The organism is Acinetobacter sp. WC-743, from assembly GCF_000335555.1.
Classification (GTDB): Bacteria; Pseudomonadota; Gammaproteobacteria; order Pseudomonadales; family Moraxellaceae; genus Acinetobacter; species Acinetobacter bereziniae.
Map to the genome: position 1 here is coordinate 1 of NZ_AMFQ01000013.1, position 57,671 is coordinate 57,671.

55 protein-coding genes and 1 pseudogene (1 of these 56 running past the window's edge) are annotated in these 57,671 nt (G+C 37.4%); 29 read left to right on the plus strand and 27 right to left on the minus strand.

The window, feature by feature from the left end; all coding sequences use genetic code 11:
• The first annotated feature begins 6 nt into the window (after positions 1-6).
• The 3 genes from ACINWC743_RS01695 (at position 7) to ACINWC743_RS01705 (ending at position 10,144) form a co-directional block, all read left to right on the plus strand.
• Positions 7-9,045 (plus strand): beta strand repeat-containing protein, encoded by a 9,039-nt coding sequence (locus ACINWC743_RS01695; RefSeq protein WP_009584192.1) that lies wholly within the window; start codon positions 7-9, stop codon positions 9,043-9,045.
• Between the two features lie 276 nt (positions 9,046-9,321).
• On the plus strand, positions 9,322-9,801 hold the full coding sequence (locus ACINWC743_RS01700; protein WP_227510943.1) for a hypothetical protein: 480 nt from the start codon (positions 9,322-9,324) through the stop codon (positions 9,799-9,801).
• Positions 9,802-9,940: 139 nt separating this feature from the next.
• A complete protein-coding gene (locus ACINWC743_RS01705) occupies positions 9,941-10,144 on the plus strand; it encodes a hypothetical protein (RefSeq protein WP_005032919.1) in 204 nt (67 codons plus the stop codon).
• Between the two features lie 188 nt (positions 10,145-10,332).
• Here ACINWC743_RS01705 and rsmD read toward each other — a convergent pair whose 3' ends face one another.
• Both rsmD and mrdA read right to left on the minus strand, forming a co-directional pair.
• A complete protein-coding gene (gene rsmD / locus ACINWC743_RS01710; protein WP_035300050.1) occupies positions 10,333-10,881 on the minus strand; it encodes a 16S rRNA (guanine(966)-N(2))-methyltransferase RsmD in 549 nt (182 codons plus the stop codon).
• 4 nt (positions 10,882-10,885) lie between these two features.
• Entirely contained in the window at positions 10,886-12,952 is a 2,067-nt protein-coding gene (gene mrdA / locus ACINWC743_RS01715; protein ID WP_009584195.1) for a penicillin-binding protein 2, read from the minus strand.
• Between the two features lie 276 nt (positions 12,953-13,228).
• Between mrdA and ACINWC743_RS01720 the strand changes: the two genes are divergently transcribed.
• The 5 genes from ACINWC743_RS01720 to ACINWC743_RS01740 all read left to right on the plus strand — a co-directional run bounded on the left by ACINWC743_RS01720 (position 13,229) and on the right by ACINWC743_RS01740 (position 16,712).
• On the plus strand, positions 13,229-13,768 hold the full coding sequence (locus tag ACINWC743_RS01720; RefSeq protein WP_005032911.1) for a hypothetical protein: 540 nt from the start codon (positions 13,229-13,231) through the stop codon (positions 13,766-13,768).
• 60 nt (positions 13,769-13,828) lie between these two features.
• Positions 13,829-15,145, plus strand: a complete 1,317-nt coding sequence (locus tag ACINWC743_RS01725; RefSeq protein WP_005032908.1) for a membrane protein — start codon at positions 13,829-13,831, stop codon at positions 15,143-15,145.
• Between the two features lie 83 nt (positions 15,146-15,228).
• Positions 15,229-15,882, plus strand: a complete 654-nt coding sequence (gene adk, locus ACINWC743_RS01730; protein ID WP_004829407.1) for an adenylate kinase — start codon at positions 15,229-15,231, stop codon at positions 15,880-15,882.
• A 91-nt stretch (positions 15,883-15,973) separates the two neighbouring features.
• Positions 15,974-16,189: a hypothetical protein gene (locus ACINWC743_RS01735; RefSeq protein ID WP_005032906.1), complete on the plus strand. Its 216-nt coding sequence runs from the start codon at positions 15,974-15,976 to the stop codon at positions 16,187-16,189.
• Between the two features lie 172 nt (positions 16,190-16,361).
• Positions 16,362-16,712 carry an SH3 domain-containing protein gene (locus ACINWC743_RS01740; RefSeq protein ID WP_005032904.1) on the plus strand — a complete coding sequence of 117 codons (351 nt, stop codon included), beginning with the start codon at positions 16,362-16,364 and terminating at the stop codon, positions 16,710-16,712.
• Between the two features lie 345 nt (positions 16,713-17,057).
• Here the strand turns inward: ACINWC743_RS01740 and nth are convergent, their stop codons facing one another.
• Positions 17,058-17,735 (minus strand): endonuclease III, encoded by a 678-nt coding sequence (nth, locus tag ACINWC743_RS01745; RefSeq protein ID WP_005032902.1) that lies wholly within the window; start codon positions 17,733-17,735, stop codon positions 17,058-17,060.
• The gene (locus tag ACINWC743_RS01750; RefSeq protein ID WP_005032899.1) at positions 17,732-18,532 is read right to left on the minus strand and encodes an RnfABCDGE type electron transport complex subunit B; all 801 of its coding nucleotides are present in this window, start codon (positions 18,530-18,532) and stop codon (positions 17,732-17,734) included. Before ACINWC743_RS01750 ends, nth begins: the two co-directional genes overlap by 4 nt.
• A gap of 347 nt (positions 18,533-18,879) precedes the next feature.
• Here ACINWC743_RS01750 and gdhA point away from each other — a divergent pair, with 347 nt between their 5' ends.
• Positions 18,880-20,223 (plus strand): NADP-specific glutamate dehydrogenase, encoded by a 1,344-nt coding sequence (gdhA, locus tag ACINWC743_RS01755; RefSeq protein ID WP_005032897.1) that lies wholly within the window; start codon positions 18,880-18,882, stop codon positions 20,221-20,223.
• Positions 20,224-20,319: 96 nt separating this feature from the next.
• Here the strand turns inward: gdhA and ACINWC743_RS01760 are convergent, their stop codons facing one another.
• The 4 genes from ACINWC743_RS01760 to rlmH all read right to left on the minus strand — a co-directional run bounded on the left by ACINWC743_RS01760 (position 20,320) and on the right by rlmH (position 23,348).
• Entirely contained in the window at positions 20,320-20,739 is a 420-nt protein-coding gene (locus ACINWC743_RS01760; RefSeq protein WP_009584219.1) for a DUF4377 domain-containing protein, read from the minus strand.
• A gap of 242 nt (positions 20,740-20,981) precedes the next feature.
• Positions 20,982-21,752, minus strand: a complete 771-nt coding sequence (locus ACINWC743_RS01765) for an META and DUF4377 domain-containing protein (RefSeq protein ID WP_005032894.1) — start codon at positions 21,750-21,752, stop codon at positions 20,982-20,984.
• 166 nt (positions 21,753-21,918) lie between these two features.
• A complete protein-coding gene (locus tag ACINWC743_RS01770) occupies positions 21,919-22,695 on the minus strand; it encodes a dioxygenase (protein WP_005032891.1) in 777 nt (258 codons plus the stop codon).
• Between the two features lie 170 nt (positions 22,696-22,865).
• Positions 22,866-23,348, minus strand: coding sequence for a 23S rRNA (pseudouridine(1915)-N(3))-methyltransferase RlmH (gene rlmH / locus ACINWC743_RS01775; RefSeq protein ID WP_004829391.1), 483 nt, complete (start codon positions 23,346-23,348; stop codon positions 22,866-22,868).
• A 182-nt stretch (positions 23,349-23,530) separates the two neighbouring features.
• Here rlmH and ACINWC743_RS01780 point away from each other — a divergent pair, with 182 nt between their 5' ends.
• The 5 genes from ACINWC743_RS01780 (at position 23,531) to ACINWC743_RS01815 (ending at position 28,819) form a co-directional block, all read left to right on the plus strand.
• Complete coding sequence (locus tag ACINWC743_RS01780) at positions 23,531-24,445, plus strand: M28 family peptidase (RefSeq protein WP_009584196.1); 915 nt, start codon at positions 23,531-23,533, stop codon at positions 24,443-24,445.
• 80 nt (positions 24,446-24,525) lie between these two features.
• On the plus strand, positions 24,526-25,422 hold the full coding sequence (gene xerA, locus ACINWC743_RS01785) for a site-specific tyrosine recombinase/integron integrase (RefSeq protein WP_162987692.1): 897 nt from the start codon (positions 24,526-24,528) through the stop codon (positions 25,420-25,422).
• A 198-nt stretch (positions 25,423-25,620) separates the two neighbouring features.
• Positions 25,621-26,127, plus strand: coding sequence for a PAAR domain-containing protein (locus ACINWC743_RS01790; RefSeq protein WP_009584202.1), 507 nt, complete (start codon positions 25,621-25,623; stop codon positions 26,125-26,127).
• A complete protein-coding gene (locus ACINWC743_RS01795; protein WP_009584118.1) occupies positions 26,121-26,876 on the plus strand; it encodes a hypothetical protein in 756 nt (251 codons plus the stop codon). The genes ACINWC743_RS01790 and ACINWC743_RS01795 overlap by 7 nt, the downstream gene beginning before the upstream one ends.
• Before the next feature lie 1,571 nt (positions 26,877-28,447).
• The gene (locus ACINWC743_RS01815) at positions 28,448-28,819 is read left to right on the plus strand and encodes a hypothetical protein (RefSeq protein WP_004829387.1); all 372 of its coding nucleotides are present in this window, start codon (positions 28,448-28,450) and stop codon (positions 28,817-28,819) included.
• Positions 28,820-28,825: 6 nt separating this feature from the next.
• On the opposite strand, the gene ACINWC743_RS01820 is transcribed toward ACINWC743_RS01815, so the two are convergent.
• The 3 genes from ACINWC743_RS01820 to ACINWC743_RS01830 all read right to left on the minus strand — a co-directional run bounded on the left by ACINWC743_RS01820 (position 28,826) and on the right by ACINWC743_RS01830 (position 30,549).
• Positions 28,826-29,371: a GNAT family N-acetyltransferase gene (locus ACINWC743_RS01820; protein WP_004829386.1), complete on the minus strand. Its 546-nt coding sequence runs from the start codon at positions 29,369-29,371 to the stop codon at positions 28,826-28,828.
• A 63-nt stretch (positions 29,372-29,434) separates the two neighbouring features.
• On the minus strand, positions 29,435-29,989 hold the full coding sequence (locus tag ACINWC743_RS01825) for a GNAT family N-acetyltransferase (protein WP_009584174.1): 555 nt from the start codon (positions 29,987-29,989) through the stop codon (positions 29,435-29,437).
• Between the two features lie 65 nt (positions 29,990-30,054).
• On the minus strand, positions 30,055-30,549 hold the full coding sequence (locus ACINWC743_RS01830; protein WP_004829384.1) for an Lrp/AsnC family transcriptional regulator: 495 nt from the start codon (positions 30,547-30,549) through the stop codon (positions 30,055-30,057).
• A gap of 114 nt (positions 30,550-30,663) precedes the next feature.
• On the opposite strand from ACINWC743_RS01830, the gene ACINWC743_RS01835 reads away from it, so the two are divergent.
• The 10 genes from ACINWC743_RS01835 to ACINWC743_RS01880 all read left to right on the plus strand — a co-directional run bounded on the left by ACINWC743_RS01835 (position 30,664) and on the right by ACINWC743_RS01880 (position 41,919).
• Positions 30,664-31,272: a LysE family translocator gene (locus tag ACINWC743_RS01835; RefSeq protein WP_009584221.1), complete on the plus strand. Its 609-nt coding sequence runs from the start codon at positions 30,664-30,666 to the stop codon at positions 31,270-31,272.
• Positions 31,273-31,752: 480 nt separating this feature from the next.
• Positions 31,753-32,502: an electron transfer flavoprotein subunit beta/FixA family protein gene (locus ACINWC743_RS01840; RefSeq protein WP_004829381.1), complete on the plus strand. Its 750-nt coding sequence runs from the start codon at positions 31,753-31,755 to the stop codon at positions 32,500-32,502.
• Between the two features lie 17 nt (positions 32,503-32,519).
• Positions 32,520-33,452 (plus strand): FAD-binding protein, encoded by a 933-nt coding sequence (locus tag ACINWC743_RS01845; RefSeq protein WP_004829379.1) that lies wholly within the window; start codon positions 32,520-32,522, stop codon positions 33,450-33,452.
• Between the two features lie 711 nt (positions 33,453-34,163).
• Positions 34,164-34,940 (plus strand): hypothetical protein, encoded by a 777-nt coding sequence (locus tag ACINWC743_RS01850; protein WP_009584120.1) that lies wholly within the window; start codon positions 34,164-34,166, stop codon positions 34,938-34,940.
• Positions 34,941-34,963: 23 nt separating this feature from the next.
• Positions 34,964-35,818, plus strand: a complete 855-nt coding sequence (locus tag ACINWC743_RS01855) for a zinc ribbon domain-containing protein (protein WP_009584206.1) — start codon at positions 34,964-34,966, stop codon at positions 35,816-35,818.
• 10 nt (positions 35,819-35,828) lie between these two features.
• Positions 35,829-36,185: a hypothetical protein gene (locus ACINWC743_RS01860; protein ID WP_004829372.1), complete on the plus strand. Its 357-nt coding sequence runs from the start codon at positions 35,829-35,831 to the stop codon at positions 36,183-36,185.
• Positions 36,186-36,594: 409 nt separating this feature from the next.
• Positions 36,595-39,597, plus strand: coding sequence for a DNA gyrase subunit A (gyrA, locus tag ACINWC743_RS01865; protein ID WP_009584177.1), 3,003 nt, complete (start codon positions 36,595-36,597; stop codon positions 39,595-39,597).
• An 82-nt stretch (positions 39,598-39,679) separates the two neighbouring features.
• The gene (locus ACINWC743_RS01870; RefSeq protein WP_009584170.1) at positions 39,680-40,165 is read left to right on the plus strand and encodes a hypothetical protein; all 486 of its coding nucleotides are present in this window, start codon (positions 39,680-39,682) and stop codon (positions 40,163-40,165) included.
• Positions 40,166-40,245: 80 nt separating this feature from the next.
• Complete coding sequence (locus ACINWC743_RS01875) at positions 40,246-41,550, plus strand: hypothetical protein (protein WP_227510888.1); 1,305 nt, start codon at positions 40,246-40,248, stop codon at positions 41,548-41,550.
• A gap of 51 nt (positions 41,551-41,601) precedes the next feature.
• Complete coding sequence (locus tag ACINWC743_RS01880; RefSeq protein WP_009584168.1) at positions 41,602-41,919, plus strand: hypothetical protein; 318 nt, start codon at positions 41,602-41,604, stop codon at positions 41,917-41,919.
• A 48-nt stretch (positions 41,920-41,967) separates the two neighbouring features.
• Here ACINWC743_RS01880 and ACINWC743_RS01885 read toward each other — a convergent pair whose 3' ends face one another.
• Positions 41,968-42,729, minus strand: coding sequence for a nitroreductase family protein (locus ACINWC743_RS01885; RefSeq protein WP_009584121.1), 762 nt, complete (start codon positions 42,727-42,729; stop codon positions 41,968-41,970).
• Positions 42,730-42,828: 99 nt separating this feature from the next.
• Positions 42,829-43,629 (minus strand): enoyl-CoA hydratase, encoded by an 801-nt coding sequence (locus tag ACINWC743_RS01890; protein ID WP_009584198.1) that lies wholly within the window; start codon positions 43,627-43,629, stop codon positions 42,829-42,831.
• A gap of 101 nt (positions 43,630-43,730) precedes the next feature.
• On the opposite strand from ACINWC743_RS01890, the gene ACINWC743_RS01895 reads away from it, so the two are divergent.
• On the plus strand, positions 43,731-44,297 hold the full coding sequence (locus ACINWC743_RS01895) for a nicotinate-nicotinamide nucleotide adenylyltransferase (RefSeq protein ID WP_009584124.1): 567 nt from the start codon (positions 43,731-43,733) through the stop codon (positions 44,295-44,297).
• Positions 44,298-44,679: 382 nt separating this feature from the next.
• On the plus strand, positions 44,680-45,246 hold the full coding sequence (locus ACINWC743_RS01900) for a YceI family protein (RefSeq protein WP_009584200.1): 567 nt from the start codon (positions 44,680-44,682) through the stop codon (positions 45,244-45,246).
• A 50-nt stretch (positions 45,247-45,296) separates the two neighbouring features.
• Here the strand turns inward: ACINWC743_RS01900 and ACINWC743_RS01905 are convergent, their stop codons facing one another.
• Positions 45,297-46,214 carry a LysR family transcriptional regulator gene (locus tag ACINWC743_RS01905; protein WP_009584154.1) on the minus strand — a complete coding sequence of 306 codons (918 nt, stop codon included), beginning with the start codon at positions 46,212-46,214 and terminating at the stop codon, positions 45,297-45,299.
• Positions 46,215-46,311: 97 nt separating this feature from the next.
• Between ACINWC743_RS01905 and gstA the strand changes: the two genes are divergently transcribed.
• Entirely contained in the window at positions 46,312-46,917 is a 606-nt protein-coding gene (gene gstA, locus ACINWC743_RS01910) for a glutathione transferase GstA (protein WP_009584189.1), read from the plus strand.
• 141 nt (positions 46,918-47,058) lie between these two features.
• Here the strand turns inward: gstA and ACINWC743_RS01915 are convergent, their stop codons facing one another.
• The 5 genes from ACINWC743_RS01915 to ACINWC743_RS01935 form a co-directional block, all read right to left on the minus strand.
• Positions 47,059-47,349 carry a hypothetical protein gene (locus ACINWC743_RS01915; RefSeq protein ID WP_227510907.1) on the minus strand — a complete coding sequence of 97 codons (291 nt, stop codon included), beginning with the start codon at positions 47,347-47,349 and terminating at the stop codon, positions 47,059-47,061.
• Positions 47,350-47,722: 373 nt separating this feature from the next.
• Complete coding sequence (locus ACINWC743_RS01920; RefSeq protein ID WP_004829346.1) at positions 47,723-48,034, minus strand: hypothetical protein; 312 nt, start codon at positions 48,032-48,034, stop codon at positions 47,723-47,725.
• A gap of 73 nt (positions 48,035-48,107) precedes the next feature.
• Positions 48,108-48,419 (minus strand): BrnA antitoxin family protein, encoded by a 312-nt coding sequence (locus ACINWC743_RS01925; protein ID WP_035300040.1) that lies wholly within the window; start codon positions 48,417-48,419, stop codon positions 48,108-48,110.
• Entirely contained in the window at positions 48,406-48,693 is a 288-nt protein-coding gene (locus ACINWC743_RS01930) for a BrnT family toxin (RefSeq protein WP_004829342.1), read from the minus strand. Before ACINWC743_RS01930 ends, ACINWC743_RS01925 begins: the two co-directional genes overlap by 14 nt.
• Before the next feature lie 138 nt (positions 48,694-48,831).
• Positions 48,832-49,722 carry a LysR family transcriptional regulator ArgP gene (locus ACINWC743_RS01935; RefSeq protein WP_009584162.1) on the minus strand — a complete coding sequence of 297 codons (891 nt, stop codon included), beginning with the start codon at positions 49,720-49,722 and terminating at the stop codon, positions 48,832-48,834.
• Between the two features lie 177 nt (positions 49,723-49,899).
• Here ACINWC743_RS01935 and ACINWC743_RS01940 point away from each other — a divergent pair.
• Positions 49,900-50,498 (plus strand): annotated as a pseudogene (locus ACINWC743_RS01940) (LysE/ArgO family amino acid transporter).
• A 150-nt stretch (positions 50,499-50,648) separates the two neighbouring features.
• Here the strand turns inward: ACINWC743_RS01940 and ACINWC743_RS01945 are convergent.
• The 6 genes from ACINWC743_RS01945 to dapD form a co-directional block, all read right to left on the minus strand.
• On the minus strand, positions 50,649-51,110 hold the full coding sequence (locus ACINWC743_RS01945) for a peroxiredoxin (protein WP_009584172.1): 462 nt from the start codon (positions 51,108-51,110) through the stop codon (positions 50,649-50,651).
• 3 nt (positions 51,111-51,113) lie between these two features.
• Positions 51,114-51,815: a diphthine--ammonia ligase gene (locus tag ACINWC743_RS01950; protein ID WP_009584142.1), complete on the minus strand. Its 702-nt coding sequence runs from the start codon at positions 51,813-51,815 to the stop codon at positions 51,114-51,116.
• Positions 51,816-51,878: 63 nt separating this feature from the next.
• Positions 51,879-52,289: a hypothetical protein gene (locus ACINWC743_RS01955; protein WP_004829333.1), complete on the minus strand. Its 411-nt coding sequence runs from the start codon at positions 52,287-52,289 to the stop codon at positions 51,879-51,881.
• 13 nt (positions 52,290-52,302) lie between these two features.
• Positions 52,303-52,974: a 7-cyano-7-deazaguanine synthase QueC gene (gene queC, locus ACINWC743_RS01960; protein WP_009584190.1), complete on the minus strand. Its 672-nt coding sequence runs from the start codon at positions 52,972-52,974 to the stop codon at positions 52,303-52,305.
• Between the two features lie 35 nt (positions 52,975-53,009).
• Positions 53,010-53,720: a 7-carboxy-7-deazaguanine synthase QueE gene (gene queE, locus ACINWC743_RS01965; RefSeq protein ID WP_009584223.1), complete on the minus strand. Its 711-nt coding sequence runs from the start codon at positions 53,718-53,720 to the stop codon at positions 53,010-53,012.
• 132 nt (positions 53,721-53,852) lie between these two features.
• Positions 53,853-54,674 carry a 2,3,4,5-tetrahydropyridine-2,6-dicarboxylate N-succinyltransferase gene (gene dapD / locus ACINWC743_RS01970; RefSeq protein ID WP_004829328.1) on the minus strand — a complete coding sequence of 274 codons (822 nt, stop codon included), beginning with the start codon at positions 54,672-54,674 and terminating at the stop codon, positions 53,853-53,855.
• Between the two features lie 304 nt (positions 54,675-54,978).
• Here dapD and carO point away from each other — a divergent pair, with 304 nt between their 5' ends.
• Positions 54,979-55,728: an ornithine uptake porin CarO gene (gene carO, locus ACINWC743_RS01975; protein ID WP_009584129.1), complete on the plus strand. Its 750-nt coding sequence runs from the start codon at positions 54,979-54,981 to the stop codon at positions 55,726-55,728.
• Between the two features lie 74 nt (positions 55,729-55,802).
• Here the strand turns inward: carO and ACINWC743_RS01980 are convergent, their stop codons facing one another.
• Positions 55,803-57,020 (minus strand): outer membrane protein transport protein, encoded by a 1,218-nt coding sequence (locus ACINWC743_RS01980; protein WP_009584117.1) that lies wholly within the window; start codon positions 57,018-57,020, stop codon positions 55,803-55,805.
• A gap of 210 nt (positions 57,021-57,230) precedes the next feature.
• Positions 57,231-57,671, minus strand: the 3' portion of a protein-coding gene (locus ACINWC743_RS01985; RefSeq protein WP_004829323.1) for a CysB family HTH-type transcriptional regulator. It continues 489 nt past the right edge of the window; the window shows 441 of its 930 coding nt (coding positions 490-930); its start codon lies off the right edge, out of view; it ends in the stop codon at positions 57,231-57,233.

Consider the following 57,671-nt stretch of genomic DNA (forward strand, 5'->3'; position numbering starts at 1 on the left):
AACATTGTGCCAACACAAATCGCAACGATTACAGGTGTAAATGACAATGTCGTCCCAAATACGGGTCATATAGATAACGCTGGATATAGTAATGACACATCACCACAAATTTTAGGTGAAATTAGTGCTGTTTTAGGTGCAACAGAAGTCGTTGCGATTTATCGGAATGATGGTAATACAAATATTAGAGTTGGAACGGCAACCATTACAGGTACTGGCACAACTTGGGTATTTGATGATAGTGGTTTAAGTGATGGCATAAGTTACACCTATACTGCACGTGTAGAAGATGGTGCTGGTAATCAGGCGAATTTATCAAATGCATATGTATTGAACATAGATACAACCCCACCTTCAGCAAGTACAACGATTAATATCGTTTCGATTACTGATGACACTGGGCTGAATACAACCGATTTTATTACCAATGATACCAGTCTGACAATTAACGGTACGGTTGGAACTTTGGCAGTGGGTGAAACTGCACAAATCAGTATTGATGGCGGTTTGAATTGGATTGATCTGACTGTAAATGCAGGAACATGGCATTATGAGGATACTCGGATACTTTTTGAAGGAGAATATACTTATCAAGTACGTGTAGTTGATGCAGCTGGAAATATTGGTCAGAGTGATGATCAGATAGTGATTGTTGATTTAACAGGACCTTCAGTCAGCACTTTATTGAATATTACATCTATCAGCACAGACAGTGGGACGAGTTCGACGGATTTTATCACCAATGACGAATCAATTACCGTGAATGGTGTTGTCGGTACATTGGCAGCAGATGAACAAGTTCAAATAAGTGTGGATGGTATCAATTGGGTAAATTTAATCGTTATAGGAGGTACATGGAGTTACCAAGACCCTCGGGTTTTAAACACAGATGGTGATTATACATATCAGGTTCGTATTGTTGATATTGCAGGTAATATTGGTGCAACAGACAGCCAAACAATACAAATAGATACGGCTGCTCCAACACAGAATGCATTTATTAATAGTTATATAGATTTAGTTGCCCCTAATACAGGATTAATGGGAGACAATACAGAAACCAACGATACTACCCCGACATTAATTGGCTCGGTCTCTGCTGGGGTGCAAGCGGGCGATATTCTTGAGTTATATGAAAATGGTACATGGATCGCATCGATTACATTGAGTGCTGGTGATACCACTTGGACGTATTCATTGTCTGGTTTGAGCAACGGTGTGACTTATCAATATACTGTTCGTATTGTTGATATTGCTGGTAATACAGGTGTGATGTCACCTACGTTTACATTAACTGTTGATACTATGGCGCCGACTACAACTGTTAGTATCGACAGCTATACAGATGATGTAGGTCTTTTTCAAGGAAATTATAATAACAATACAACAACGGATGACACCACACCGCTCTTAAAAGGTACTTTGAGTAGTGCTTTAAGTTCAGGGGAGGTTGTTGAAATTTATGATGATAGTAATGCGCTGCTAGGTGTTGCTGTTGTTGATGCTACAGGAACAGGATGGAGTTTCCAATTACCATCACTGAGCAATGGAAGTTACACTTATTATGCAGTCGTTGTTGATGCGGCAGGTAATCATGGGACAAATTCTGCGAACTTCACACTGACAATTGATACGCTTGCACCCACCCAGACCACTACTATTGACAGTTTCACTGATGATTTGGGCACGAATACTGGAGATTATCCAAGTGGCTCACATACCGATGATACAGCGCCTCGGTTAAATGGAACCATCAGTGGTGGTGCATTGGCTGCAACGGATGTTGTCCTCGTTTATGAAGGGACAACACAAATAGGTGTTGCAACCTTAAATGCCAGTCGCACAGCTTGGACCTTTGATGTTGCAGGTTTAGTGAATGGTGACAATAAAAATTATACAGCAGTTGTTGCGGATGCGGCGGGGAATTTAGGAACTTTTTCATCTCCAGCATTTAGAATAATTGTTGATAATGTGGCGCCAACACAAACCGCAAGCATCACCAGTTATGTTGATTTTGCTGGTCCTGTTATTGGAATCTTTGGCAATGGTACAACAACGGATGATACTAAGCCTACATTGAATGGTACACTGAGTAGCTTAATTCCAGCGGGTACAGAAATTCGTATTTATGAAGGTTCTGTTTTTATTGGTGTGGCTATGACTACAGGTGGTACAAGTTGGTTTTTCGAATTACCTACATTAGCCGATCCAAGTACCCACACTTATACAGCCAGAGTTGCAGACGAAGCAGGTAATGAATCTCCTGCATCAGCACCATTTACCCTGACAGTTGACTCCACTGTATTACCTGAAGCTATCAATATTAATGCTTTTAACGACAATTATGGCGAAAATATGGGGTATTATTCATCAGGTAGTCAGACTGATGATACCTCGCCAGAATTAATAGGAGTTTTAGGCGCTGCATTGAACCCTGGAGACAAAGTATTGGTGTATCAAGTTGATCCAGTACTGGGTACACCAACACTGTTAGGGGAAGCAGATGTTTTTGAAACGTCTTGGAGTTACGTGCTCTCTGGCTTAAGTGATGGTCGTTATTATTACCGTGCAGAGGTGGTGAACAGTTTTAATAGTGTGTTAGCACAATCCAATTTACTGGACTTGATTGTAGACACGATTGCACCGACAGAGGTTCCATCAATCACTGTTTATAATGATACTGTAGGATTATTTCAAGGTGATTTTATCAGTGGTACAACGACTGATGATACGCACGCGCTTTTAAAAGGAACACTTGATACTGCGTTAATGTCAGGCGAAAGTTTACATATCCATGATAATAATGGCAATTTGGTTGGTATTGCTTCAGTCACAGGCACAACTTGGTCTTTACCTTTATCGTTAGTGACAGATGGTACTTATACCTATACCGCTGTTGTGGTCGATCAGGCTGGTAATGAAGGACCTGAGTCAGCTGCCTTCACATTAATATTGGATACAACACCACCAACTCAACAAGCGATCATTAATAGTTTTACAGATGATGTCATCATGAACACTGGTGATTATGGATCAGGTAGTTATACCAATGATACGCTGCCTGTTTTAAACGGTACACTCAACACAGGTTTAGGTGCCAATGAAGTATTGCGTATATATGAAGGCTCAACCTTTTTAGGTATTGCAACCGTTACAGGTTTAAATTGGACTTTTGAATTTACAAACATTTTAAGCAACGGTAGTCATGATTTTACTGCACGTGTGATGGATGCTGCGGGCAATCAAGGACCGATATCCAACGCCTTTAATTTAATCGTTGATACCATCGCCACCTCACAAACAGCCAATATTAACAATTATATTGATAGTTCGGGTGCTGTTACTGGATTGATGGGGAGCAATACTACGACGGATGATACCACCCCAACCTTGATTGGGGCGGTCACGGCAGGCGTACAAGCTGGTTATACCATTAACCTTTATCAGAATGATGTTTTAATCACTTCAATCGTATTAGCAAATGGTCAGACTTCATGGAGTTATACACCGAATATCTTAGGTTTTGGCACATATAATTACTATGTCAAAGTTGCAGATCAAGCGGGTAATGAAGGCACTGCAAGTCCGATCTTTAGCTTAACTGTTGATGCAACAGCCACACTCAGTTCCATCATGACCGATACCGCTTATGGTCAGGCAGGCAATTACTCTACCAATAATGATGCAGTCAATACTGATTTGATCACTCGTGATAGTACACCAATATTGAATGGTACCATCAGTCGTGCTTTGGAAGCGAATGAGCAAGTGACGATTAGTCTGGATGGTGGGAACAGTTGGATTGTGGTACAAACGACTTTGGGTGCAACCAGTTGGGCGTATACTCCACAATCATCTGGTTATACAGTATCGACAATTGTTCCATTACAAGTACGGATTGAAAATACCGTGAATGGAACGCATGGCTCAACCACTACAACGACATATACCGTTGATTTAATAGCACCATCGATGACTTTGAGTAACCCAGACTTTGCCAATCCTGGTACGATCGATGCTGATGGTGACAAAACAATTCTTGCAGGTGCGGTCCAGTTTAACAGTAGTGTAGATGGTACAGCTGAAGTTGGCAGTGTTGTGGCGCTGATCAATGATATAAACAACGATGGTATTTATACAGAAGGTGTCGATAGTGTCCTCAATGTTGCAACAGTCGCAGCAGGTGGAACATGGAATATGTCATTGAGTTTGACAGCAGGTCAGTACCATCTGGGTTATGTCATTTGGGATGCAGCAGGGAACCGTAGTCGTCTAAGCATGACTTCTGATGTAGATGTTGTGAACAACTTGGGTAATGCGCCATATACCAACAGTGCTTTTGGTACAAATGCAACATTGGGTTATGGTAGCAGTATGGTCATTAACACGAATGGGCACTGGACTTTTGTCAATGACCAAGCGGTTTATGCTGGTGCTTCAACGACAAGTTATACCACCACAGCGTTGACACTCGCATCTGGTACGGTCAGTTCATATTCTTTCGGTGATTACAATCTGGATGGAAATATTGACATCATCGGCACAGACAGTGCTGTAACTTCGACTGCCCCGATTTGGACGGGCATTGCTGGCGGAGGTTTTACTGCTGGTAATGTAAATGCTGGACAGCTTATCGCTCGTGGTGGTTCTGTATTCTTGGATATGGATGGTGATGGATATTTGGATGCTGTGGTTGGTGATAGAGGAAACGACTCCTCAGCATTTTTGAAAAATAATAGTGGTGTATTCAGTGTCTATGGACGGGCATCAGGTAACCCGACAGCCACTGGTCTAAATACATTGACCATGGATCGAGAAAATTCAGCAGTAGATTTAAATAATGATGGTAAAGTCGACCTTGCTTTGCATGCCACCACTAGCCAATCTGGGGTGACAGGCGCTTATACATTAAGTTTGTTGCTAAATAGTGGTAGTAGCAGTGCAACGGGTGCGAACTGGACTGAAACACAGGTCATTACCAATGTGTTCGGAGCCGCTAGAGCAGATGATTCGACCACCCCATTATCGATGACTTGGGCAGACTTTAATGGTGATGGTTATCTCGATTTATATTTAAATACAACTCAAACAGGAACCTCCGCCAATAGCAAAATTTTCCTCAATAACGGTGGTAGCTTATCAAGCAATGGAATTGCAATTGCAAATGATAGCCTAGCTGGAGAAGCATCTGTTGCTGTCGACTGGAATGGTGACGGCAAAATGGATGCAATAGAGGTCGATTATACGACGGGTATTGCGAATCTATATACCAATAACGGTAATGTGGCTACGGGATGGGCGACTACGCAATTGGCTGATATGGGAAATAGCACGTTAAATGGTATCGCCGCTGCTGACTATGATTGGGATGGTGATATTGACCTGTTAGCCAGTTTTAATACGAGTACACAGACACAGTTAATCAGCAACACCAACCAAGTCAAAGATGGAACAGCTTTGCATCTGCGTATTGTGAATGCAGAAGGTCATAACGTCTACTATGGTAATACCGTCCAGTTGTTCGATTCTTCGGGGCGTTTAGTATCCACCCAAATCATAAATCCACAATCAGGAAATTGGGTCAATGATGGTTCTGCTTTGGTCAACATTTTCGGATTGGATCCATCACAAAGCTACACAGTCAAATTATTGGCGAATGATCACGGCGTCACGACGACGTACTCATGGAACGTTACTCCAGGCAGTGCGGTTGACGCACAAGTGTTGACCACAACAGCTGTGACCACTGCCAATGCAACAACATTGGTAGGCACTGGCTATAACGATACTTATGTGGTTTCTAATGTGGTAGGGGGCACCACAGCTTATAACGGCGGTGGTGGCTGGAATTTACCTGTTATGAAAGGCGAAAGCAAAACTTGGGTCGCTTCAGGGGGTATGGATATTATTGATTTCCGTAATGCATCTACAGGTGTAACGGTTAATCTGCAAGCTGGTACGGTATCGGGTTGGGGGACGGTTAGTAATATCACCAATGTTGAAGGAGTGCGAGGTAGTGCACAGTCCGACACATTGAGCGGTAATGCGTTTGATAACATCTTTGAAGGTCGTGGTGGGGATGACATTATTAACCTAGGTTCTAACGCTGGAAATGATCGTTTAGTGTATAACCTGATCAATCCTGCTGATCATGTGACTGGAGGGAATGGTACTGATACGATCAATGGTTTTGTGGCTGGGAGTTTAGCTTTTGCGCCGAATTCTGATGCAGATATCATTGATCTGAGCGGTTTATTGACAGCTTATACTGGCACAGCCTATGTCTACTTTGATGCTGGTACTGGAAGTTATATGCTGGATAGAGCGTCTATAGGTTTGTATAAATATTTGCAAGTCAGTACAGTGGGTAACGATACAGTTATTTCAGTTGATTTAGCGGGTACTGGGAACTTCACTACTCCCTTATTGACACTCAAGAACATCAGCTTAAGTCTGGAATACTTATTGGCAAATGGACAACTGTTACTGGGTTCTTCAACTGCCGCTTTAATTCATATCAATGCGCAAACCACTACAGATACTACGCCAATCGTGAGTGGAACCATTCCTTATGGCTTAAATATTGGTGAGGTTTTACAAATAACCGTAAATGGAACGACCTATAGTACGGCAAACAATACTGTGGTCGTAGATCCTATCAATCACACTTGGTATGTGCAATTGCCTGTCGGTGTAGTCAATGTCGGGCGCTATGATGTAGTGGCAAACATCGTGGATGCGAATGGCTCGATAATCATGAGTGATGCAAGTCGTATGGAATTGGAAGTGCTCAGTTCCTCAGGTTCATTGACGCCTGCTTGGGGGGATGCTGATGTTGGTAATGTCCTTGGTGGTGCAACCATGACACTGGGGCAAAATGGTTTATGGTCATTCTTCCAAACCAGTACGACGAGTGATGTTGGAACGATCTATAACAGTACTGGGTTGAATACCTATACCAATGTCAGTGTGACTGGCGGAAGTGGTGGATTGTCAGGTGCATCATTTGCTGATTTTAATCGTGACGGTTTTATGGATATTTTCACAAACACCAGTACAGGTGCTTCACCGCAAAGTGTGTGGACCACGATTGATGGTATCAATTATAACTATCAGGTACTGGTAAGCGGCACATCGATGTGGAATGGTGCTGTGGTTGCTTATGATAAAACAGGCGATGGTTATCTAGATTTTGCTTATGGCGATACAGGTAATGACTCTATGACGTTTATTACCAATACTGCAGGTAGCCTGTCTTTAATGGCAGGGGGCGTGCAGGGTAAGCCTCCAACAGTAACAGGAAATACGTTCTCTGAAGTCGCGGCAGTGGATTTGACCAATGATGGTGCTGTAGATGTGGTTCAGCATACCAGTGGCGCAACGACACCGACAGCAGGTGGTGCTTATGCCTTGACTTTATTGACCAATGTACAAACTGCCAATAATACGTTTACTCAAATCAATGTGGCTGGTGTATTTAGAACAGGTGCAGCGGGTGATCCAGCCTCTGCGACCGCGATGACATGGGCAGACTTCAACAATGACGGTAAAATGGATTTATTCCTTGGTGCTGGTCGAAATGCTGCAAATACCGCGGATAGTACAGCGAGCCGTGTTTACTGGAACAGTGGCACAGGAAGTCTGTTTGGAACAGCTTCTGGGACTGCGGGCGGTCAGGCAACTTACCTTTCAGATACTTTAGATGGTGGTGCTTCAGTCGCAGTGGATTGGAATCATGATGGTAAAATGGATATTGTGGAATTGCCGCGTTCTGGCGTCAGTGCAGTACCAAACCTATATACCAACAATGGGGCAGGAAGCTTTACGCAAAGTACACTGGGAACTGCAATTACAGGTGTGAATGGAGCTTTAGCAGTAGATTATAATTGGGATGGTACAGTCGATGTATTGGCTTATAAAGGCGGTGCGAATACGATCTTATTGCAAAACAACAATATTGTTGCAGATGGTACCAGTTTGCATTTACGTATTTTAGATGCCAATGGTCTAAACGTGTACTATGGCAACACTGTACAGCTTTACAATAGTGCGGGTACATTAGTCGCATCACAAATATTGAATCCACAATCAGGTGTATTTGGTGCAGATGGTTCAGGTATCGTCAACTTCTACGGCTTGAATGCGAATGACAGCTACACCGCTGTATTGATTAAGAGTGTCAATGGTGTATCTCAGGATGTGGGTGGTTCAGCAAGCCTAGGCGGAAACAGCATTGAAAATATTAACCTCAGCTGGGCAGGTTTAACCGCTGGTGCAGCGACCAAAGCTTATGTCTTATCAGGTGAAGCAACGACCAACGTTGCGAATGGTAAATTCATCGGTACTGGTTATAACGATATTTTCTTTGCAACAGCAGGGACAGACAGTTATGACGGTAGTGGTGGAACGGCAGTGGATTTATCTGGCAACAGTAATTGGAGTGCAACTGGAGGTTTGGATACTGTTGACTATAAACTGGCAGGCAGCACTTCATTGACCATTGATTTGTCTAATATGAGTGCTCAAAACACTGGTTTTGGAACAGCGAGCTTTAAGAACATTGAAGCTCTTGCTGGTGGGAATGGGAATGACACGTTTACAGGCAATACAGCCAATAATCAGTTTGATGGGCGTGGTGGTAATGACACCTTTAATCTTGCCAACGGTGGTCAAGATACTTTGTTATATAAAGTATTGTTAGCCGACGCAACGGGTGGCAATGGTACAGATAGTGTGAATGGCTTTAAAGTGGGTACAGTTGAAGCCACAGCTGACGCAGACCGTATTGATCTGAAATCTTTGTTGATTGGGTATACTGCTGATAGTGATGGCGCTGCACATTATGTGAATGGTATTGCAACGCTTGATTCTGGTGACAATATTGGCAGTTATTTACAAGTGTCTCATAGTGGTGGCAATACTGTGCTGAGTATTGATCGAGATGGTGCAGGTGGTGCATATGCTATGACTAATCTGCTTACACTGAATGGTGTAAATACTGAACTGGAAACATTGTTAGCGAATCATCAGATTATCATTGGTTAAGTTCGCTTAGTTAAAAGAGCTGTCATGTTGGCAGCTCTTTTTTATTTATAATTCTCTAATTTCTTGCAAAAATCAAATTGAGTATATGCTTTAACTTAACTTTAAATATGATACATTTAATATAACCTATCACATATTTTTCGCATCTATATTAACCACAAAATTCATCGTAAATTGATCACCTTACTTATGCGATTTTTCTGCAAGTTTTACTTCATACTGATTATTCTATTTGGATTGAATTCACAGCTCTATGCTTTGGATCAAGTTATCGTTATGCCTGAATCTGCTGCGATCGAAAATTTAGAAGGTCAGCAAGACGCTCAACAATCAGATATTGAATTGGAACAAGAGGCTTTATTTCATATTGAAAATCCAGAAAATAGCCTAAGGTACCTTGACGAAATTAAAGATCAAAATGAAGATTTTTTACAACAAAGTGAAATTCAGAAAAAATTAGCGGAAGAGCATGAGCAGCAATTGGCAGATTATTCAATTCTGAGTAACCAATTTTATGAAAATGATCGAATTCGGATCTTTAATTATACAGCTTATAATGTACAGCAATTAAAAACTTCATTGATCAACCCAAACTCAAATAGTGCCTCTGTAAATGAACTTTATCTGTCCTTTGGTTACGGAATTGAGTTTAAGATCAATGCTTTAAATAGAGTGGGTTATGAATATATTTCCAGTTTTCCCTATGATCGAGGACAACTCATACGACTATTTTGGATTCACACATTAACCTATTAATTTAAAGAATATTTTTATCTAAAAATAAGTAGTGTGAATAAATCATGTTGAAATAACTACACGTTGAAACACAAGCTTGCGTTGAACTTCACATTACACAGTTAAGCTTAGAAAATAAGATGAATAGGGCGCTACTGTCATGATGAAGAAAATTATTTTACTCGGTGTTTTAGGTGTTTCACTCACAGGCTGTATTGTTGCACCATACGATGATGATCATCGTGGTGGGCATGGTCGATATGATCATCGTGATCGTGACCGTTGGGATCATCGTCATGATCGTGACCGCGATCGCTATGATCGAGATCGCAATGATCGTGACTGGAATTGGAAAACGCGTTAATTATTGATTGTAAAAATGGGCTGTAAATGCCCATTTTTTTATACGCAAATTGATCAATCAAATTCATGCGATGAATTTATTGTTTAATCATATAAAGCTTTTATTGCCATGCTTTACTTCTCAAGTGTAAATAAATTTGCGCTAGATAGAACAAAATGATGTACAAATTAAATTTGATCAAATCTCCATCATATTATTTTTTTAAACAAGCCTGCTTGTACCACACCAGCTTTGGTTTGTTTTTGCAGTTGCCACGTTGCAGGTAAATTCAATTGATTTAAAGCGCGATCTGCTTCAACATAAATCAATGCGTCATTAGACAAATATGGATCAGCTTTTTGAGCCAATTCTTCCCATAAATTTAAACTATAGGGTGGGTCTAAAAATACCAAATCAAATTGTTCATTCAGGTTGGACAACGCTTGTTGTGCTGTCTGAATTTTAAGTTGGCAATTTTCTACTTTGAGTAATTGAATATTATCTTTTAAAAACTTTGCCTGTTTAAGATTTGGTTCAATCATCACTACATAACGCGCACCACGAGATAATGCTTCAAAACTTAAAGCACCTGAACCTGCACAGAGGTCCAGCACTTTAGTATTTTGAATATCCCACATCAACCAGTTAAATAAAGTTTCTCTAACACGGTCAGGTGTAGGGCGCAAACCCTCAATATCAGCAAAAGGGAGAACACGTCGTTTCCATTCTCCACCAATAATTCTTAATTGGTTTTTCACTTTATTATTCACTGATATCAGCCTCATTGGATGGTGCGGTAGCTGGTTGCGGAGTATTGTTTCTATGCCCTTGAGTATTGCTATGATTCTGCGCTGAATTGGTTGCTGAGTTTGGCTTTGGTTTAGGCATTGCATTTGGATCAGCTGCAAGTGAAACATCACCACTCGGCAATTCACCCGGTTTGATCCCAGCAGTCATTAAACCGCCACTGACCTGATGATTGAGTGGAGCAATTGGATTTTTCTTACGTGTTAATAGCCAATAATCAAAAACTGGACGGGCAATTTTTGCAGCAGAACCCCCATGACGACCATTTTCCCAAATCACTGCAATGGCAATTTCAGGATTTTCAGCAGGCGCAAAGCCAACAAATAGACCGTGATCGAGCTGACGAGCTGTAAGTGCAGCTTCGTTATAACGTTTTCCTTGAGCAATACTCTTGACCTGCGCCGTCCCTGTTTTACCTGCAATTTGATACATTGGTGTACGAATACCACGACCTGTACCAGATTGAATCACGTCCACCATTGCGTCACGCATTTTGACCCAGTCATCATCGGTACCGCTAAAATTGATTTTTCCTGTAGGTGCGTTATGCACAGGATGTTTTTTTGCACCTTTGGATTCGCGTAAAACATGTGGTGTTACATGCGCACCATGATTGGCGGTAATCGCCGTTGCCATAGCAAGCTGTAAAGGTGTTGCAGTAAATGCACCTTGTCCAATACTCACAGAAATCGTTTCACCCTTGAGCCATTTGCTCTTACGGGTACGCATTTTCCATTCTGGGCTTGGATAAAGTCCTGTACTTTCACTCGGTAAATCTACTCCAGTTTTTTCGCCAAAACCAAATTGGCGCATCCACTCGTTCATACGGTCGATACCCATTTGATAAGACAAAATGTAGAAATAGGTATCACAAGAAACGACGATGGATTTATGTAAATTGACAGAGCCGTGTCCTGTTTTTTTCCAGTCACGGAATTTATGCGAGTCGCCAGGTAAATGGAAATAACCTGGATCAGAAATAGCAGTGCCCCAATCCACAGTTTTAAAGTGAATTCCCCCTAAACCTTCCATTGGTTTGATGGTCGAACCTGGCGGATAAGTTCCTTGAACAGCACGGTTATAAAGCGGTTGATCGAGATTATCACGCAAGGCTGTATAGTCATCATGCCCGATCCCAGTGACAAATAAATTGGGGTTAAAGCTTGGACTGGAGACGAGTGCTAGAATCTCACCTGTACGAGGATCAATAGCAACAATAGCACCACGACGATCTTTCAGTTGTTCAGCTGCTACAGTTTGTAAACCATAATCAAGTGAAAGATAGAGATCATTACCACGCGTTGATTCTTTACGACCTAAATGGCGTAGCACATTCCCGTGCGCATCAGCTTCAATAGATTCATAACCTGGAACACCATGTAATAAATCTTCATAAGATTTCTCTACACCGATTTTTCCGATTAAGTTGGTTCCTACATAACTGTCTTTATCAATGGATTTAAGTTCTTTGTCATTGATACGACCCACATAACCAATCACATGTGCAAATAGCTCGCCATGTGGATAGTAACGTGTCATCTGTGTTTCGATATCTACCCCAGGAAACTGAAATTTAACTTCACTGAAGCGTGCAATATCTTGCTCAGTTAAATTCAGTTTTAAGGTGACACGTTCGGTTTTTTTAGAGGTTTTAATACGACTATTAAAACGGTCAATATCTTCTTGACTCAGATTTAAAATAGGAATTAAACGTTGAACGGTACCCTCAATATCTTCGACATCAGCTTTACTTAATGTTGCTGTGAAAACAGGGTAGTTATCAGCTAATAAAATACCATTACGGTCATAGATATAACCACGTGCAGGCGCAATCGGCTGTAAGCGTATACGGTTTTTATCCGATGCTTCACTAAACTCTTGATGATGAAAAATTTGCAGATAAGCATAACGTGCAATCAGTAGACACATAAAAAATGAAACAATACCAATCGCAAAAAAAACACGGCTGCGAAAGATGCGTTTTTCTTGTTGGACATTTTTTAAAGGAAACTGCTGCTTCATACGTCGTCGGCTTTGAATACTGAAATTGGAGAGTGCGAGGGCGAAACATTTTACCCTAGATTGAGGATTAAAAAGTAAAAAACACAAATAACTCGTAAAAATTTATTTTAACTAAATACTCGAACAAATCATGTTCGATCACATGGTGCGGATTTGACCTTAGCGACATTAAATTTATAGTGTTTTGTATATGAGTGCTAAAATAATTCTGTTAAAGTCGAGCATTAAGGATAAAGAACTCGACCCAAGTTAACGTTAGGGGTAATGGAGAAAATAATGAGAAAAATATTTCCCTTATTAATATTAGTCGCTGTAGGAAACTTCGCGCATGCTGATGTTAAAGAATATTTGCCAGATTTGAAGGGAATTTTACCAGAGGCGAAGATTAAGCCTGAGGATGCATCTAAATGGAACTTTGGTGCAGGTGTGACTCAACAAATCGTTCACTTCAATGCTGAGTGGGTCAACCCTTATGGAATTGCCTATACCAAATTAGGTGCTTTTTATAATGGCGACAATGCATTTGCTGGACAAGTGGGTTATCGAATTCCTGTTGCATTAAATGGCACTGACAAAAATGGATTCTATGTGGGACTGTATGGTGGCTCACTTAAAAGTAAAAAAGTAGACGGAAGCGATGAAGTTCAATATGGTGGTGGGGCTGATATCGCTTATGTATTATTGAATAAAGAACGTATAAGTACATTCAGTGTGGGTATGGGTGCAGGAAGTGAACTTCATAATAAAAATGGAGATATGATCTTGGAAACTCGCCCTCAGATACAATTCGCTTATACTTTAAGTGTAGGTTTTTAAAATTTTATGATTTTATACAGATCCTTCGACCGCCAATAGAAATAAATACGAGAGTCATGCATGTTGGAATACGTTAATGGTTTGTGGCACGCTTTTACGGCTAGACCCGATCATCTTGCTATCTTAAGTATCATTCCTGTGACTGCCTTTGTAACTTGGGCACACGTTTGGATGGCACTGAAAATGGTATTCTATCCAATTACGTTTTGGGGATTTCATTTAGGTCCTTTACCCGTAGGTTGGCAAGGCATTGTGCCACGTAAAGCTGGACGAATTTCTGGCATTATCACCGACAATACCTTATCTAAATTGGGTTCTTTGCGTGAATTTTTAGATGCCATGGACCCAGAAGATATGGCACGTATCATCGGAGAACAGGTTGGCTTTGAACTTGAGCATCTGATCGATGAAGTGATGTTGGATCGCAATGCTGTATTATGGGAAAATTTACCTTATTCCATCAAACGTCGTATTTATGGACAAGCACATAAGCAACTACCAGGTACCTTAAAAGAACTTGTGACCGAACTGACCATGAACGTTGAGTCACTGGTCAATATGCGTGATATGGTGGTCAATCAAATGGAAGGTGACCGCCGTTTGATGGTGCGTATGTTTTTAAAAGTCGGTCAGAAAGAAATTAATTTTATTTGGCATATTAGTGCTGTTATTGGAAGTTTTTTTGGTATTTTTCAAATGTTTGTGTACGTTTTTGTACCACAACATTGGACTGTTCCGTTCTTTGCAGCAGTGTGGGGGTTTCTCACCAACTGGATTGCAATCTGGATGGTATTTAACCCTATAGAACCGCATTACATTCGTTACCCACAATTTTTTGAACGTACAAAAAATCGAAAATTTCCATGGATTAAACCTGTTATTCCTCGAATAGGCACATATAATGTTCAGGGCGCGTTTATGAAACGCCAAGAAGAAGTGTCAGAAGTCTTTGCAAGTGTAGTGACTGAAGACCTCATTACGTTAAAATCGATCATGACAGAAATGATGTATGGTCCAAAGAAAGATAAAACACGCCGTATTGTGAAGCGTCATATTAACGAAATTATGGAAACTCCATTGGTTCGTACGTCTTTGCAATTGTCTTTGGGACCAAAAGAGTATGCAAAACTCAAGACAGACTTGATTGATCGATCAATTGAAATTACGATGGTGCCTGTTTGCGACCCAGCGTTTAATGCGAGCCGTGCACAGAAAATTTTTCAAATGTTTAAAGAGCGGATTAGAGAGTTAACGCCGAAAGAGTTTCAAAATTTGTTACGTCCTGCATTTCAGGAAGACGAATGGATTTTGATTGTACTGGGTGGTGTCACTGGATTCTTTGCTGGTTTAATACATTTATTTGTGGCTTTCTTATAAATTTGATGCCATTACGATGATAAGTTTTAATTTGTCATGGCAAACGGTATCATAAATATTGTTTTAAATGAGGATGTTTTTTTATGCGCATTATATTACTCGGACCACCTGGAGCAGGTAAAGGTACACAAGCTCAGTTGATCTGTAAGCGCTACAATATCCCACAAATTTCAACCGGTGATATGCTCCGTGCTGCGATTCGTGAAGGTACTGAATTAGGTCTTAAAGCTAAAAGTGTAATGGAGTCAGGCGGTCTAGTATCTGATGAGCTTATTATCGGTCTAGTAAAAGAACGTATTGCACAACCTGACTGCGTGAATGGTTGTATCTTCGATGGTTTCCCACGTACGATTCCGCAAGCTGAAGCTTTGGAAAATGAAGGCATCACGATCGATCATGTGATCGAAATAGAAGTGCCTGATGAAGAAATCGTAAAACGCCTTTCTGGTCGTCGCCAACATCCAGCATCTGGCCGTGTTTATCATACGATCTATAATCCACCTAAAGTGGAAGGTAAAGATGATGAGACAGGTGAAGATCTTGTTCAACGTCCAGATGATGAAGAAGCAACCATTCGCAAGCGTTTAGGTTCTTATCACAATGAAACTGAACAATTGGTAGGTTTCTATCAAGGTCGTGCAGCTTCTGGAGAAAATGCACCGACTTATAATAAATTAAACGGCTTGCGTGGAATCGAAGACGTTCAAAAAGATTTATTTGCTATTTTAGATAAATAATCCTTTAAGTTAAAACTTGACCTTAAAGTTTTGACAATCGAAGAGACCTGATTCATATTAGGTCTCTTTTTTTGTTAGCGTGACATTTAGCATGAAGCTTTTATTAATTGCCTTGGTCATTATCAGTGTTCTGGTTTTATTGGGCTTGTTGTATATGAGCTTTAAATTGTTACGCAAAGCGCAAAAAGAAGAAATGCAACAACGCCACGAGATGAGAAAAACAGGTGAATACCAAGTTCATCCTCAAGTGGCAGAGGAATGGAAACGACTCGAAAAAATGAAGAAAGATTTGGAAAATAAAAAATAAAGCATCAAGGATAAATACTGAGGGGTAAATACATTCTTATCCATCATGGATGTTCAATATTCAAAACAGATGAGTTTTGCTGATTGAAAGATGTAAGCAAATAATTATAAATACTTTTTCTATCAAGCTACATGTTATATTTAAAGCACACTATTATAAAAAGACGATCAAAATGAAATGGATTGCCATAGCTAAACACAGAAGTGAATATATAGCGCCGATTACTTTTTCAAAGGGGGCTTTGCTAAAGATAGGAGAAAAATATCAAGGCTCGGAGAATTGGGACAATTGGTATTTCTGCAAAGTTGATGACGGATTAGAGGGCTGGGTTCCTGCACAAATCATTGAATGGGTTGATAAGCTTCAAGGCTATGCAAAAGCGGATTATACAGCGAAAGAGTTAAATGTAGATCAGGGCGATCTATTGGTCGGCGAAGAGCAATTAAATGGTTGGATGTGGTGTAGTAGATCGTCTGATGGGCAATCAGGTTGGGTGCCGTTAGAGGTACTCAATCAAATTTAATAGAAATTATACTAAGTCATTATTTTAGCATAAAAATTTTATACTAACGTGAGTTCGACGCAACCATACCTTTAACTTATTGAAAAAAATAAATCTGTGCGGAGTCTTGCTGAGTTTTCATCCATTTTTTGGATCAGCCTGCGGCTCACCGCAAAACTCGTCAACCACCAGCAAGATATTTAATCAGTCGCAGAAACAATATCTTATAAAAGTAGTCCTGCCTCGAACAGTTGCGGATGACGTTTCCGAGTATCATATTTCATCAAGGATTTTTATCGAACTCAGGTGATAATAAAGCAATGATTAATCAAATCTTCAATGCTATCAACGGTGCGGCTGGTTGAATTAAGCCGATTTGATTTCTTTTGTCGCTCCAAACTCAAATTTATCAGGCCAATTGCAAACGTCTGATACCACACATTCATGACATTTTGGCTTGCGCGCGATGCAACAGTAACGACCATGTAAAATAAGCCAATGATGAGAGTCGATGATAAATTCTTTTGGAATCACTTTGATCAGACGATGCTCAACCTCAAGCACATTTTTACCGACAGCAAGCCCTGTGCGATTACCTACACGAAAAATATGTGTGTCAACAGCCATGGTGGCTTGACCAAAGGCTGTATTCAAGACAACATTTGCTGTTTTACGCCCCACCCCGGGCAATGCTTCTAAATCAGCACGATTATCAGGAACTTGGCTGTTATGTTTCTCAATCAAAATTTTACATGCTTTAATGACATTTTCTGCTTTGGAATTATATAAACCAATGGTTTTAATATATTCCTTTAAGCCTTCCACACCCAATGCATAAATTTGTTCAGGAGTATTGGCAACAGGAAATAATTTATCGGTGGCTTTGTTGACACTGACATCTGTTGCTTGAGCTGAAAGTGTTACAGCAACCAAAAGTTCAAATGGTGTGGAATAATTCAGTTCAGTTTTTGGATTTGGACGTTGTTCACGAAGTCTTTCAAAGAAAATTTGAATCTGTTTTTTTGTCATATTTTTTACAGTCATTCACTTTCTCCTTGTAAAACAGATAATTGTCGTAATAATTGGTCAAGTTGATCTTGCTTATTTTGATCGGCTCGTACGCTGAGCTGTTTTTCTAATTTTTTAATTTGTGTACGTAGTTTAGCCAGTTCAATGGTGGTTTTCGCATCTGTAACGATGGGTTTCTTTTGAGGTGCTTCTACGATTTCAATCGTCGGTAAAGACTGACTATTTTGAGTAATCTGTGCAAATAACTCTGTATCAATCTCTGCACGAACTACAGGACCTTTACGATGAATACGCTGTTTTTCTTCACGTTGAATATGCGCATAGTAGCGACTGCGTAAATCATTTTGTTCGAATAGGCGTTGCTCATTATTTGGGATGGGTTGAATATCTTCAACTAAGTCGATGCAGTCTACAGGGCAGGGCGCAATGCACAACTCACAGCCTGTGCAAAGATCTGTCAGTATGGTGTGCATTAATTTTCCTGAACCAATAATGGCATCTACAGGGCAAGCACTTATACATTTTGTACATCCGATACATTCATCTTCACGAATCACTGCCTTCATCCGTTGCGGGCGACCATCGCTTTGAATTGGCCACACACTCGGTTCTGCAATCAGTTTATTTCGATGAAGCAATTCTGCCAAAGCGTCAGCAACAGGTTGTCCCCCGGGAACACATTTATTGGCATCTTCACCTTCCACAATGGCTTTGGCATAGGGTAAACATCCATCACGGTGACCGCAGAGTCCACATTGTGTCTGAGGCAAAATTGCATCTATTTGCTGAATGATGGAGAGAGATGAATTCATGTGACTAAAGACTTTAAGCAAAAATAAACAAGAGCTGGGTAAAAGCGTAGCGATGATGCGGATTTTAGCATGTTTTATGTTGAAAATCTTTGCTCTAAATTAGCGCTAAAAATGCGCTAATTTAGATCAAAATCAAGGTGTATTTTATGGAATAAAATGCCAATAATTAGACTATTTTTTATAGCTTGATTAGAAATTATCATATTGAATTTAAATATTATTTGAAAAAACATTTGAAAAAAGGTTGTGGATTGTCCACAAAAGCGATTAAATACTTTGCGCCAAAATTTATCATTTTATTGAAAAGTTTGACCTTTTTTGTATCATTTTCTGCTGAGGAATGAACGTTGAAATATAGTAGCCTGAATGACTTTTTAAATTACGTAAAAGCACGTGATCCAAATCAACCAGAGTTTTTGCAAGCTGTGGAAGAAGTGATGACCAGTTTATGGCCATTTATTGAAAAGAACCCAGAGTATGCTGAACAAGGTTTGCTTGAGCGTCTTGTAGAGCCTGAACGAGCTATTCAATTTCGTGTTTCTTGGGTAGACGATAAAGGTCAAACACAAGTTAACCGCGCTTTCCGTGTCCAATACAATTCTGCAATTGGTCCATTTAAAGGCGGTATGCGTTTTCATCCATCGGTAAACCTATCAATTTTAAAATTCTTGGGTTTTGAGCAAACTTTTAAAAATGCTTTAACCACATTACCTATGGGTGGTGGTAAAGGCGGTTCTGACTTTGATCCTAAAGGTAAGTCAGAAGGCGAAATCATGCGTTTCTGTCAAGCATTGATGATCGAACTTTATCGCCATTTAGGTTCAAACACCGATATTCCAGCGGGTGATATTGGTGTGGGTGGACGTGAAGTGGGTTATATGGCTGGGATGATGAAAAAACTCAGCAATGACACTTCATGTGTATTTACAGGTAAAGGCTTGTCTTTTGGTGGCTCATTGGCTCGTCCAGAAGCAACAGGTTTTGGTACAGTTTATTTTGCTGAAGAAATGCTTAAAACTCGTGGGGATAGCTTTAAAGGCAAAACTGTCGCTATTTCTGGTTCAGGAAATGTAGCTCAATTTGCAGCAGAAAAAGCAATGTACTTGGGTGCAAAAGTGGTTTCTCTTTCTGACTCGAATGGTACAGTCTATGTAAAAAATGGTTTTACCAACGAACTCCTTGCAGAAGTGATGGAGCTTAAAAATGTAAAACGTGGACGTATTTCTGAATTTGCTTCGAAACATGGCTTTGAATATTTAGAAGGTCAACGTCCTTGGTCAATTCCATGTGATATTGCTTTGCCATGTGCAACACAAAATGAATTGAATGAAGATGATGCCATAGTATTACTTGAAAACGGTGTAATCTGTGTTGCTGAAGGTGCAAATATGCCTTCTACACTTGAAGCTGTTGAAAAATTTGTTGAAGCTAAAATTCTTTATGCGCCAGGTAAAGCATCCAATGCGGGTGGTGTAGCAACTTCTGGTCTTGAAATGTCTCAAAACTCAATTCGTTTGGGTTGGACTTTTGAAGAGGTTGATGAGCGATTACATGCCATTATGAAAGAAATTCATCGTAATTGTGTGAAATATGGTACGCAAGAAGACGGTACAGTTAACTATGTAAACGGTGCAAATATTGCTGGTTTCGTAAAAGTTGCTGATGCAATGTTAGCGCAAGGTGTATTCTAATATAGAGAAGCGATTTTTCGAAATAGATCAAAATTTTTTCTTAAACCGAGTTAAGTGATTAGCTCGGTTTTTATTTGATCAAGATACAATTTTTGTTTAAGGTTGGGTTGTCGTTTCAATAATTGAATCAAACGTATACTGGTATTGAAATTGATCTGCTGCTGGATGCAAAATCTCGGTACGTTTTACTTTAATAATTTGGGTTAATTTAGGATTGTGTGTAAAACCATCAATGCTGTCATAGAAATAACTCGGTTGTTTTTCAAGATATGTTTTTTCTCCTGTTGAATTGATAGTTAATTTGCGAACTAAAAGGCATGTTTGTGGTGCTACGCCTTCACACGGTTTGGTCTCTGGACTAACTTCTAAAAAAATCATTGTCGTTGGCTGTTTTTTAGTTGCATGCTGTTGTGTAACTTGAGTTTCAACAGGGGCTTTGGACTCAGTTTGGGGTTGTTTTGTGCATGCAATCATCAACAAAGGCAAGAGTAGAACAGGGCTTAATTTATAATTCATCGTATTTACCATGTATTGATGTTAAGTAAAAGTATTGATTACAAAGGTAGATCAGCGATAACTTGAATCAGTTGTGATTGAGTATGTTGGTGAATCAATTAAAAGCCTGCTGAATAATTTTAGATTTTTAAATAAGGAATCAAACAATTTAATCTTTTAAATAAGTAAATTAAGTTAGGTGTTATATCAATAGGTTTAACTCAAAAAGAAAAGCTGAAGTTTAACTTCAGCTTTTCATTAAATTATTTTACAGTTTCACGCTCAATAATCATGTCTTGCACATAAGCATATTTAGACTGATCAGCAGCAGGATTTTTAATTTCATAACGTTTTAAACGTACAACTTGGCGTTCACCTGGATTATGTGTAAAGCCTTCGATTTGGTCATAGAAATATGTCCAATCTTTGTCTACTTGAGTTTTTACGCCGTTGTCAGCATATTTGATTTCACGTACTTGAAGGCATTGCATTTTCATCACGCCAGCAGAACATTCTTTAGTTTCTGGGCTAATTTCTAAGAAAATAGTTTCGCCTTGGCTTTGATATTTCGTTTCAGGTGTCATTTTACCTGTAAACACAACTTTACCGCCTGTCGCATTCACTAAAGTTAAAGTTGGGCTTTCAGTATTGGCTGTGTCAAGTACAAAAGCAGTCTTGCCTGCTTGGAACAATGAAGCAGCAAAGCTTTCTTGCTTCATTAATTCAGGTGAACACATCATGTTTGTAGATGCAATATTGCCTGTAACAAGCAAGCCATTTTCAACTTTTGCACTTGTCATTAAACGGTTACAACCTGTAGCGACACTTAAGCGTTGATCAGCAAAGTTGAGTACGATTGGCTGTTTAGTTTCAGTTGGTTGGTATGACCACTGATAAGCATTTAAAGTTTGTTGAGCAGTACCTTGTTGTTGTAATACTTTCACAGCGGTATCACCTAATTTTTGAATATCACCCGATTGACAAGCAGCAAGCGCTAAAGGAAGTACAGCTAAAGCTAAATATTTGAATTTCATATTCTATTCACGTTATTGAAAACTAGGCACAGGATAAAGCATTGTCCATAAAAAGATATGGAGACAGTTTATTAGTTCGGTTTCAAAATGTATCCATATAACCAAAAATTAAACAATACTTAACAAATTGTTATCAATTGTAATGAATTTGAGCCAATTCAGCAATTTAGTCGAAGCGATAAATATCCATACCTAATGCACCCATCGAAAAACTGCTATGTACAATACTAAAGCGATGTCCAGTTCCCATTGCAAAAAAGAGTGGTGCAAAATGTTCGAGCGTAGGGTGGTTTTTTTCGATATAGGGTAAAGCGTCCCACTGCAATACTGCATCATAATCACTATGATTTAATTTACTTACGACATAATTTCTAAAGCTTGAAGCCCACTGAGGAACACGGTTATTTTGATCTTGCCAAGATAACTCTCTTAGATTGTGTGTAATGCTACCTGAGCCTATCAGTAAAATTTGTTTTTCACGTAATGGGCGAAGCGCCTGACCAATTGCATAGATCTGATCAGCATTCATGGTCATCGGTAGGGAAATTTCAATCACTGGAATGTCTGCATCAGGATACATGTGTAACAGAGGCATCCAAACGCCATGATCACGTGGACGTGTACTATTTGCATGCGCAGGGAGTTGAGCTTCAGCCAGTAAATGTAAAATTTCTTCGGCGAGTTCAGGATTTCCCGGTGCAGGGTAACGCATCTCATAGAGTGCTTGAGGAAAACCTCTAAAATCATGCCATGTTTCAGGTCGTACACCTGTATTTACTTCCAGTGCATCACTTTCCCAATGTGCTGACATCACAACGATCGCTTGTGGTACGGGAAGATTTAGCCCAAGTCGATGTAAAGCAGGACCAACTTGTTCGGGATCTAGTGCAAGCATGGGTGAGCCATGTGAGATAAATAAACCGGGAAGTGTTTGTAAGTTCATATCTTTGCGCCTAAATGATCGTTGAATAAATCAAAAGTCCATTCTAACTCAATGAATAATTGGGCGTCAGTGTTCTACTTCAATATCCTGTTGCATGAATACAACATATTCTTTAAAGCTGAAATTATCGATGACGAGATATTTAGGCGTGTAAATCGATATTCCTAAAATTAACCTGCACGATGATACGGGTGATTATGATTTATACTCATCGCACGATACAGTTGTTCGATTAACATGACACGCACCAATGGATGAGGAAGTGTTAGTTTAGAAAGCGACCAGTGCCACGCCGCTGCTTTGCGAACTGCTTCTGAATGACCATCGGGTCCACCAATTGCAAGCACGACATCATTACCTTCGAGCATCCAACTTTTCATGGTTTCAGCCAGTTTTTCTGTACTGAATTCACGACCACCTACCTCAAGTGCAATTAATGTTTCCCCTTGTTTGAGTTGACCAAGAATACTGTCACCTTCGATTTGACGGTATTTTAAAATATCTGCTTCTGAATCATTTTTGCCACGTTTAGCCATGGGTAATTCAATAATTTGAGTCTGTACAAAAGGCTGAATTCTTTTGAAATAATCTTCAAAACCAGTCAGTACCCATGCAGGCATTTTTTGACCAATAGTCAGAATACGGATTTTCATATTAACAATTTCAAACGCTGGAATTACGCCATTATAACGTGATATTGGTTATCCTCAGGCATACAACAAAAACTGTTTTTCCTATTGCTGTTTTTTTAATGATGTTTATTGCATAACTTTTATTGAGCTTATCTATGTTGATGCATTGTCTAATGACTAGAATTTTAAAACAAATGATCCTGATGCTTGTACTGAGCTTTATACTCCCAATATGGGCTATGGCAGCTCAGCCTCTCAATATTCAGCAAGCTGAACCTGATCGGCTTAATAGCTACCTAAAACAAGTGATTCATCCTCAAGCTTTTAGAAATTATCAAAATATACAAGAGCTGGATCGCGTTGCTGCCTTTATTAAACAACAAGTCGAACAGTTTTCTATTCCATGTGAATATCAAACTTACGCGGTTGATGGAAAAAACTATCGTAATGTGGTTTGTCATTTGCAAATGGGACATGCCAAAAAAGTGATTATTGGGGCGCATTATGATGTTTATGGTAATTTCAAAGGTGCAGATGATAACGCCTCTGGCGTTGTTGGACTGATAGAGACGGCTCGAATTTTGGCAACAAATCGACGCCAGTTAAAGCAAAATATTGATTTTGTGTTTTATACCTTGGAAGAGCCGCCTTACTTCCGTACAGAACACATGGGCAGTTTTATCCACGCCCAGTCAATATTAAAACAGAAAGATCAAATTCAAGCGGTCTATATTTTGGAAATGATCGGGTATTTCGATCATAAAAATGTGCAAGATTACCCATCAGGATTGGCTGCATTTTATCCCAAACATGCAAATTTTATTGGTGCTGTGAGTAATTTTAGCTCACGCGCAATAGGTGAAAAATATTGTTCGTCTATGAAAAATCTAAAGCGTTTGGATTGCCAAAGACTCATTGCACCATCATTTGTCAAAGGTGTGGATTTTTCTGATCATTTGAATTATTGGCGTTTCGATATTCCTGCTATTATGATTACCGACACGGCATTTTTTAGAAATAAGCATTACCATACTCCAGAGGATACGGTTGAAAAGCTTAATTTAAATAAAATGGCTGATGTGGTTGATGGTCTAGTCAATACTTTGTTAAAAGACTAATTCTAGGTATGTTTTTCATCAGTCAAAATTACTTTAAATAAGGAGAGCTTATGCAATACGGTGCAATGCAATTGCTCTCAATGTGGATGAAAGATCGCAAAATTCAAAATCAGTCTGAGCATACATTGGATGCTTACTTTCGAGATGTATCGAATTTTATTGATTTCTGCTATGACAAACAGCTTGAATTAAAACAAGTAGAAGCATCAGACTTACGTGAATATGTGGCTTATCGTGTTGAACATGATCAGCTTTCCACCAGTAGTCTACAGCGCCATTTGACTTCGATTCGTCAATTCATGAAATGGGCAAAACAAGGCGGTTACTTGGAAATCAATGCTGCTGATGATTTTCAATTGAAACGTCAACCTCGACCATTACCTGGGATGATTGATATAGAAACGATCAATCAAATCATGGATCAAGCAGAACCCGAAAAACCAGTAGAAAAGCAATTATGGGTGAGAGATAAAGCGATACTTGAGTTGCTCTATTCCAGTGGTTTACGGCTTGCAGAAATTCAGCGTTTAACGATTCGTGATATTGATTTCAATCGGCATTTATTAAGGATCACAGGGAAAGGCAATAAAACTCGAATCGTTCCCTTTGGCTCTAAGGCGCGTGAGAGTCTAGTCGAATGGTTGAAAGTTTATCGAATTTGGCAAGGCGAATTTAGTCCAGATGCTTTTGTTTTTATTACGCAACGTGGCAATAGTATTACACCTCGACAAATTGAAAATCGTGTGAAGTATCAAGCCTTACGAGCAGGAGTAAATGTTGATTTACACCCTCACTTACTGAGACATTGTTTTGCCAGTCATATGTTGTCTAATAGTGGTGATTTAAGAGCGGTTCAAGAAATGTTAGGGCATAGTAATTTAACCACGACTCAAATTTATACGCATGTCGATTTCGATCGTTTGGCACAAGTCTATGATCAAGCACACCCAAGAGCATCAGCTGCAAAAATAAAATAAAAATAAGTAAAACAACGTTGAATAGTTTTTAATTCATGTGAAATTTGGTTTATTGATAAGAATAACTAAACATTTTGTAAATATTTAGCTTGATGGAAAATAAGAATGCTGAGTATTTAAGTATATCATTGATGTAAATAATACTCATTAACTTTTATGGGTATTAACTTATACTTAAAACTAAATAGGAAAAATTATATGCAGGCGTTTATAACAAGAGGTTGCTCAACTGATCATGGGGGTAAAATTATAGAAGGCGAAGATTCTTGGTTGGTTGAGGGAAGGGCGGTACATCTAGAAGGAATGACTCATTATTGTCCAAAATGTAAAATATTATCTAAAGCGATTGGAACTGAACGTGGATTTATATTGATTCAAGGTAAAAACCCGATTGTTCATGGCGATCGTTCAAGTTGTGGTTCAAAATATATCAAAATTTCAGATTTAGCTGGACGTGATGCAGGGAAAGATCATACATCTTCTCAGCTCAAATTGAGTCAACAAAAAAATGGATATTCTGCACAATATCAACTTATAAATGAGTTGGATGGTACAGTGTATAAAAATGTTAAATATAAAATTACTTATGACGATGGTCATATTGTAGAGGGTATTACTGACAATGACGGAATGACTGAAAAATTAAACAGCCGTGATCAGTCTAATCAAATTAGTATCGAAACTTTTGAGAATGACTCATGGTAGATATTTATCGAGGTCAAACAAAACAAAATGCCAAAGTAGAGCAAATCAAAATAAAGCTTCCTGTGCGATTAATCATTTATGGTGGGGCGAAGTCTGCGAGTGACAATAGTGCATTTTTGCATGCTTCAAAAAACGTCATCAAAGATTATAGGAATGACCTACCTATCAAATCTTATTTTATGTCACAGGGAATAAAACAATTGATCAATGCGATAAATAAGAAAGCAGAAAATTCGGTACAATCTTTAGATGTTTTTTCACATGGATCTGAGCTTGGACTTTATACAGTAATAGGAGCTTCATTAAAAAATTCATTATCAGTTGATAATGTAGAATCGGGTGCTCTTGCTTCAAATTTATATAGAGATTTTAGAGTGAAAATAAACCAATGGAGACCTTTTGGTAGCGCTAAATGGATCAATTCTTTTGTTATTTCTGAAATTAATTTTAAAGTATTTACTATCGAATCCAAAATAGAAATACATGGATGCCACTCTGCATTTGATGGTGAAACAGATACCTTATGTGCCTTAATGTCTAAAGCTTTATATCAGGCAGGTAAAAAAAGAAGTGTCGTCATCGGGCATGCTGATTTTGCAACACCGAATAGAGGTGGGACAAAGATAATTAGTCAACAGGACTATCGTCATGAAGAGCGAGTAATTTATAACAATGGAAATGTTATTGCTAGAACCCGAGCAGAAGGTCGAATTTCTTCTTCTTTTATCAAAAAGGCATTAGGTGGTTAAATGGATGAATATAACTATTGGGTTAGTCTTTACTCGATAATTTTTAGTGTACTGATTGCGTCATTGAGCCTTAATTCTGTTACTTGGATTAAAGATAAATTCAATAAGATTTTAGCGTTCTTTGTTTTTACGGGACTATATTCTTTAATTTTAAGTTATTTTTTTGAAAGATCATCCATAGGATATACACAGCAAGAATTTTTACCTACATTTATTTATAAAGGGTATAACTCTCATATTTTTCAAGGGAGTATATATTTATTAATTACTTTTTTAATATTTATTATTCTACTAATAAGGTTGTTTTTAAAGAAAAATAACATCTCTAAGTTGTAGCTTTGTAAAGTCTTGTCTAAGCTAAAAATATTTTAGTATATCTAATGAGTTTATAAAATCAGTGAGAAAAAATTGGGTAATGCTTCTTCTATCCTTATTTGTTTATATTAGATGTAGTTTCTGAATCTCGTAGACATGGCGATGAATTAAAAATGAACAGGTTGAAAAACTTGAAGATCAATTGCTTCGTATTGGGCTTTCAGAAAAACATATGGCAAATTATCAAAAGAGAATAGAAAAATTGGGTGAAATTCAATATTTAATTGATAAATATGGGAAAATTGATTACGAAAGCTTGTTAAATTATTATACTCAAAAAAGATTTATAAATAAACCATTTATCAAAAAAGCTAGGTGTTGAAATGGATGAATATAACTATTGGGTCACCCTTTATTCGATAATTTTTAGTGTACTGATTGCATCATTGAGCCTTAATTCTATTACTTGGATTAAAGATAAATTCAATAAAATTTTAGCGTTCTTTGTTTTTACTGGAATTTATTCAAGTATTTTAAGCTATTTTTTTAGTTATGCATCAATAGGTTATATGGAAAACGATTTTTTATCTAAATTTATATATAAAGGGTACTCATCTAACCTTTTCTTTGGAGTTTTTTTACCATTAATTTCTGTCTTATCAACGATCACTTTGTTGGTCAGAATATTGATTAGAATAAAAATAAAGAGTGTATGAAATGGAACAATATAACTATTGGGTCACCCTTTATTCGATAATTTTTAGTGTACTGATTGCATCCTTGAGCCTTAACTCTATTACTTTGATTAAAGATAAATTCAATAAAATCTTAGCGTTTTTTGTTTTTACGGGACTATATTCTTTCATTTTAAGTTATTTTTTTGGCAAAGCCTTTATTGGTTATACTCAACAAGAACGATTATATAAATTTATATTTGATGGCTATAGACATCACTTATTTTATGGCAATATATATCTAATCCTAACTTGTATATTATTCTTTATTCTAATAATTAGATTGTTGAGGAAAAGAAGAGTAGCTGCATGTTCGTGAGTACATTCGATTGATGACGGAAGTCCATCTAAGTTGTTGAAAACTTCTCATCATTGAGAACATGCACACAGATTAGACACATTTAGCACAGAAAAAAGTCGAATAGATAATTGTTTTTAAAAATGCTCTCATGTATATCTAAGTTTCGTATTTATCAAATACATTTTTATTGATTCAATTTTGCAAAAAATTTAGGTCTTTCAATGATCCCCGAACTTGAACAAAAATATAAGCAACTGACTGAAGCTCAAAAAGAGATTTTTAAGGGCTATGGCTTACGTCAAATTAAACATTTTGTAGAATTTAGCTTACCCAAAATTGAGGCGACATTGCCTGAAGCGGGGAAGGTCTTGGGAATTAATGCTGAAGGAAAAGTCCAAGCAATCAATACCCAAACCAATCAAACCTATCTATGGATATCAGATCAGCAATGGCAAGCGGCTCATACTGTTTCAAGCCATATTGATTTAAAAGAAGATTTTATTGAAATTTGGCAGGTGCTGGAGCTTGAAAAGCAAGATTTGATTGATTTAAGTCATATCCATCGTGATTTTTTAGAGAGCATTGCCAAGTAAGATCTCTTAGTCTTGAAAATCCTGTTTTTTAATTCGATATAACTTTTCCTCTCGTAGTGGATGATGATCATCAAAATCAGGATGCAAGAAGTCATGTGAAAAACGCATTCCAATTTTTTCCATGACTTTTTGTGAAGAAAAATTATGTTTTGCAGTAAAAGCAACAATTTCTTCAAAACCCAATTCTTCAAAAGCAAATCGTAAACAGGCATGAGCACCTTCAGTTGCATAACCTTGATTCCAAAATTTAGGATCAAGTCGCCAGCCAATTTCGATACACGGTGAAAAATCAAACTTTGAAGGTTGTGGATGTAGCCCGATGCAGCCGATGAATTCTTGAGTTTCTAATAGTTCAACAGCCCAAAGCCCCCAACCTTTGATTTCAATAAGGTATTTGATTTGATTGGCTAATTCATCACTTTGCTGGCGATTTAATATTTTGGGGAAAAACTGCATCACTTCAGGATTGGAGGTTATTTTTGCAAAAGCTTCTAAATCAGAAGGTTGCCATTGTCGAAGCAAGAGTCGATCCGTACATAATTCATAAATCATCGTTGATGGGCATCCTTACTTGTTTATTATTTGCTGATGTTTGAATCTTAGCATGTTTACTTTTTAAAGGTTTGGGTTGTCTATACGATAAAGTACATGTTCTGCTAACGCATGTTGCGCATCTAAAGCTGGATGTTGAAAAGAGCAAACATACTGCATTCCCAATCGCTGCATCACTTTTTCAGAAGGTCGATTGGATACAGCTGTAAATGCGACGATCTGTTTTAAAGCCAATCGCTCAAATGCAAATGTTAAGCAAGCTTTAGCAGCTTCTGTTGCATAACCTTTATTCCAATAAGGTCGATCAAGACGCCAGCCAATTTCAACACAGGGTGAAAAACTGAACTTTTCTGGTTGGTCAGCTAATCCTACAAAACCAATAAATTGTTGATTTTCTTTTAACTCGACAGCCCACATACCCCAGCCATAACTTGCGATAAGATGTTGAAATCTTTCTGCTAAAAGATCACTTTGTTGTTTACTCAGTGTAGATGGAAAATACAACATCACTTCTGGATCTGCATTTAAATGTGCAAAAGCATCTAAATCGCTCGCTTGCCATGGTCTTAAAATTAATCTCGGTGTTTCTAACTGTATCGGAGAACTAAATTTTTTCATTGTGTTGCCTTCAATGATTATAATTGCCTAATCGGTGCTTAGATCATTCATACCAACTTTAGGGATTACAGGTCTTCTAAGGGAAGCTGAAAACTTTGTTTGATGATTTGACTAGGTACATCCGTTTTGACACTGGTGATACCATTTTTCTTGGTCAAATGGGTCGATTGAAATTTACGGTAACTTTCCAGATCGGGAACGACTACTTTTAACATCGCATCACACTCTCCCAAAATGATATAGCACTCCATGACTTGAGGAAGCTCTTTCATGGCTTCAATGAATGTATCAATGGTTTCAGCATCTTGTCCCAACAGCCAAATTCGTGAAAATAAAATCAATTGAAACCCAATTTTTTGTGGATCTACCACAGTAGTGTAATTCTGAATGACTTTAGCATCTTCCAAGAGACGAACGCGTCTAAGACAAGAGGAAGGTGATAAGCCAATTTCACGGGCTAAATCGTTATTCTGGATTCGACCATTGGCTTGTAAGGTTCGAATGATATTTTTATCAATACGATCTAACTTTATTAGAATAGTCTTAGATGAAATTTTCATAAAATAGAATTTAATTCGAAAAATAATTAGAATTATAGAATATTTGAAATCCTATTTTAAGCGTTTTCACAGATACTATTTTCTTCTCTCATTCAGACAGAAAGGAAAATTGAGATGTCTGTATTTGTACTTTTTGCCTTAACGGTGCTGCCGTTAATTTTCACACCAGGACCTGATATGTTATTTATCCTGTCACAAGTGATAGGTAAAGATGCGAAATCAGGCATGATGGCGACCCTTGGGGTTTGTTCGGGATACTTGGTTCACTCGATATTGGTTGCACTCGGAATAGCGGCAATCATTGTGTCATTTCCAGTTTTGTTTGAAACCATTCGCTATTTGGGAATTGCTTACTTGTTATATCTAGCTTTTCATCTAATTAAGTCTGTATTTAATACTAAACAAATACAGATTGAGCAAAAAGCGGTATCGAATCCTATTCATAAAGGTTTTTTTACAGCGTTATTGAACCCTAAAGGAATGCTGATATATTTTGCAATTTTACCGCAGTTTATTGATAAGTCAGGAAATACGGTTACCCAAGGTTTTGCATTGTCCTTTATTTTTATTGCTTTGATCTTTGTGGTGTATTGCAGTTTGAGTTTGGTTGTTGCCAAAGTGACGCAAAAACAACAGATCAATGAACGTAATCAAAAATGGATTGATGGCGGTTCTGGAACATTATTGACCCTTGCGGCAGCTTGGCTAATCGTAAATTCATAAAACCATAAAGATAAGACGGGATTCAAAATCATGCCCGTTTTATCTTTTTTTGTATTTTGTTACAAGTTTAATGCCTAAATAATCACAAATTTAATGAATAAACATAGTGAGAAAAATTGCTGAATCTGTCTGAAATGACAAAGCCTACATTTGTAAATTTTTTTATGTTGGCATCCCGTTGATTGATTGATAATTTATCTTAATCATTTTGATTATTTATACAGAATTTATACAAATAATGTTATTTATCAATATATAAATATTGTCGAAATAGTATTCTTATACGTCTTAGTTAAACCTTTTAGAAAAAATGTGAACTGTACGTTCAGGCTTTTTTAAGACTTTTTAGCGCTGTTTTGTGAATTGTGACTTGACCGAAATGCCAATCACATTGCAAGATAGGACACCTAAATAATTTTAAATGAAGCGTTATTATAACTCTTCTTAACATTTACTTTTGCTAAAACAGCCGAGGATTACATGAAGGCTCTTGTTGCTGTAAAACGTGTGGTTGATGCCAACGTTAAAGTTCGCGTTAAACCGGACAATAGTGGGGTAGACCTTACTAACGTTAAAATGTCAATTAACCCATTTTGTGAAATCGCAGTGGAAGAAGCGGTTCGCTTAAAAGAAAAAGGAACAGTTTCAGAAATCGTTGTTGTTTCTGTTGGTCCTAAAGAAGCGCAAGAACAAATTCGTTCTGCAATGGCTTTGGGTGCAGACCGCGGTATCTTGGTTGAAACTACAGATGAAATTGGTGCTTTAGAAGTTGCTAAAATTCTTAAAGGTGTAGTTGAACAAGAACAACCACAACTGATCCTTTTAGGTAAACAAGCGATTGATGATGACTCGAATCAAGTAGGTCAAATGCTTGGTGCATTATTAAATGCAGGTCAAGGTACATTTGCTTCTGTTGTAACTGTAAATGGCGACAAAGTTCAAGTTACTCGTGAAGTAGACGGTGGTTTACAAACTGTAGAGCTTAACACGCCTGCGATCATTACCACTGACTTACGTTTGAACGAGCCACGTTATGCGGCACTTCCAAACATCATGAAAGCACGTAAAAAACCGCTTGATACGAAATCTCCTGCAGATTATGGCGTTACAGCAGCGTCTAAACTTAAAACAGTTAAAGTTGAACCGCCTGCAGAGCGTAAAGCTGGTGTGCAAGTGAAGTCTGTAGACGAGCTTGTTGAAAAACTTAAAAATGAAGCGAAAGTGATCTAATACAGAAGGATAAAATCATGAGTATTTTAGTTATCGCTGAGCACGACAATAAGACACTTAACGGTGCAACTTTAAACGTTGTTGCTGCAGCTCAAAAAATCGGTGGTGATGTCACTGTATTGGTTGCAGGTTCTGGTGCTCAAGCAGTTGCAGATGCTGCTGCAAAAGTTGCTGGCGTAAGCAAAGTTTTACTTGCTGATGATGCTGCTTATGCAAATCAGTTGGCTGAGAATGTTGCGAAACTTGTTGCTGAATTAGGTAAAGGCTATACCCATATCCTTGCTGCTTCTACAACGACTGGTAAAAACATTCTTCCACGTGCTGCTGCACTTTTAGACGTCAGCATGATTACTGATATCATTGCTGTTGAAGGTCCAAAAACTTTCAAACGCCCAATCTATGCAGGTAACGCGATTGCAACAGTTCAATCTGATGAAGCAATTGTTGTTGCAACTGTACGTGGTACTGCATTTGACCCAGTTGCTGCTGAAGGCGGTTCTGCTGCGGTTGAATCAGTTGCTTCTACAGGTGATGCTGGCATTTCTAAGTTTATTTCTGAAGAAATCGTGAAATCAGAACGCCCAGAATTAACAGCAGCTCGTATTGTTGTTTCTGGTGGTCGTGGTGTTGGTTCTGGTGAGAACTACCATAAAGTACTTGATCCACTTGCTGATAAGCTTGGTGCTGCTCAAGGTGCTTCACGTGCTGCCGTTGATGCTGGTTTCGTTCCAAACGACATGCAAGTTGGTCAAACAGGTAAGATTGTTGCACCAGACCTTTATGTTGCTGTTGGTATTTCAGGTGCGATTCAGCACTTGGCAGGTATGAAAGATTCTAAAGTGATCGTAGCGATCAACAAAGATGAAGAAGCACCAATCAATGCAGTAGCTGATTACTGGTTAGTGGGTGATTTGAATACTGTCGTTCCAGAGTTAGTTTCTAAACTTTAATTCTAGAATTCAGTGTCAAAAAAGCGCTTAGGATTACCTGAGCGCTTTTTTAGTTTTTGAATGATTGAAGTTAACACAATATAAATCAGATCATTAACATGGGTATTTTAAGCGTTTGTATTGAACGTTTATTTTGAATTTTAGGCTCCAATAGCCTTTTTTTATACATATTTTAAAGAACTATAATTTAAGATCAATAGATCATTGCCTTAGTGAACTGTGCGCAAAAAGCATTTTCAATTGCTATGCTTAAACCGTCTTATTATTCATATATGTGATTTGATATTAATTGTTTACTTTAAATGAACTGTAGATCTTTTATACGAATTTTTAGAAGCTTTGGATGATTTAATTTGCTTTGCATTTTTGAATTATAAATCGTCTATGGATCGTGATGTGACATAGAAGTTGCCATAGAGAGTGGGCTGATACGATAAAAAAACCAGGCACTGCTTTGTTTGCAGCGCAAAAATACGTTTAAACAAGTAAACTCAAACCTTAACTGGTTTATCGTTTTTTTAATTTAAAACAAGTACGTCATTTGTTTAGTTTTACTTTATAAATCGATAAAAATAAATAAAATATTGTGATATTATTAGATTTAATGTTCGCTTTTGTGATTTTGTTAACATTTAAAATTAATTAAACTTAATTTTAAAAATAAAACTCTAAAGGTGGAGTCAACATATTATAAATTGAATAGGAAATACTTTGAAAATCTCTAATCAAAAAAACATTACACAAAAAATCACGGCACAAAAAGTCATAGTATTGATCTTGCCTATGATGCTCACAGGTTGCTTTTCAATCACACACCAAATGTTAAAAAAACCTGCTGTAAATACTGAGAATATTGTTGTTTCTCAGTCGGATGATGTATTGGTTGGTTTGGCACAGCGACAACAGCAATACTATTTTATTGGACAGCACTATATTCTTGAAATACCGAAGAAACAGTTGAATCTTGAGAGCTTACAATCTGGTTTAAACATACAAAAAATGATCATTAATGAAAATCAGCCTTTGCAAGTGAATGTAAATATTGCAACTCAACAACAGCAAGGGTTAAATATTATAGTACGTTATGAAAAAGCTGATCAGACCTTATCTGAAAAAGAACGTCAAACGCTACAGCAGAACGGTTTTAGCAAAACCACAATACAGCCTAATTGGAGTAAAACTTTCAAATCTGATTTTAAATTTTATAAAATTGGAGCGCAAACACAGCTAAATTTTCAGCCTTATACTGGGACATTACAGAAAATTCCTGTACAAATTAGCTTCTTTAAGCAAAAGAAATCATTTGATGCTGTACAAGCGCTAGACAATACTTTTAATATGGTATTGGCAGGCGCGTTGGATGTAGTGACTTTACCTTTTCAAATTTTAACAGTATCTGTGATCCGTGAAGGTATTCATCAGACCGCGGAACAACGAAAAAAATCTGAATCTCAACCTGCACAGAAAACTTTACCGCAGACTCAATAATTTAACTTTAAAATAGAAAAAATATGAAGTGTCCTAAATGTAATGCCGAAAATATTAATGAAGCTGTCAAATGCGGCATTTGTGGTGCTCGCCTAAAACATATTAAACAGAATAATATATTTACAGGGAGCAGCAATGTTGAATCGTCCGTACGCCGAGAAAATAAAAAAGCACCAACACCACCAAAACAGGGCACTCCACCTGAGTCAAAATCATTAACAGAAAGCTTAATGGATAAAAATGTTTCAATTGAGGATAAAGCACGGATTTTTTTAGATTCTTGGCAGGATAAAGCCAAAGACACTTGGGGAGATACACAAAATCCGAAGAAAAAGAAAAATTTAAAAATTGTATGGATACTTTTAGCGGTTTTTATGTTTGGTCCAGCCGTGTTGGGCATCGTTGCGAGTGTCGTGATTCCAGCTGTAATGTCAGTGATTGGTATTACAAATGTCGATCATTCTGATACAGATGAAGATGCTGAGGCGACAGATGTTGCAACAGCCGCCGCTGAGGATATAAATGCGGATGATGAAATAGATAGTATTAAAAATCAGTTATTTTCTCGCTATAGCGCAGTAGAAGAATTTCAGAAAGATATCGAAAAGTATTATCAGAAAACAGGGAAACTACCTACGCAGTTGAAGCAATTAGAACCCTATACTGAAACTGGTTTTAGTGATTATACTTATCAATATTTTGCGGTGGGTCAAAATGGCTCAATCGTTGGGTTATTTCGACTGGAACCAGAAAAAAAGATCTATGCTGTACCTGAAATTCGACATAAAAAAATTGTAGGGTGGACGTGTTATAGTATTGGTATAGAAGATGATTTGCTCAAAGACTGCCAATACTTAGACCATGACCCTTTTAAGTAATCGTTTTAATATGAGTTCAATCAAAAATACTGAACATCCAATGTTTGGTAGAATTTACATTTTCATCGTCTGCCTTTTTGCTTTAGTAATCGGTCTGCCGTTATTTTTTAAGATGCAACATTCGATGTGGATGCAAGGTTTACTGGCATATGGGTTTCTGTTGATCTTAATTGGATTTGTTCTTTATCATTTGGCATTTATTTATCGTGCCGATGATGCTGATGTGCAAATGTGGATGGATCAATATGTTTTAAATGAGCCGACTTATTTACATCATGTGATTTTTCATTTTGTATTTTTTATGAGTTTATTGGTCATTACACATTTTGTTTTTGTATTTTATAAATTATTTAGAACCACAGATTAACAAAAAAATGTTTTAAATCAGGTTAAATTTTACCTCAATTTATTTGAAAATGCTTTGAAATAGACATGCATACACGATGATTTTCGCTGTTATTGATTTGATCTTAATACAGCAAATCTAAGTTGGATAAGTGATTTAAATATCGACGTGTTGATCAGTTTGAGTTTTGTTGTTCTACTGCTAATTTTACAGGCATTTTTAATCTCAAAAAAATCTTAAATTTGCTTAAAAATACTACAAAAAATCATGATTATAGTGGGGATGGATTGGCACAAAAGTAATAGAATTTATGCTATACTGTATGACTGAATTTTACATTTTGGCTCAACTTTTTTTGAGCTAAATTTTGACTAGCTAGATGATATAAATGAACAGCCGCAACGAGTGCTGTTTGTAATAAGGAGTATGCATGAGCGTATCGGAAACTAGACCGATTGCCATTGAGGATGAACTAAAAAGCTCATATCTCGATTATGCCATGAGTGTTATTGTATCTCGTGCATTACCAGACGTGAGAGATGGCTTAAAGCCCGTTCATCGTCGTGTGCTATTCGCTATGCACGAGTTAGGCAATGATTATAACAAAGCTTATAAAAAATCGGCACGTGTTGTTGGTGACGTAATCGGTAAATATCACCCACATGGTGACTCAGCTGTTTATGAAACCATTGTTCGTATGGCGCAAGACTTTAGCTTACGTTATCAATTGGTTGATGGTCAGGGAAACTTTGGTTCTGTCGATGGTGACAGTGCCGCAGCGATGCGTTATACCGAAGTTCGTATGCGCAAATTGACCCACGAAATACTGGCTGACCTAGAGAAAGATACAGTCGAATGGGAAGATAACTATGATGGATCTGAGCGTATCCCTCAAGTTATGCCAACACGTATTCCCTACTTATTGATCAATGGTGTAACGGGTATTGCTGTGGGTATGGCGACCAATATGGCGCCGCATAACCTGACAGAAGTGATCAATGCTTGTTTAGCGTATGCAAATAATCCGAATATCTCTGTTGAAGGATTGATGGAACATGTGACTGGTCCAGACTTCCCTACAGGTGGTATTATTTATGGTAAATCAGGAATTGTAGATGCTTACCGTACAGGTAAAGGTCGTTTGCACATTCGTGGTAAATATCATTTTGAAGAAGACCAGAAAACAGGTCGCACAACAATCGTATTTACAGAAATTCCATATCAAGTCAATAAAGCAAAAACCATTGAGCGAATTGCTGAATTGGTTAAAGAAAAGAAACTTGAAGGTATTTCAGAGCTACGTGATGAATCTGATAAAGATGGGATGCGCATTGCGATTGACTTAAAGCGTGGAGAAAATGCTGAAGTTATCGTCAATAATTTATTCCTCAATACCCAATTAGAAAACTCTTTCAGCATTAATATGGTCTGTCTTGATAATGGTCAGCCTAAACTAATGAATTTAAAAGATATTGTTGCGGCATTTATTCGTCATCGTCAAGAAGTTGTGACTCGCCGCACCATGTTCGAATTACGTAAAGCGCGTGAACGTGGACATATCTTGGAAGGTTTGACTGTTGCTTTAGCCAATATTGATGAAATTATTGAGACCATCAAAACTTCGGCAAATCCAACAGAAGCGCGTGAACGTCTACTTGCGGGTGAATGGGCAGGTGGCAATGTTGTTGCATTGCTCGAAAAAGCAGGTGCAATTTCAGTTCGCCCAGATGAGATCGAAGGTGAAGATCCAAATCGACCATTTGGTTTAGATGGTTTGGTTTACCGTTTGTCTCCAGCGCAAGTCGGCGCAATTTTAGAATTACGTTTGCATCGTTTAACAGGTCTTGAACAAGACAAGTTACAAGCAGAATATTCTGAAATTTTGGCTCAAATTGCTGAACTCACCGCAATTTTAAATGATTTTAATTTGTTGATGGGCGTGATCAAAGAAGAGTTAGCGTTGATTCTTCAGCAATATGGTGATGGTCGTCGTACCGAGATTGTTGAATCTCGTATTGACTTCTCACGTGAAGATTTAATCCCTGAAGAGCAAGTGGTATTGACCGTTTCTAAGTCGGGTTATGCCAAAACTCAGCCATTGTCAGACTACGCTGCTCAACGCCGTGGTGGACGTGGTAAGTCGGCTACGACGATGAAAGAAGACGATTATATTCAGCACTTAATTGTGACTTCAAACCATGCAACAGTGTTGTGCTTTACCAATGTGGGTAAAGTATATCGCTTAAAAGTATTTGAAGTACCACAAGCATCTCGTGGTGCAAAAGGACGCCCAATGGTGAACTTGTTGCCATTAGATGCGGATGAAACAATTACAGCGATTCTTCCTGTGATTGATGCACCGAAGAAATTTACAGAACGTTTAACTGAGTTTAGAAGTTTTGTGCGTACAAATGTCGCAAAACTTCGTGAAAATGCCATTATCGATTCGCACTATGAAGCATTAAAAGCTGCATTTGCTGAATTAGGCGAAAACCCAGATGATTTATCAGATGCTTTACGTAAGCAGTTGAAAGAAATTGGATTGGAATTATCTGCTTCAGATCTTGATGATGAATTGATTGCAGAATTTGCAGAACGTGTAGAAAGTGTTCGCAAAAACTTCTATGTATTTATGGCAACAGCATCAGGTACTGTTAAACGTGTTGAATTAGAACAATTCAGTAATGTACGTTCAAATGGTTTACGTGCAATTGAGTTAAAAGAAGAAGATACGTTGATTGGTGTGGCAATTACCGATGGTGAACAGCAAATCATGTTGTTCTCAAATGAAGGTAAGGCAATCCGCTTCTCTGAAACTGACGCGCGTGTGATGGGGCGTACAGCGAAAGGTGTTCGTGGTATGCGTGTTAGCTTGGCTGCTGCTCAAGCTGAAGAAGACTCAGAAACCGATGTAGATTCAGATGATGAAGATTCTTCAGATTTGAATATCGTGAGTCGTATTGTCTCATTGGTTGTTGTGCCTGAAACTGGAGAGGTGCTTTGTGCATCTGCAAATGGTTATGGTAAACGTACACCTGTAGATGATTTCCCAACCAAGAAACGTGGCGGTAAGGGTGTGATTGCAATCAAAACATCTGAACGTAATGGTGAATTGGTCGGCGCGGTTGCAATTGATGCATCCAAAGAGTTAATGCTGATTTCAGACGGTGGTACTTTAGTTCGTACCCGAGCTTCGGAAGTTGCAAGAACGGGTCGTAATGCTCAAGGTGTTCGTTTGATTCGCTTAGGTAATGAAGAAGTCTTGGTCGGTGTGGTTGCGGTTGAAGCAGTTGAAGAAGAATTAGCTGCACTTGTTGATGAAGATCATACTGATAGTTCAGAGCAGTTGATTGATGCTGAAAAATTAGTAGATGAGGAAACTATCATGGACGAGGGTGAAACTGAGTCTGATGAAGGTGCCTCAGAAGAATAATTCTATACGGCATAGAAGGACGCTTAGGCGTCCTTTTTATCATTTAAAAATCAATAAAAAAGATCGTTGAGTCAATTAAACAATGAAAAAATTATATAAACTTTCTTTGATAAGTAGTGCTTTTATATTGGGTGCTTGTGATCAAGTGAAAAATTTTAGTGATCAAAAAAAGCAAGAACTCGTCGCAAAGCTTGAGCATAAAATGAATGAAAAAATGCGAGAATTGACTGAGCAAGAGGAGCAAAATGCAGAGGCACTCTATATTGCGATTCGAGACAAAGATGTTGCAACCATAGAAAAATTACTCGAACCTAAAGTTTATCAAGAGATGCAGGATGATGAAACAGCGCTTTTAGAGTTATCCAGTTATATTCCTTACTATGATCCTTTATTGAAAAAAGAGCGAATTTCATTTGGCAATCAATATTATGTCGGAGAAGGGCATTTTGTTATAGCCACTTATCTTTATGATTATGGTAAATCACAAAATCGTTATACGGTTACGTTTCGAGCAGATCAGACTCATAAAAATATTGCAGGTATCAATATACATAGGACTATTTACTGATCGCAATTGAAATTCAACTGACTATTTTAATTATATTTTTTCATCAAACTTCTAGAAATTTAACAATAAAGGTAACATATTTGGAAAATTTAACGATGCGATGTGTCGAAGGTACAATAGCAACAACGTCATATGATAAAAATACTGAACAATTTCGCTTAGTGATTGATCAAATGAATTATACATTCCCATTAAAAAGTGATTTCTATTTTAAGGTGGGTGATCGCGTCAAAATTATTTTCCATGGAAAACATGATGAAATAGACGCGGTGTTTAAACTAGATGATGGATTGCTATATTTGAATGATGCAATCTATCAGGTGAACGCTAAAAAACTATCTAATCAATTATATAAAACATGGTTTTCTACATTTTGGATCATTTTAATTTTAGTTTTAGAATTGGTGATTTATCAATTGGTCATGGACAGCACGGTTTATTATTTTGATATTGTCCAATACGTTTTCGGTATTTTATGTTTATCTGTACTGTTGACTTGCTTTTTTTTAGTTCATCGTCTGATCAACCCTCAATATCAATATGCAGATCAAGTATTTAAATTACTGCAACTACCTAGTTTAGATCAACAGCAACTCCAATATTTCAGGATGACAAACTCGTATTTTGAAGTCATTCCAGATCTTTATTTTATGGAGCATGTACTGAATATTTCTAAAAAGCATAATTTGATTCAATCTCAAGCATTGGTTGAAAGAATGTGCAATCAGCGGAATAGAGAAAATTTAACTGAGTTTCAAGAGCTTAAATTTAAGCTGCAAGCACAAAAAGGCGAAATTAACAATATTCGATCGCAAAAGATTCCCTTGTCAGCAAAAGACACAGACCCATTTTTTGAGGTTACAGCAACATTAAATGGCTTACCGATTTATGGTTATTTTGATGAGTTTTATGTCAAGAATGGACGAAATGTTGATGTTGTTTTAACAGAATTTCCAGATGAGAAGGGCTACTATATTTGGTATTTATACGACCGAGAGCGGTATTTATACTTAGATGAAGATCAACCCACCACCCTGAGTCAACATCATGGATGGGCTGAATGTGTAATCATGATCATTGTGATGGCTGCAATCTTATTTTTTATTTGGTTGTTTTTTGCTTTGGTTGCTGACTTTGTATTTTTTACCTATCTATATTTTGCAATCATGTTAATGGTCATCTTGTATCAAGTGGCTTTAGTTTTTTATAAACGCAAATTTGATACTGAAGCTAAAATGGGGTTTTATATTTATAATCAGATCACAGCACTGATCAAACTTCCAAGAAGTATTTATTTATCAGACTTAATTTTATATAAGATCGATCGAGATGAGGCATTTGAAACCAAGAGTAGAACTGGATATGACCTTAAACTTAAACCGTAGTCTTATGGTCGTTTAAAGATAAGCGAATTGGTTTTGATCTGGAGTGTGTCTATGCTTAAACTTATTTATTATGTTCCTGAATCCCATTTGGAAATCACTAAGCAAGCCATTTTTGATGCGGGTGCTGGAGGAATTGGGGACTACGAGCATTGTGCATGGCAAGTTTTAGGTATGGGACAATTTAAACCGATAAAAGGAGCGAAGCCTTTTATTGGGGAGTTAGGTCATTTAGAACAACTGCCTGAATGGCGTGTAGAAACTATTGTTCCAGAGCTAAAAGCAAGGTCTGTGGCAAAAGCTTTGAAAATGAGTCATCCCTATGAAGAACCAGCTTTTGAATTTATCCAAATGATTGATATCAACATATAGCTGAAATATACCCGCTCTCTAGAGAGCGGGTTAGTTTGTGCTTTAAAATTAAACTTTTTGAATGAATAATTTACGATCAAAGCGATATTGTGGGAAAAACACGCCATCCTCAGCACGCTCACCAGCACTGATGACCATGATTGGAAATTCTTTATGACCTAAGTTGAGAATTTTACGGACTAAAGGCTCATCAAAACCTTCCATCATACAACTATCAAAACCATAAGCACGTAAAGCAAGAACCAGATTTTCACAAGCCAAAGCTGTGGTTTTACTTGCCCAAAGTTGAGCATCCGCAGGATTAAATGCAGTAACAGGAAGCTGTTTATCTAAAGTTCGTGCAACTTTAAAAGCCACTTTTTTAAAGTTACCGAGAGCATTGAGATAACCTGTCTTATAGTTATAGGCGATAAACTTATAATATTGCTTGACCGCTCTTGGTGCTTCTGGAAATGGAAAATCACTTAGATTCATTTTTGCCATTTCATCAATACGGTCTATTCGAGCTACACAGACGATTAATTCTGCCGCAGTTTTGGCTGATAATTGATTGAGACACGCTTTAATCAGTTGTTTCTTTTTAGATTCAGATTGAACCACATAGAACGTCCACGGTTGTAAATTAGATGAGTTAGGTGCAAGCAATGCCAAATCTAAACATGCATCTAACACTTCCGCAGGAATTTGTTTTTCAGTGAATTTACGAACCGAACGACGGCTTTCAATGACTTTTCGAAAATTTTCAATATCGATATCTTGCGGAGCCGGTTCGTAATAACGTTTTTTAGTGCTTGATGAATCTTGAGACATAATATTTGTACTGAATGTTGAATCGTTCAATTTTAGAGAATCAGAAATAAAAAAAACCACTGAATATTTGTAATACAGTGGTTTTTCGGATGAAATGAATTAATTAAACTGTGAAAAGTTTGGCTTGCGCTTTTGCATAAATGCGGCGACGGCTTCTGCCATTTCTGGTGATTTTACTCGTTGCATAAAGATGACTGCTTCATCATCTACACATTGAATAATTTCTTCGAGATTGTGCTTCATTAATGCTTTGGTTTGTTTGATTGATGCCAATGGAAGCGCGGCAAGCGTTTGAGCTTTATGAAGTGCATGACCATAAACATCGTCTTCAATACTATTAATTAGCCCAGCATTTAAAGCTTTTTCACTGTTAAATTTTTGTGCTGTTAACAACAGTTCAGCTGCTTTGTGATAGCCTGCCTGTTGAATTAGAAGTTTGCTTGAAGCGCCTTCAGGTGATAATCCTAAGCTTACAAATGGAATCTGGAACAGTGCAGTATTGTCTGCATAAACCAAATCCGCATGTAAAAGAATCGTTACACCGATCCCGATTGCAACGCCACGTACTGCGCATATTAAAGGTTTAGATAAACGTGCAGCAGCTTTGAGTAAGACAAAAGGAGGACCGTCTCCTTCCTTGCCTTCAAGCGGTTGTTGAATGAAAGCCATAAAGTCTTTCATATCATTTCCCGCACTAAAATCAGCTTCGGCACCACGTAAAATGACCACACGTACATCATTGTCTTGATCCGCTTCGTCTAACGCTTTTGCAATCCAAAGATAGAGTTCTCCGTACAGTGCATTTTTAGCTTCTGGTCGATTAATTGCTAAAGTCAGTACACCATTTTCTAAATTTGCGTTTAAATGTTGATGAGGTTGTTGAATACAACTGAGTGTCATCGTACTATCCTTGCTTTAAAATTTAATTGGATTTTATGCCCTCATTATGTCGCATATTTGAATTTATGTTGCAACTGATGAGTTCATAAAAAATTTGCTTTATGACTTATAAATTTGATTATCTGGTTTATATTGGACGTTTCCAGCCTTTTCATTTAGCGCACATGCAAACCATCAAAATTGCATTACAACAGAGTCACTTCGTGATTTTGGCGTTAGGGTCGGCACAGAATGAGCGGAATACCAAAAATCCTTTTCTGGCTTCAGAAAGGGAACAGATGATTTTATCAAATTTCTCAGCAGCAGATCAAAAGCGAATTAAATTTGTTCATGTGATTGATGTTTATAATGATGCCAAATGGGTTGAATTGGTTAAATCATTGGTCAATGGAGTTGTATTAGACCATGATAAAATTGGTTTAATTGGACATTTTAAAGATGATTCTTCTTATTATTTAAAGCTTTTTCCAGAATGGGAAATGGTTGAGCTGGACAGCTTGGTAGGTTCTATTTCTGCTACGCCGTTACGTGAGGCGTATTATCGTGGTGAAATTTATCAAGCTGAATTTCCACTAGGCACAGCAGAGTTTTTAGCGAAATTTCAAAAAACTGAAATTTACCAACAATTAAAATATAAATACCAAACTGAAGACAAATCAAATCTTTAGGGGCTGTGGGCATTTCATAAATGGCTTGCGTTGTAGGTTAAAATTGAGCAGGCAAGGCATGAAATGAAGAGAATAGCGAGACTATTTTTAAGTTTCATAACGTAGCCTGAGATAATTTTAGCCACAACCCTGAGCAAGAACAAAGCACTGCTTTGTTTGCAGCGCAAGGCGCAGCGGGGACTAGCGTGTTTTTTGTCGCTTCGTCGTTACGAACTACTTATTTAGAATGACTAAATTTCGTATTTCGAGCCTAGAATCGCCTAAAAAACACACCTAGTCGCAAACATAGACGAATTGTCCACAGACCCTAATCTATTTTGATGCTGATGCAATACACTGTAGAGCAGGACAAAAAATAGCAAAACAAGATTTGGAGCGGTCTATGAATTTTAAATCAGTTGCAACAAAGAGTATTGCTCTATGTAGTTGTTCGATTTTCGCACTTTCCACTTATGCAGCAACTTGGTCTTTGACAGCAAATAGTCAGGTAGGTTTTCACATTGACTCATTGGGAGTCAATATTGTTAAAGGGCAGTTTCAAAAGGTTCAGTCGCAACTAGATTTTGATATAAACATTCCTCAATCTGCATCGACTCAATTTGTGATGGATGTAAATAGCCTAAGTATCAGTAAATCATCATTAAAAAATATGATTATGGGGCAAGATTTGTTCTATGCAGAAAAATATCCAACTGCAAGTTTTAAAAGCACTTCTTTTAAACCATTAGCCAATCATCAATATTTAATTTTAGGTCAGTTAACGTTACGAAATGTAGTTAAACCGGTAACATTTAAGGCGACGATTAAACCTCATTCCAATGATCCAAAATTATTGGATTTTACCTCGTCAACAACCATTAAACGTAGTGATTTTGGCATGAAAAAGGCAATAGGTGGCGTCGGGGAGAAAGTCAATATTCAGGTTTCTGGGCAATGGAAAGCAAAATAAAAATGCCAAGTTGGGCACTAATGTAATTGAGTATCCGTATTCGATTTAATCTAGACTGAAGTGCTTAAATGTTCGATCAGAAAATCAATAAACAAACGGATATGTCGTTGTTCATATTTAATTTTAGGATATAACAACGAAAAAGGTCGCTGCGCCCCAGCATATTGTTGTAGGACTTCAATCAGCCGTCCCTGCTTTAAATCATCTTCAATCGCAAATCGACATGTTTGCAATAGACCAGCCCCATACCGAGCAAGCGTAATGGTCGCTAAAATATCCTCATTACAACTTAAATACCCTTGTGTTTGAATATCGATGATTTCTTGATTGAGTAAAATAGACCAAGGCAGTGCTTTTCCCGTACTCGGTAATAAGTATTGAATACATTGATGATGCTGTAAGTCAGTAATATTCGAGGGAATGCCATTTTTCTTTAAGTATTCTGGTGATGCGACTATAAGTAGATCAGCATTTTCTAAACGACGAGCAATGAGATTTGAGTCAGGAATATTTCGACCGCGAATGGCAAGATCAAATCCTTCTGTAATAAAGTCAACATTTTTATTGGTGAGTTGTATTTCAAATTTAATTTCAGGATAAAGCCTTTGGAATTTAGGTAAAAGTGGAAGTACTCTAAAATGCCCAAACGGTGTAGGTAAACTTATCCGAATAATTCCTGATAGTTGTGCTGAATCATTCTTTAATCTCTGTTCAACTGCAATAATCTGTTTCAGTACCTGTTTACATTCAAAAAAATATTCTTCACCTGCTTGAGTTAAGCGCACTTTACGAGTGGTTCTGCTAAATAGTTGCAGACCTAGCCGTTGTTCCAGCCGAGCAATGGATCTACTCACGGCTGCTGGTGTCAAACCTGCTTGATGAGCAGCATTGGAAAAACTTTGTTGTTCAGCAACTAAACAGAATATTTCAATATTGCTGAACATTGTTCGATTTAATGCTGTATCCATTATATACACCATGTAATAAGTGAATTGATATTATGCGTATTTATTGTTCATGATGTTAAGGATAGCATGAGCTTAAATCAATTCAGGGAACTAATCGATGAGACTTTTTTATACTGCAGGTGCATGTTCACTTGCCCCGCATATTGTGCTACAAGAAATTGGAAAAGATTTTAAATTAGTCAATGTTTCATTTAAAAACCACCAAACGGAAGATGGACAAGATTTTTTGAAAATCAATCCGAAAGGACAGGTCCCATTTTTGATCACAGATGAGGGATTGCATCTCAGTGAGGGGGCAATTATCAGTCAGTATTTGGCTGAAATAATGCAAAATACTGATTTATTACCAGCATTTGGCGATTTGAAGCGCTATAAGGTATTAGAATGGATGAATTATATAAGTTCAGAATTGCATAAATCCTATGCACCTTTTTTCCAAAAAGGTTTTGATGAGGCGAGTAAAGATATTTTCAGAGAAAAATTATTAAAGCAATATGCATGGGTAGATCAGCAATTTGCTGATTCAGAAAATGTATTGGGGCAGGGTTTTACAATTGCAGATATTTATCTATTTGTGGTTACTCGTTGGGCATCGTTTATCAATTTGGATCTTAGTCATCTCAAGGCATTACAAAGATTTATGCATCGTATGCAACAACATCCCTCGGTACAAAAAGCAATGAAGAATGAAGGAATTATCTAACTCAAATAATCTTCAAAAGCTATACTTTTAATGATTTGTACAGCTTTATAAATTGTGTAAATCTTAAAGCTTTCAATGTCATGCTTTAATTCTAAAGTTGCAATAGATTTGCTTAGGCGATGCTTTACTTAGCAAGAATTATCATATCTGCTCATCAATAAGCCGACTTGTTTCTAAATCGGCTTTTGGGCGTTTTTTAGGGTGTTGATAAGATATTAAAAAGGTTTTTATTTTTATAGAATTATTCCAATGTGTCATTTGGCTCCAAGGATACCAAAAGCATAAGAAACTTAAAGTACTTAAAATTTTAGCTAGAGTAAAAGTTTCGAACAACTCTATTAAACTTATTCCAACAGAAATTGCACCCACAGAAAATCCAAACCAAGATTTAATCAAGGGTCTGTTGAAAGAACTTATTGATAAATTATTCATAGTATTATCAAAGATAATAAATTAAGTGTTCTTAAAATTAACATAATTCATTAAGGTCTTTATTTCTTAACTTTAAAATAATGTATCTTTGCCAAAAAAGTAGCATATCTGCAAAAACACATATTTAAGTTTTATTCTCAATAGAAAGAGCGACTCCTATAAAAAATTAGAGCAAATAAAAAAGAGAAGATTAAATTAGCCTTCTGACTTAATGACGAACCAATTGCTAATTCAAGGCTAATGAGTTTATCTAATATTTTTATCAAATAACTATAAGTAATAATAATTAGCAATAATATGTATTTAAGCTTTCCTAAAATTGACATAATGACCGTTATACGAATAAGAAAATGGGAGCCTATCGCTCCCACCTTTAGTTTTGCTCATGTTCTTTGTAGTACTGATGTGATCTTTTAGAATTATGCTTCCAACTTTTAGCCACTTTGTAGATATAAGTTGGAAACTCATCCCATACATGAGGTAAACCAGCACCACGTGCTACTCGAATTTTAAGAGAATAGTCTTTATATTCAATATAATGAAGAAAATAAAAGCTTCTCTCTTGTTTATTACTAAAATGTTTAAAATAAAAGCTTTTGATATTTGGATAACGTTTCCAAAAATAGAAGCAATCATTACCATTTTCTTCTATAGTTTGATGATACTGATATTTCAGTTTTTTCATTTTTCCTCCTAGGTAACATTACCTAGAAGGGATCCTCTGCGAAGTAGTACATTTCCTTAACCCTATAAGATTATTAATGATTTTTTAAATCTTTTAACATAGCTTCACGCAGAATTTTATTTATGCGTGTCTGATAGCCTTTACCTTGTTCTTTTAACCATGCAAGTACATCAGCATCAAGGCGAACAGAAGTCTGTTGCTTCACTGGGCGATAGAATTGCCCATGACGAACAGCATGACTCCACTCAGTAATTTCAGGAATATCCGATAAGTCTAATTGCTCATCAGGAGTTGATCCTTTCTCAAGCAAGCGTTTAATTTCAGCATCTTGCTTGTCACTGAAATTATCATTCAGTTCTTTGCGTGTATATCTAACCATGCTCATATTTATCCCGCTCTGCTTTGGTTACTTGTCTTGCACTAATGATTCGTATGATTTCACAGTCATCTTCATCAAAGATGGTGTGAGCAACTAAAAGCATTAGTACGCCTTTAACCATACCAATGGATTGCCAACGTTCTTCGCCATCAGTATGTCTATCTTGGATTGATATCCGTAATGGATCTTCAAAAATGAGGCTTGCTGTTTCAAAAGAGACATCATGTTTTTTCTGATTCTTTTGGTTCTTTTCCTCATCCCATTCGAAATACAGTTCCATAAAAAACATTCAATTTTGTATATACAATAATATATCACATATTTATCTTATATAAGATAAAAAGAATAATTTTTGATCAAATTTATTGGCTAAAGATATGGTAATACTCCATTTTTAAATGATTTTTGACTTTTGATATTAGATTAAAATCGCTTGCGTATGTGAAATCAAAGTTGAAGTTAACTGATCCAATTGTTTTGATTGCTGTTTCCAATGATGCCAATAGAGATGTAAATCTGTTCTAGCTTTAGGTAAAATTTCTACCAATTGCCCTGTAGATAATTCTTTCTGAATTTGCATTTCAGGCACCATGCCATAGCCAAGATCAAGCAAAATAGCATCGACAAATGAATTGGTGGAGGGAATAAAGTGGCAAGGATAGCTGTTTGGCATTAAACCAAAAAGCTGTTGTAAAACCTCGCCATGAACATGATCTTTATCATTAAAAATCACAGCTGGCGTATGTCTAAGCACTTCCCGATGTAGACCTTGAGCTAAATACTTTTGCACAAATGATGGGGTTGCCACCATTTGATAATTCATTTTGCCTAAATGAATGGCTTCACAACCTTTCATCGCTTGCGCCTCGGTAGAGATACAGGCATTGACCAATCCCGCCTCAAGTAAATGATGGGTTTGAGTTTGGTCATCAATCTTAAAATCAATTACAATTTTTTCTTTGATTAAGGTTTGTTGAAAAAGGGGAAGCAGCCAAGTGGTAAGTGAGTCGGCATTTGAGGCAATATTTAATTTAAAAAATTGGGATTGTGCAGATTGTCCTTTTAGACTCTGAATTAAATTTTGCTCCATTAAGCGATGATGCTGTAGAAAAAGTAAAACGTCTTGTCCTGCTTGTGTAACTTTGCAAGGTCTTTCTCGAATAATCAGCACTTGTCCAAGTTGCTTCTCTAAAGTTTGTACTCGAAGTGTGACAGCTGAAGCAGTGATATTTAGTCGTATTGCAGCTTGTTCAAAACTTCCAGTCTCCGCAACAGCCAGAAAAGCTTCACTGTGTTTGCTTTGTAGCATGATTATCCTATTAATTCGTAGCTGTTATTTTGCAGTGTTATATCGTCGTTCAATTATAACGATAAATATAAAGTAAGAAAAATTTAGTTAAATTGAAATTTATTTAGAAATACTCATTTTATCAACTTAATTTGGATAATAGCACCATTCATTAATATGTTAAAAGTGTAGTCTGAGATGTTGCAGAGTTATATGCAGGGTTTGGCAGTTGGGTTTAGTTTGATTATTGCAATTGGCGCACAAAATGCATTTGTACTTAAACAAGTTTAAAAAAACAAAATGTATTTTGGATTTGCGTGGTTTGCGCTGCATCAGATTCGGTTTTGATTTTATTGGGCGTGTTAGGCTTTGCAAAAATTATCCAAACTCATCCTGAATTTGTCGATTGGGCAAAATATTTTGGTGCGATTTTTTTATTGGTCTATGGGGCACAACATTTTATTCAAGCTTTTAGAGCGTCCAGCGGTCTGGCTCCAAGTGAAAACAATGAGTCTCAGCTTTTTAAAATGATCATGATTTGTCTTGCGTTAACTTGGCTAAATCCACATGTATATCTGGATACTGTTGTATTGATTGGCTCTATATCGACCAAGTTTGAATCAACTGCTGTGTATTTTGCAATGGGTGCGGTCACTGCGTCATGGTTATTCTTTTTTAGCTTGGGTTTTGGCGCACGTTTTTTACTGCCGATTTTCCAAAATCAACGTTCATGGCAAATTTTAGACTTCATCATTGGGCTAGTGATGTGGGCAATTGCTTTATCTTTGGTGCTTTGATCCATCTGCGCTAACAGATTAAGAATAAATTTGGATTGAAAACACTCATGATTGTTGAGTATTTAAAATATCCACGCTTGAGAATATTTTAAATCCCCCTGCAAGCCTAAAAATATTTCAACTTTAGCGCGAGTAGGGGGATAACCATCATTAAGCTTTTTGCAAGGTTTTTAAATCTTCTAAAACCTGTTCAGCGTGTCCCGCAGCTTTTACTTTGCGATATTCCTTGACCAACTTGCCTTGATGATAAATAAATGTTGAGCGTTCTATCCCCATCACTTTTTTTCCATACATGTTTTTTTCTTTGATCACGTCAAAGTGTTTGCATAACGTTTCATCTTTGTCACTGATGAGATTAATGGTCAATGATTGCTTTTCAGTGAAGTTCTGATGTGCTTTGACTGAATCACGAGAAACACCAATAATCGTTGTGTTCAATGCGTCAAATTGATCTTTGATGTATGAAAAACCAACTGCTTGAGTTGTACAACCCGGTGTGGAGTCCTTCGGATAAAAATATAGAACCAACCAATCTGTACTGAGTTCAGAAAGGTTAATTTCACCAGTTGTGGTTGGAAACTTTTGATTTGGAAGTTTGATTTGTTCAGTCATAGGTTATCCTTCAAGATGATTTTGTTTAAGTTGTAGTGTTAAAAAGGCATAATTTTCATGATAGAGAATATCACCTTTATCAAGCAAAAGTGGTGCTTTAAAAATAGGACCATCAATAAGGGTCGTATGAAATTCACCCGCCTCACCACAAGGATCAATTCCACGCTCAATCAATTCTTTTACAAACTCAACGGTTAGTGTTTGACCAAGATCTTCAACACGCATACCTAGATTTAAGTTGATCGTGACAATTATGCTGACAAAACCTAATTCAATAAATTCGCTAACAATGTCAAGCCGCGGTTTCTGCCATAAAGGCATGACCAAATTTAATTGGCTTTGATCACACATGGATTGATTCCATTGTGCATGTTGAATCAGATCAATATCTCCAGTTACAAGCGTTTCAGCACCTAATCGTTTGGCTTGCTTTAGCAGGCTTAAAAACTGTTGTTCGTAGTCATTCCAAGTTGCTGATGCTTTTAATATCGGTAAACCAATCAACTCAGCTTGCGCATCTATAATATCAAGTGGCATTGCGTGAGAACGAGATTTAAGTCCTTGTTCTTCAAGCATGACAATCAGAACAATAGCTTCTCCCGTTTGCAATGCGTGATATAAGGCGAGACTACTATCTTTACCACCACTATAGGATGCAACAAACTTTTGCTGTTGTATTACAGTTCTGTTCCATGAAGTATGCATCGTATTTATACCATTTACATATAAAAAGAGCCTGCATAGGCAGGCTCTTGAACACAACAAGAATTATTTCTTCGCTTGTGCAGCTTTCATTGCTTCTTCAGTTAAGGTTTTTAATTTACCTGTTAACTGAGGACCAAAACAAGTTTGAAGGTCTTGGTTATTTTTTTGAACGAAAGCTAAAGTTGCTGGGCTTTTCTTTTGGTTAATGGCACTTTGAATTTGCCATTTTTGATCATTGGTCAATTTACCGTCAGATTCAACAGCACATGTACAGTATTTGCTAACTTCAGCGGCAGTGAGTTTTCCACCTTTCGCAGTTTCTGTTTTACAAACACCAATCAGTGCAGATTTAACATTGGCACTTTTATAGGCTTGTTGAATTGCATTTGACTCAGCAGCGAAAGCCGTAGATCCCATTAAAGCCGAAGCTGAAAATAAAGCAGAAAGAATAAGACTTGATTTTAAATTTTTCATAAACAGTACCTTGTTATTGCGGTATATAACGTGTTGGGTCTGCAACACCTGCATCTTTAAAGCCTTCTTTACGAAGTCGGCAGCTATCACATTTGCCACAAGCACGTCCTTGGTCATCTGCTTGGTAGCATGAAACCGTTTGACTATAGTCTACGCCATGTTCGATCCCTAAGCGTATTATATTCGCTTTGGATAAATGTAACAGAGGTGTTTCAAATTTAAGAGGTTTTCCTTCTACTCCAACTTTAGTGGCAAGTCGAGCCATATTGGCGAAAGCTTCGATAAATTCAGGACGACAGTCAGGATATCCTGAATAATCAACAGCATTGATGCCGATAACAATGGCTTGGGCATCAAAAACTTCCGCTGCTGCGAGTGCATAAGACAAGAAAATAGTGTTACGTGCTGGAACATAAGTTACAGGAATACCATCAGTTTCATGATCAGGCACATCAATGTTATGGTCTGTAAGTGCAGAACCACCTAAATTACCCAAGTCAATATTGATGACACGATGTTCTACACCAGCATTTTTGGTTAAAGCACGTGCCGCATCAAGTTCCGTGGTTGAGCGTTGACCATACATAAAACTTAATGCGATACAGTCATAATTGGCTTGAGCCCATGCTAAGCAAGTTGTTGAGTCTAAGCCACCAGATAGCAAAACTATGGCACGAGGGCGCATATCCAATTCTCCAAATATTAATAAATAACGGTAGATTAACGACCAGTTTCATCATTCCAAAGCAATTTATGTAACTGCAATTGGAAACGAACAGGGAGATGGTCTTCTAAAATCCATTGGGCTAAATCACGTGCCAGTTGTGGTAAACGTGTTGCACCTTTTTCAACAGCAAAAGCAGGTGAGAACCATACAGTGCTGACTTTTTGATTTAAAGCATAGTGTTCTACTTGCTGTTTTGACCATTCATAGTCTTCACGATTACAAATCACAAATTTGATTTGGTCGTGTGGGGTCAAATGTTCAAAGTTAGTGATTAAATTTCGAGTTACTTCACCTGAAGTAGGTGTTTTTAAATCTAAAACTTTGGAAACACGAGAGTCAACTTTGGAAACATCCAGTGCACCACTGGTTTCTAAAGAAACCTCACAGCCCAAATCAGCAAGACGTTGCATTAATGGCAGTGCATTAGGTTGAGCAAGTGGCTCTCCACCTGTAACACAAATATAGGGAGTTTTATAATCTAAAGCAGTTTGAATAATTTGATCAAGTGATTGACGTTCGCCACCTTCAAAAGAATAAGTGGTATCACAATAGGTGCAACGTAGTGGGCAACCTGTTAATCGAATAAAAACAGTAGGTAAACCTAAAGTATTGGCTTCACCTTGTAATGAATAGAAAATCTCCGTGATACGCAACCCCGCAGATGGATCAGAAACAGGAATAGTTGAAGAACGAAGAGAACTCATGAGATTTACCACAGATTACAAAATGAAAAATCTCTACGATCATTGTTGACCGTAGAGATGGGAGTATTGATGACTCCGCTTGGTGCTTTAGATCGATAATAAATCTAAAATGCAACCAAGAATGAATAAAGCTTAGTCTTCGCGAAGTAATTCGTTCAAGCTAGTTTTTGCACGAGTTTTCGCATCTACTTTCTTGACAATAATTGCTGCATATAAGCTATATGTACCACATTTAGATGGTAGGCTGCCTGAAACAACAACAGAACCTGCTGGTACACGTCCATAATGGATTTCACCAGTTTCACGATCATAAATCTTGGTTGATTGACCGATGAAAACGCCCATTGAAATCACAGAACCTTCTTCAACAATCACACCTTCAACGATTTCAGAACGTGCACCGATAAAGCAATTGTCTTCAATGATTGTTGGGTTCGCTTGAAGTGGCTCAAGTACACCACCAATACCTACACCACCTGAAAGGTGAACATTTTTACCAATTTGAGCACATGAACCTACAGTCGCCCAAGTGTCAACCATCGTACCTTCATCTACATAAGCACCAATGTTGACATATGATGGCATCAATACAACATTTTTAGCTTGGAATGAACCTTTACGCGCTACAGCAGGAGGTACAACACGTACACCTGAAGCTTTAAATTGCTCTTCTGTCCAACCTTTAAACTTAGTATCTACTTTGTCATAGAAACGAAGGTCACAAGATTCGATTGGTTTGTTATCATTTAATTTAAAAGATAATAAAACAGCTTTTTTCAACCATTGGTGAACCACCCATTCACCGTCAATTTTTTCAGCTACGCGAAGTGTGCCGTTATCTAAACCAGCAATAGCTTCTTCAACAGCTTGACGTACTTCAGCAGGGCAATCTACTGCTGTAAAGTTGGCACGGTTTTCAAACGCTTGTTCAATGATCGTTGAAAGCTGAGACATAATCATCCTTCCCAAAAAAATTTTAAAGATTCTACACCAAATTGGACTCAAATTAGAGATAAAATCTAGTTTCAATCGAAAAAACTCATCCCATAATTTAAAATAAAACAATCAAATAAGTGAATTATTAAGTTTTAATTTAATTTATTTCTTTTAAAAACAACAATTAATATCTAATTGTATCAAAAAATAACAAAAAGTAATCAATTTCTCTATTAATTGTGTAGATCGAATCACATATTATCATTTCGAACCAAACACATTAATGATTAAAGAACAAACTCTATTTTTTGAGGAGACATAAATGAAAGTGTTAAAACTATTAGCGGTAACAGCTGCATTATCTGCTTCTGGTCTAGCAATGGCTGATGGGTCTGTTGTTGATCAAGGTTATGCTTTTGAAGCTAATCAATTAATCCCGACAGGTGCTCGTCTTGAAGTAGGTACAACTGGTTACGGCGGTGCTTTACTTTGGACTGCTAACCCATATGTTGGTTTAGCATTGGGTTATAATGGTGGTGATATTTCTTGGTCTGATGATTTGTCTATTGATGGCACTAAATATGACATGGATTTAGACAACAACCTGACTTACTTAAATGCTGAAATTCGTCCTTGGGGTGCAAGTGAAAATGCATTGGCTCAAGGTCTTTATGTAGCAGCTGGTGTGGGGTATGTTGACAGTAAATATGATTTGAAGAAATCATTACATAACTCAAATGATACTTTGAAAATTGATGGTAAAAACTATTATGCGCCAACAGGTAATGGTAGTATCAATGGTAAAGTAGATTATGATAACCAAATTGCACCATACATCGGCTTTGGTTGGGCTCCAAAAATCACCAAAAATATTGGTGTATTTGGTGAAGTTGGTGCTTATTACACAGGTAATCCATCAGCTAACTTAAAAGCTGTTGGTTTACAAGAGGTGGGTAGTTTAGATCCAACTTCTGGCGCAGATGCAGCTGATCGTTTAGAAAATAAAATCCGTAACGATGACAAATATCAATGGCTTCCAGTAGGTAAAGTAGGTGTAAGCTACCACTGGTAATTCATTCGGGATTTGTATAGAAAAAACGAGCTTCGGCTCGTTTTTTTATGTATAGAATAAATGATCAAACTAAGCTAAAAACGGTACCCAATACGAATTCCATGTGCAAATGCAGTATTTCGACCTACTTCGGATAAAGTAGAATTTTGAGTGATTGGGCTATTGGCATCCAAATCTGCAATTTTTGCTTTATTAAATCGAAAATACTTGATGCCATAGGAAATAAAACTGCTTTTATTGATGTTATATAAGCTACCTAAGCCTAATGCATAAAAGCCGTCAGAAGGATTGAGCGTTCCAGCAGGATTATCACTGCCCGAATCCCATGATATATCAGCTGTGGTAAGCCATTGATCTGAAAGCATATGGGCAATACCGAGTTTTGCAGACCATTGATTGTTTTTATAGTCAATCAGATTGAATGGTTTGATTAATTCAGGATATTGTTGAACTGCATAATCAACCACAGCACCAAATTGTCTAGGCTGAATTTCAAAGTCTTTCCAATTGACCCAACGAAGCTGACTATAGACAATATTGTTTTCTGTTAAACCAGACTGAATTTCTAAATTGACAGATTGTGGTGTAGAAATTCGCGTTTTTTCAAACGGAATTACTGTTAAATTTTGCCCAGAAATATACTCTGTCACTGCTGATTGATGATTGATTTTAGATCGATAAGTCAGTGAGCTTTTTAAGGCATATTCTGGAATTTGATAACTTAAACCTGCTAACCATCCATGACCAGCACTTTGCTTAAATTTTGCCTGATAGCCACTCAGTGCTGAATAGTTTGCACCAAAAATATTTAATTCGCCTTCAAATTGTTGATAAACCGCTCCAGTATAGATATTCCAATGAGTAGTAGGTTGATAACCCACCAACATGGTGAGATTTTGACTATCAAAATTAAATTGACCAGACTCTAAAAGTTGTTTTTCATGATTAGTCTGAGGGCGGTATTGATAAGCAATGTCAACACCATAAGGTTGGTCGTAGATTAAACCAAATGACCACTGTGGTGCGATTTGTAATTTTGCTGCTGCATTGACGAAATGATAAGTATTGACCAAGTTGCCTGTAGAAAAATCATCAATACCTTGTTGTTTTAATTGTTCGTGTTGAGGTAATTGTCCAGATACATCAGCATAAAGCTCAGCATAAGATAGTTCTAGGTAATGATTCGGTTCAAGAAAAGTGCGGACGGATTGATCAGATTTTTCCATACCTGCGGCATGACTAAATAGAGGAATAACGCCCCCGATGGCTAAACCCCAGATCTGATAATTCATCCTTGTCCCCAAAATGACAATATTAAAATATGATTTAGACTAAATTTTATACTAAAAAGATTCTCTTTTGATAAATAATAAATAAAATCAATAGTTTTAGTTTTTCTTAAGAATATGCGTTGTGCTTTTGGATATTTTAATTTAATGAAGAGAGAGCGCAAAAATGCGCTCTTTCTTATCTGTTTGGCTGATTAAGTTTCTTGTATAAACTTAATCTTCAGGGTAGGCGATTTTCTTTAAGGCTTTAATATCCGCCTCTGGTGAGCAGAGTGAAATAAACTCATAACCATAACCACGCAGTAAATGACCTTTACGTACTGCAATCCAAGTGGTATTTAAACCAAAAATATCAGTATCAATTTGTTTTAAACGATGATCACGTTCTGTATCGTAAGCCACATCATTGACAATACCAACACCCATGCCAAGCTCAACATAGGTTTTTATCACATCGGCATCCAGTGCAGACATCACGATATCAACATCAAGATTGGCATCTTCAAAGGCTTTATCAATTTTTGAACGACCTGTGAAACCACCGTGATAAGTAATGATTGGATATTCAGCCAATTTTTCTAAAGTAATGTCTTTAGGATTAAGTTTAGTCAGTGGATGGTCTTGAGGGGTAATAATGCTGTGTTTCCAATTATA

Excerpts from the sequence above, each read along its gene's own strand:
- rlmH (WP_004829391.1), bottom strand. The coding sequence starts at position 23,348 with ATGAAAATCCGTATTCTGACTATTGGTCAAAAAATGCCTGCATGGGTA.
- dapD (WP_004829328.1), bottom strand. The coding sequence starts at position 54,674 with ATGTCTCAGCTTTCAACGATCATTGAACAAGCGTTTGAAAACCGTGCC.
- ACINWC743_RS01725 (WP_005032908.1), top strand. The coding sequence starts at position 13,829 with ATGTTGGAATACGTTAATGGTTTGTGGCACGCTTTTACGGCTAGACCC.
- ACINWC743_RS01955 (WP_004829333.1), bottom strand. The coding sequence starts at position 52,289 with ATGAAAAATTTAAAATCAAGTCTTATTCTTTCTGCTTTATTTTCAGCT.
- ACINWC743_RS01700 (WP_227510943.1), top strand. The coding sequence starts at position 9,322 with ATGCCTGAATCTGCTGCGATCGAAAATTTAGAAGGTCAGCAAGACGCT.
- ACINWC743_RS01945 (WP_009584172.1), bottom strand. The coding sequence starts at position 51,110 with ATGACTGAACAAATCAAACTTCCAAATCAAAAGTTTCCAACCACAACT.
- ACINWC743_RS01815 (WP_004829387.1), top strand. The coding sequence starts at position 28,448 with ATGATCCCCGAACTTGAACAAAAATATAAGCAACTGACTGAAGCTCAA.
- ACINWC743_RS01835 (WP_009584221.1), top strand. The coding sequence starts at position 30,664 with ATGTCTGTATTTGTACTTTTTGCCTTAACGGTGCTGCCGTTAATTTTC.
- xerA (WP_162987692.1), top strand. The coding sequence starts at position 24,526 with ATGTGGATGAAAGATCGCAAAATTCAAAATCAGTCTGAGCATACATTG.
- ACINWC743_RS01735 (WP_005032906.1), top strand. The coding sequence starts at position 15,974 with ATGAAGCTTTTATTAATTGCCTTGGTCATTATCAGTGTTCTGGTTTTA.
- ACINWC743_RS01915 (WP_227510907.1), bottom strand. The coding sequence starts at position 47,349 with ATGAATAATTTATCAATAAGTTCTTTCAACAGACCCTTGATTAAATCT.
- ACINWC743_RS01935 (WP_009584162.1), bottom strand. The coding sequence starts at position 49,722 with ATGCTACAAAGCAAACACAGTGAAGCTTTTCTGGCTGTTGCGGAGACT.
- queC (WP_009584190.1), bottom strand. The coding sequence starts at position 52,974 with ATGCGCCCTCGTGCCATAGTTTTGCTATCTGGTGGCTTAGACTCAACA.
- ACINWC743_RS01845 (WP_004829379.1), top strand. The coding sequence starts at position 32,520 with ATGAGTATTTTAGTTATCGCTGAGCACGACAATAAGACACTTAACGGT.
- ACINWC743_RS01900 (WP_009584200.1), top strand. The coding sequence starts at position 44,680 with ATGAATTTTAAATCAGTTGCAACAAAGAGTATTGCTCTATGTAGTTGT.
- ACINWC743_RS01740 (WP_005032904.1), top strand. The coding sequence starts at position 16,362 with ATGAAATGGATTGCCATAGCTAAACACAGAAGTGAATATATAGCGCCG.
- ACINWC743_RS01760 (WP_009584219.1), bottom strand. The coding sequence starts at position 20,739 with ATGAATTATAAATTAAGCCCTGTTCTACTCTTGCCTTTGTTGATGATT.
- ACINWC743_RS01885 (WP_009584121.1), bottom strand. The coding sequence starts at position 42,729 with ATGTCTCAAGATTCATCAAGCACTAAAAAACGTTATTACGAACCGGCT.
- ACINWC743_RS01720 (WP_005032911.1), top strand. The coding sequence starts at position 13,229 with ATGAGAAAAATATTTCCCTTATTAATATTAGTCGCTGTAGGAAACTTC.
- ACINWC743_RS01830 (WP_004829384.1), bottom strand. The coding sequence starts at position 30,549 with ATGAAAATTTCATCTAAGACTATTCTAATAAAGTTAGATCGTATTGAT.
- ACINWC743_RS01825 (WP_009584174.1), bottom strand. The coding sequence starts at position 29,989 with ATGAAAAAATTTAGTTCTCCGATACAGTTAGAAACACCGAGATTAATT.
- ACINWC743_RS01790 (WP_009584202.1), top strand. The coding sequence starts at position 25,621 with ATGCAGGCGTTTATAACAAGAGGTTGCTCAACTGATCATGGGGGTAAA.
- ACINWC743_RS01920 (WP_004829346.1), bottom strand. The coding sequence starts at position 48,034 with ATGAAAAAACTGAAATATCAGTATCATCAAACTATAGAAGAAAATGGT.
- ACINWC743_RS01765 (WP_005032894.1), bottom strand. The coding sequence starts at position 21,752 with ATGAAATTCAAATATTTAGCTTTAGCTGTACTTCCTTTAGCGCTTGCT.
- ACINWC743_RS01870 (WP_009584170.1), top strand. The coding sequence starts at position 39,680 with ATGAAAAAATTATATAAACTTTCTTTGATAAGTAGTGCTTTTATATTG.
- ACINWC743_RS01950 (WP_009584142.1), bottom strand. The coding sequence starts at position 51,815 with ATGCATACTTCATGGAACAGAACTGTAATACAACAGCAAAAGTTTGTT.
- adk (WP_004829407.1), top strand. The coding sequence starts at position 15,229 with ATGCGCATTATATTACTCGGACCACCTGGAGCAGGTAAAGGTACACAA.
- nth (WP_005032902.1), bottom strand. The coding sequence starts at position 17,735 with ATGACTGTAAAAAATATGACAAAAAAACAGATTCAAATTTTCTTTGAA.
- ACINWC743_RS01925 (WP_035300040.1), bottom strand. The coding sequence starts at position 48,419 with ATGAGCATGGTTAGATATACACGCAAAGAACTGAATGATAATTTCAGT.
- ACINWC743_RS01980 (WP_009584117.1), bottom strand. The coding sequence starts at position 57,020 with ATGAATTATCAGATCTGGGGTTTAGCCATCGGGGGCGTTATTCCTCTA.
- gstA (WP_009584189.1), top strand. The coding sequence starts at position 46,312 with ATGAGACTTTTTTATACTGCAGGTGCATGTTCACTTGCCCCGCATATT.
- ACINWC743_RS01905 (WP_009584154.1), bottom strand. The coding sequence starts at position 46,214 with ATGGATACAGCATTAAATCGAACAATGTTCAGCAATATTGAAATATTC.
- ACINWC743_RS01860 (WP_004829372.1), top strand. The coding sequence starts at position 35,829 with ATGAGTTCAATCAAAAATACTGAACATCCAATGTTTGGTAGAATTTAC.
- ACINWC743_RS01780 (WP_009584196.1), top strand. The coding sequence starts at position 23,531 with ATGCTTGTACTGAGCTTTATACTCCCAATATGGGCTATGGCAGCTCAG.
- ACINWC743_RS01840 (WP_004829381.1), top strand. The coding sequence starts at position 31,753 with ATGAAGGCTCTTGTTGCTGTAAAACGTGTGGTTGATGCCAACGTTAAA.
- ACINWC743_RS01705 (WP_005032919.1), top strand. The coding sequence starts at position 9,941 with ATGATGAAGAAAATTATTTTACTCGGTGTTTTAGGTGTTTCACTCACA.
- ACINWC743_RS01895 (WP_009584124.1), top strand. The coding sequence starts at position 43,731 with ATGACTTATAAATTTGATTATCTGGTTTATATTGGACGTTTCCAGCCT.
- ACINWC743_RS01880 (WP_009584168.1), top strand. The coding sequence starts at position 41,602 with ATGCTTAAACTTATTTATTATGTTCCTGAATCCCATTTGGAAATCACT.
- gyrA (WP_009584177.1), top strand. The coding sequence starts at position 36,595 with ATGAGCGTATCGGAAACTAGACCGATTGCCATTGAGGATGAACTAAAA.
- ACINWC743_RS01855 (WP_009584206.1), top strand. The coding sequence starts at position 34,964 with ATGAAGTGTCCTAAATGTAATGCCGAAAATATTAATGAAGCTGTCAAA.
- ACINWC743_RS01795 (WP_009584118.1), top strand. The coding sequence starts at position 26,121 with ATGGTAGATATTTATCGAGGTCAAACAAAACAAAATGCCAAAGTAGAG.
- ACINWC743_RS01820 (WP_004829386.1), bottom strand. The coding sequence starts at position 29,371 with ATGATTTATGAATTATGTACGGATCGACTCTTGCTTCGACAATGGCAA.
- carO (WP_009584129.1), top strand. The coding sequence starts at position 54,979 with ATGAAAGTGTTAAAACTATTAGCGGTAACAGCTGCATTATCTGCTTCT.
- ACINWC743_RS01930 (WP_004829342.1), bottom strand. The coding sequence starts at position 48,693 with ATGGAACTGTATTTCGAATGGGATGAGGAAAAGAACCAAAAGAATCAG.
- queE (WP_009584223.1), bottom strand. The coding sequence starts at position 53,720 with ATGAGTTCTCTTCGTTCTTCAACTATTCCTGTTTCTGATCCATCTGCG.
- mrdA (WP_009584195.1), bottom strand. The coding sequence starts at position 12,952 with ATGAAGCAGCAGTTTCCTTTAAAAAATGTCCAACAAGAAAAACGCATC.
- ACINWC743_RS01770 (WP_005032891.1), bottom strand. The coding sequence starts at position 22,695 with ATGAACTTACAAACACTTCCCGGTTTATTTATCTCACATGGCTCACCC.
- ACINWC743_RS01890 (WP_009584198.1), bottom strand. The coding sequence starts at position 43,629 with ATGACACTCAGTTGTATTCAACAACCTCATCAACATTTAAACGCAAAT.
- ACINWC743_RS01750 (WP_005032899.1), bottom strand. The coding sequence starts at position 18,532 with ATGAATTCATCTCTCTCCATCATTCAGCAAATAGATGCAATTTTGCCT.